The sequence below is a fragment of the Dictyobacter halimunensis genome (assembly GCF_036245075.1).
Genome location: NZ_BSRI01000001.1, coordinates 1,613,368 through 1,671,038 on the forward strand (window position 1 = coordinate 1,613,368; position 57,671 = coordinate 1,671,038).

The 57,671-nt window shown below is 52.8% G+C and carries 47 protein-coding genes (2 of these 47 only partly in view); 25 read left to right on the top strand and 22 right to left on the bottom strand.

The annotated features are described in order from the left end of the window. Together AABA21_RS06440 and AABA21_RS06445 are read right to left on the bottom strand one after the other, a co-directional pair. Positions 1 to 1,973, bottom strand: partial view of a peptidase domain-containing ABC transporter gene (locus AABA21_RS06440; protein ID WP_338248157.1) — the 5' portion only. It extends 292 nt beyond the left edge of the window; 1,973 of the gene's 2,265 nt are visible here — the first part of the coding sequence; the start codon lies at positions 1,971 to 1,973; its stop codon lies off the left edge, out of view. Between the two features lie 3 nt (positions 1,974 to 1,976). Further along, on the bottom strand, positions 1,977 to 2,378 hold the full coding sequence (locus AABA21_RS06445) for a hypothetical protein (protein WP_338248158.1): 402 nt from the start codon (positions 2,376 to 2,378) through the stop codon (positions 1,977 to 1,979). Between the two features lie 669 nt (positions 2,379 to 3,047). On the opposite strand from AABA21_RS06445, the gene AABA21_RS06450 reads away from it, so the two are divergent. The 6 genes from AABA21_RS06450 to AABA21_RS06475 all read left to right on the top strand — a co-directional run bounded on the left by AABA21_RS06450 (position 3,048) and on the right by AABA21_RS06475 (position 10,940). After that, the gene (locus tag AABA21_RS06450) at positions 3,048 to 3,287 is read left to right on the top strand and encodes a hypothetical protein (RefSeq protein WP_338248159.1); all 240 of its coding nucleotides are present in this window, start codon (positions 3,048 to 3,050) and stop codon (positions 3,285 to 3,287) included. A gap of 240 nt (positions 3,288 to 3,527) precedes the next feature. Then, positions 3,528 to 3,929, top strand: coding sequence for a mersacidin/lichenicidin family type 2 lantibiotic (locus AABA21_RS06455; RefSeq protein WP_338248160.1), 402 nt, complete (start codon positions 3,528 to 3,530; stop codon positions 3,927 to 3,929). 240 nt (positions 3,930 to 4,169) lie between these two features. Beyond that, on the top strand, positions 4,170 to 4,571 hold the full coding sequence (locus AABA21_RS06460) for a mersacidin/lichenicidin family type 2 lantibiotic (protein ID WP_338248161.1): 402 nt from the start codon (positions 4,170 to 4,172) through the stop codon (positions 4,569 to 4,571). A gap of 263 nt (positions 4,572 to 4,834) precedes the next feature. After that, positions 4,835 to 8,134 carry a type 2 lanthipeptide synthetase LanM family protein gene (locus AABA21_RS06465; RefSeq protein ID WP_338248162.1) on the top strand — a complete coding sequence of 1,100 codons (3,300 nt, stop codon included), beginning with the start codon at positions 4,835 to 4,837 and terminating at the stop codon, positions 8,132 to 8,134. Between the two features lie 188 nt (positions 8,135 to 8,322). Next, the gene (locus AABA21_RS06470; protein ID WP_338248163.1) at positions 8,323 to 9,564 is read left to right on the top strand and encodes a glycosyltransferase family 4 protein; all 1,242 of its coding nucleotides are present in this window, start codon (positions 8,323 to 8,325) and stop codon (positions 9,562 to 9,564) included. A gap of 131 nt (positions 9,565 to 9,695) precedes the next feature. Beyond that, complete coding sequence (locus AABA21_RS06475) at positions 9,696 to 10,940, top strand: glycosyltransferase (protein WP_338248164.1); 1,245 nt, start codon at positions 9,696 to 9,698, stop codon at positions 10,938 to 10,940. A gap of 171 nt (positions 10,941 to 11,111) precedes the next feature. Here AABA21_RS06475 and AABA21_RS06480 read toward each other — a convergent pair whose 3' ends face one another. Further along, positions 11,112 to 12,029 (bottom strand): CPBP family glutamic-type intramembrane protease, encoded by a 918-nt coding sequence (locus AABA21_RS06480; RefSeq protein WP_338248165.1) that lies wholly within the window; start codon positions 12,027 to 12,029, stop codon positions 11,112 to 11,114. 305 nt (positions 12,030 to 12,334) lie between these two features. Then, positions 12,335 to 12,853 carry an Lrp/AsnC family transcriptional regulator gene (locus AABA21_RS06485; protein WP_338248166.1) on the bottom strand — a complete coding sequence of 173 codons (519 nt, stop codon included), beginning with the start codon at positions 12,851 to 12,853 and terminating at the stop codon, positions 12,335 to 12,337. Between the two features lie 147 nt (positions 12,854 to 13,000). Between AABA21_RS06485 and AABA21_RS06490 the strand changes: the two genes are divergently transcribed. The 3 genes from AABA21_RS06490 to AABA21_RS06500 all read left to right on the top strand — a co-directional run bounded on the left by AABA21_RS06490 (position 13,001) and on the right by AABA21_RS06500 (position 14,445). After that, on the top strand, positions 13,001 to 13,411 hold the full coding sequence (locus AABA21_RS06490) for a pyridoxamine 5'-phosphate oxidase family protein (RefSeq protein ID WP_338248167.1): 411 nt from the start codon (positions 13,001 to 13,003) through the stop codon (positions 13,409 to 13,411). Between the two features lie 10 nt (positions 13,412 to 13,421). After that, complete coding sequence (locus tag AABA21_RS06495; RefSeq protein ID WP_338248168.1) at positions 13,422 to 13,910, top strand: NAD-dependent epimerase/dehydratase family protein; 489 nt, start codon at positions 13,422 to 13,424, stop codon at positions 13,908 to 13,910. A gap of 97 nt (positions 13,911 to 14,007) precedes the next feature. Then, positions 14,008 to 14,445, top strand: a complete 438-nt coding sequence (locus AABA21_RS06500) for a VOC family protein (RefSeq protein ID WP_338248169.1) — start codon at positions 14,008 to 14,010, stop codon at positions 14,443 to 14,445. Positions 14,446 to 14,718: 273 nt separating this feature from the next. On the opposite strand, the gene AABA21_RS06505 is transcribed toward AABA21_RS06500, so the two are convergent. Both AABA21_RS06505 and AABA21_RS06510 read right to left on the bottom strand, forming a co-directional pair. Further along, positions 14,719 to 16,137: a cellulose binding domain-containing protein gene (locus tag AABA21_RS06505; protein WP_338248170.1), complete on the bottom strand. Its 1,419-nt coding sequence runs from the start codon at positions 16,135 to 16,137 to the stop codon at positions 14,719 to 14,721. A gap of 158 nt (positions 16,138 to 16,295) precedes the next feature. Beyond that, positions 16,296 to 18,542, bottom strand: a complete 2,247-nt coding sequence (locus tag AABA21_RS06510; protein ID WP_338248171.1) for a cellulose binding domain-containing protein — start codon at positions 18,540 to 18,542, stop codon at positions 16,296 to 16,298. A 483-nt stretch (positions 18,543 to 19,025) separates the two neighbouring features. Here AABA21_RS06510 and AABA21_RS06515 point away from each other — a divergent pair, with 483 nt between their 5' ends. The 4 genes from AABA21_RS06515 (at position 19,026) to AABA21_RS06530 (ending at position 23,430) form a co-directional block, all read left to right on the top strand. After that, the gene (locus tag AABA21_RS06515; RefSeq protein WP_338248172.1) at positions 19,026 to 19,661 is read left to right on the top strand and encodes a hypothetical protein; all 636 of its coding nucleotides are present in this window, start codon (positions 19,026 to 19,028) and stop codon (positions 19,659 to 19,661) included. A 158-nt stretch (positions 19,662 to 19,819) separates the two neighbouring features. Continuing rightward, positions 19,820 to 21,949, top strand: coding sequence for an ATP-binding protein (locus tag AABA21_RS06520; RefSeq protein WP_338248173.1), 2,130 nt, complete (start codon positions 19,820 to 19,822; stop codon positions 21,947 to 21,949). Positions 21,950 to 21,961: 12 nt separating this feature from the next. Then, a complete protein-coding gene (locus AABA21_RS06525) occupies positions 21,962 to 22,618 on the top strand; it encodes a response regulator (RefSeq protein ID WP_338248174.1) in 657 nt (218 codons plus the stop codon). 131 nt (positions 22,619 to 22,749) lie between these two features. Then, on the top strand, positions 22,750 to 23,430 hold the full coding sequence (locus AABA21_RS06530; RefSeq protein ID WP_338248175.1) for a histidine phosphatase family protein: 681 nt from the start codon (positions 22,750 to 22,752) through the stop codon (positions 23,428 to 23,430). Positions 23,431 to 23,765: 335 nt separating this feature from the next. Here AABA21_RS06530 and AABA21_RS06535 read toward each other — a convergent pair. From AABA21_RS06535 to AABA21_RS06550, 4 genes are all read right to left on the bottom strand, one after another. Further along, positions 23,766 to 24,894, bottom strand: a protein-coding gene (locus AABA21_RS06535; RefSeq protein WP_338248176.1) for an IS3 family transposase whose coding sequence is annotated in 2 segments (ribosomal slippage) — positions 23,766 to 24,614 and positions 24,616 to 24,894 — 1,128 coding nt in all. Because the reading frame shifts where the segments join, the coding sequence is not laid out codon by codon here. Positions 24,895 to 25,843: 949 nt separating this feature from the next. Then, positions 25,844 to 29,896: a DUF6788 family protein gene (locus AABA21_RS06540; protein WP_338248177.1), complete on the bottom strand. Its 4,053-nt coding sequence runs from the start codon at positions 29,894 to 29,896 to the stop codon at positions 25,844 to 25,846. Positions 29,897 to 30,374: 478 nt separating this feature from the next. Then, positions 30,375 to 30,824, bottom strand: a complete 450-nt coding sequence (locus AABA21_RS06545; RefSeq protein ID WP_338248178.1) for a thioesterase domain-containing protein — start codon at positions 30,822 to 30,824, stop codon at positions 30,375 to 30,377. Positions 30,825 to 30,998: 174 nt separating this feature from the next. Further along, on the bottom strand, positions 30,999 to 31,946 hold the full coding sequence (locus AABA21_RS06550) for an aminoglycoside phosphotransferase family protein (protein WP_338248179.1): 948 nt from the start codon (positions 31,944 to 31,946) through the stop codon (positions 30,999 to 31,001). Positions 31,947 to 32,235: 289 nt separating this feature from the next. On the opposite strand from AABA21_RS06550, the gene AABA21_RS06555 reads away from it, so the two are divergent. Next, complete coding sequence (locus AABA21_RS06555) at positions 32,236 to 33,210, top strand: HAD family hydrolase (protein WP_338248180.1); 975 nt, start codon at positions 32,236 to 32,238, stop codon at positions 33,208 to 33,210. A gap of 202 nt (positions 33,211 to 33,412) precedes the next feature. Here AABA21_RS06555 and AABA21_RS06560 read toward each other — a convergent pair whose 3' ends face one another. After that, positions 33,413 to 33,580 carry a hypothetical protein gene (locus AABA21_RS06560; RefSeq protein ID WP_338248181.1) on the bottom strand — a complete coding sequence of 56 codons (168 nt, stop codon included), beginning with the start codon at positions 33,578 to 33,580 and terminating at the stop codon, positions 33,413 to 33,415. A gap of 127 nt (positions 33,581 to 33,707) precedes the next feature. Continuing rightward, a complete protein-coding gene (locus AABA21_RS06565; protein WP_338248182.1) occupies positions 33,708 to 34,442 on the bottom strand; it encodes a hypothetical protein in 735 nt (244 codons plus the stop codon). Between the two features lie 312 nt (positions 34,443 to 34,754). On the opposite strand from AABA21_RS06565, the gene AABA21_RS06570 reads away from it, so the two are divergent. The 3 genes from AABA21_RS06570 to AABA21_RS06580 all read left to right on the top strand — a co-directional run bounded on the left by AABA21_RS06570 (position 34,755) and on the right by AABA21_RS06580 (position 39,654). Next, positions 34,755 to 36,107, top strand: coding sequence for an O-antigen ligase family protein (locus AABA21_RS06570; protein ID WP_338248183.1), 1,353 nt, complete (start codon positions 34,755 to 34,757; stop codon positions 36,105 to 36,107). 114 nt (positions 36,108 to 36,221) lie between these two features. Next, positions 36,222 to 37,484 carry a glycosyltransferase family 4 protein gene (locus AABA21_RS06575; protein WP_338248184.1) on the top strand — a complete coding sequence of 421 codons (1,263 nt, stop codon included), beginning with the start codon at positions 36,222 to 36,224 and terminating at the stop codon, positions 37,482 to 37,484. A gap of 22 nt (positions 37,485 to 37,506) precedes the next feature. Next, positions 37,507 to 39,654 carry an alpha/beta fold hydrolase gene (locus AABA21_RS06580; protein WP_338248185.1) on the top strand — a complete coding sequence of 716 codons (2,148 nt, stop codon included), beginning with the start codon at positions 37,507 to 37,509 and terminating at the stop codon, positions 39,652 to 39,654. A 47-nt stretch (positions 39,655 to 39,701) separates the two neighbouring features. Here AABA21_RS06580 and AABA21_RS06585 read toward each other — a convergent pair whose 3' ends face one another. Next, complete coding sequence (locus tag AABA21_RS06585; protein WP_338248186.1) at positions 39,702 to 40,649, bottom strand: DUF4118 domain-containing protein; 948 nt, start codon at positions 40,647 to 40,649, stop codon at positions 39,702 to 39,704. A gap of 218 nt (positions 40,650 to 40,867) precedes the next feature. On the opposite strand from AABA21_RS06585, the gene AABA21_RS06590 reads away from it, so the two are divergent. Further along, entirely contained in the window at positions 40,868 to 41,218 is a 351-nt protein-coding gene (locus AABA21_RS06590; RefSeq protein ID WP_338248187.1) for a COG3415 family protein, read from the top strand. Then, positions 41,139 to 42,011: an IS630 family transposase gene (locus AABA21_RS06595; protein ID WP_338248188.1), complete on the top strand. Its 873-nt coding sequence runs from the start codon at positions 41,139 to 41,141 to the stop codon at positions 42,009 to 42,011. The genes AABA21_RS06590 and AABA21_RS06595 overlap by 80 nt, the downstream gene beginning before the upstream one ends. Before the next feature lie 98 nt (positions 42,012 to 42,109). On the opposite strand, the gene AABA21_RS06600 is transcribed toward AABA21_RS06595, so the two are convergent. Further along, a complete protein-coding gene (locus AABA21_RS06600; protein ID WP_338248189.1) occupies positions 42,110 to 43,240 on the bottom strand; it encodes an RNA-guided endonuclease InsQ/TnpB family protein in 1,131 nt (376 codons plus the stop codon). 81 nt (positions 43,241 to 43,321) lie between these two features. Between AABA21_RS06600 and AABA21_RS06605 the strand changes: the two genes are divergently transcribed. Continuing rightward, on the top strand, positions 43,322 to 43,519 hold the full coding sequence (locus AABA21_RS06605; protein WP_338248190.1) for a ribbon-helix-helix domain-containing protein: 198 nt from the start codon (positions 43,322 to 43,324) through the stop codon (positions 43,517 to 43,519). Positions 43,520 to 43,651: 132 nt separating this feature from the next. Continuing rightward, positions 43,652 to 44,611 (top strand): amidohydrolase family protein, encoded by a 960-nt coding sequence (locus AABA21_RS06610; RefSeq protein ID WP_338248191.1) that lies wholly within the window; start codon positions 43,652 to 43,654, stop codon positions 44,609 to 44,611. 6 nt (positions 44,612 to 44,617) lie between these two features. Here the strand turns inward: AABA21_RS06610 and AABA21_RS06615 are convergent, their stop codons facing one another. The 8 genes from AABA21_RS06615 to AABA21_RS06650 all read right to left on the bottom strand — a co-directional run bounded on the left by AABA21_RS06615 (position 44,618) and on the right by AABA21_RS06650 (position 52,747). Further along, the gene (locus AABA21_RS06615; protein WP_338248192.1) at positions 44,618 to 45,289 is read right to left on the bottom strand and encodes a class II aldolase/adducin family protein; all 672 of its coding nucleotides are present in this window, start codon (positions 45,287 to 45,289) and stop codon (positions 44,618 to 44,620) included. 119 nt (positions 45,290 to 45,408) lie between these two features. Next, positions 45,409 to 45,900: a hypothetical protein gene (locus tag AABA21_RS06620; RefSeq protein ID WP_338248193.1), complete on the bottom strand. Its 492-nt coding sequence runs from the start codon at positions 45,898 to 45,900 to the stop codon at positions 45,409 to 45,411. A gap of 152 nt (positions 45,901 to 46,052) precedes the next feature. Continuing rightward, positions 46,053 to 48,503, bottom strand: coding sequence for a peptidase domain-containing ABC transporter (locus AABA21_RS06625; RefSeq protein WP_338248194.1), 2,451 nt, complete (start codon positions 48,501 to 48,503; stop codon positions 46,053 to 46,055). Next, positions 48,500 to 49,069 (bottom strand): hypothetical protein, encoded by a 570-nt coding sequence (locus tag AABA21_RS06630; RefSeq protein WP_338248195.1) that lies wholly within the window; start codon positions 49,067 to 49,069, stop codon positions 48,500 to 48,502. The genes AABA21_RS06625 and AABA21_RS06630 overlap by 4 nt, the downstream gene beginning before the upstream one ends. A gap of 360 nt (positions 49,070 to 49,429) precedes the next feature. Then, a complete protein-coding gene (locus AABA21_RS06635; protein ID WP_338248196.1) occupies positions 49,430 to 50,803 on the bottom strand; it encodes an extracellular solute-binding protein in 1,374 nt (457 codons plus the stop codon). 70 nt (positions 50,804 to 50,873) lie between these two features. Continuing rightward, positions 50,874 to 51,761 (bottom strand): carbohydrate ABC transporter permease, encoded by an 888-nt coding sequence (locus tag AABA21_RS06640; protein WP_338248197.1) that lies wholly within the window; start codon positions 51,759 to 51,761, stop codon positions 50,874 to 50,876. A gap of 19 nt (positions 51,762 to 51,780) precedes the next feature. Further along, a complete protein-coding gene (locus AABA21_RS06645; RefSeq protein WP_338248198.1) occupies positions 51,781 to 52,554 on the bottom strand; it encodes a carbohydrate ABC transporter permease in 774 nt (257 codons plus the stop codon). Further along, entirely contained in the window at positions 52,523 to 52,747 is a 225-nt protein-coding gene (locus AABA21_RS06650) for a hypothetical protein (protein ID WP_338248199.1), read from the bottom strand. Before AABA21_RS06650 ends, AABA21_RS06645 begins: the two co-directional genes overlap by 32 nt. Before the next feature lie 468 nt (positions 52,748 to 53,215). Between AABA21_RS06650 and AABA21_RS06655 the strand changes: the two genes are divergently transcribed. The 4 genes from AABA21_RS06655 to AABA21_RS06670 all read left to right on the top strand — a co-directional run. After that, the gene (locus tag AABA21_RS06655; RefSeq protein WP_338248200.1) at positions 53,216 to 54,274 is read left to right on the top strand and encodes a LacI family DNA-binding transcriptional regulator; all 1,059 of its coding nucleotides are present in this window, start codon (positions 53,216 to 53,218) and stop codon (positions 54,272 to 54,274) included. Positions 54,275 to 54,523: 249 nt separating this feature from the next. Further along, the gene (locus tag AABA21_RS06660; protein ID WP_338248201.1) at positions 54,524 to 55,882 is read left to right on the top strand and encodes an ABC transporter substrate-binding protein; all 1,359 of its coding nucleotides are present in this window, start codon (positions 54,524 to 54,526) and stop codon (positions 55,880 to 55,882) included. 159 nt (positions 55,883 to 56,041) lie between these two features. After that, positions 56,042 to 56,968: a carbohydrate ABC transporter permease gene (locus AABA21_RS06665; RefSeq protein WP_338248202.1), complete on the top strand. Its 927-nt coding sequence runs from the start codon at positions 56,042 to 56,044 to the stop codon at positions 56,966 to 56,968. Positions 56,969 to 57,016: 48 nt separating this feature from the next. Continuing rightward, a protein-coding gene (locus tag AABA21_RS06670) for a carbohydrate ABC transporter permease (RefSeq protein ID WP_338248203.1) crosses the window boundary here: on the top strand, positions 57,017 to 57,671 show its 5' portion. Its footprint extends 251 nt past the window's final position; 655 of the gene's 906 nt are visible here — the first part of the coding sequence; its start codon is at positions 57,017 to 57,019; its stop codon lies beyond the right edge, outside the window.

The following is a 57,671-nucleotide window of genomic DNA, read 5'->3' on the forward strand; positions in this document are numbered from 1 at the left end:
GCACGGGCCAGGGCGAGGCGCTGGCGCTGACCACCCGAGAGCGCGCTCCCACCTTCAGCTACAGGCGTCTCATACCCAAGTGGCATGCGAACAATATCGTCGTGGATAGCGGCCATCTGGGCTGCGCGTACGGCATACTCCTTATCCATGTGTGGATTATTGAACAGAATATTCTCCATCACGGTTCCACTGAAGATAGCTGAATCCTGCAAGACCACACCGAACTGCCTTCTCACCTCCTGATATTGCAGTTCGTTCAGTGGGATGCCATCGTAATAGATCTGTCCCTCACCAGGAATGTAGAGACCCAGCAGGAGCTTGCCAAGCGTGCTCTTGCCAGAGCCGGTCCGGCCGACAATGGCCACCTTCTGGCCGGCGACAATATGCAGATTGATGTTATGCAGCACACGGGGCGTCTCGGGAGAGTAGCGGAAGCTTACATTCTCCAGATGCACATGGCCGGTCAGCTTGGGTGGCGATTTCAACGTCTGGGCGTGCTGCTCCGGCTCCGAGGTCATGATGTCGGCCAGACGCTCAAGGTGTGCCTGTACGATCTGTAGCTGCTGCCCACTACTCACCAGCGATGATAGAGGCGAGAGGAAGGAGGTTGAGAGAGAGCTTAAGGCTAACATGGTACCAACGGAGAGCGTACCATTGAGGACCTGCGTCGCCCCTACCCAGAGCAGCGCCATGGGAGCGAAGCCACGCAAGAGGGTCATGGCCGTGCTGGCGATGGTTGAGATGTAACCCCTGCGCGTCGAGATGTTTAACTGATCAAAGAATAGATTGGTCCAGCGGTCGTGGGCGCTGTATTCAGCACCGGCGGCCTTGAGGGTAGCGATGCCGGCCAGTGCCTCGGCCATGTAGCCCTGCGACTTACCCTGGGCCGTCAACTCCTGCGCCGCCAGGCTGGCAATGGTGCGATAAACACTGAGCATCAAGATGATCTGCAATACACCGATGACCAGGGCCAGCAGCCCAAAGGTTGGCGCCACAACCATCAAAATCACCAGGTAGAGGATGACCATGCTCCCATCAAGAACGGTAGAGATCACCTGACCACTCAATGTATCTCGGATAATCGTGTTGCTGCCCATACGCGTCAACAGATCGCCGCTGGAACGCTGCTGGAAAAAATTATAGGGCAGGAGCAGCAGGTGTTCAAAAAAGCTGAGCATCATATGGGTATCGATGCGTGCCCGCACATAGATGAGCAGCCATTCTCGCAGCAGGGTAATAAAGGACTGCGAGAAGAGCATCATCAGCATGCCAGCTCCCAACAGGATCATGGCGTTTGTCAGATGGAAAGGGATAACCTTATCGATGACCGTTTGCGTGAGAACAGGCGGAAGCAGGCCGATGACCTGTAATATAATGGAGGCTAAGATCACCTGGATCAACGCTCCCGGGGCCTGGCGCACGGCCTGCACCGCGTACATTTTCAGGGAGAGCGAGGAGGTAATTTTGCGGCGATGAAAGCTCATGCCGGGCTCCAGCATCAAGACGATACCGGTAAAGCTCCCGTTGAATTCCTCCGCGTCCAGCTGCCTGCGACCCGTCGCAGGATCCACCACGGTCACCTGCTCGGGGGTCCATTTTTCCACGATCAGGAAGTGGTTGAATTCCCAGTGAATGATAGCCGGCAGGGTCACGTCTTTAAAATCGTTCTTCTGCAAGGCAACGGCCCGCGAAATCATCCCCATGTTGCGGGCCGCCTTCACCATATTTAAGGCCGAGATACCATCGCGGCCGGCTCCATAATTCGCCCGCAATTCAGAAATGGTCGTCTGACGCCCATGATAGGTCATAATCATCGCCAGACAGGCCAAGCCACACTCAACCTCGCTCATCTGCAGGATTACGGGAACGCGCTTTCTCCATATCTTATTGACCATCGGGTGTTGTAAATAGGGGAACCTCTTCTTCTCTCCTTCTTTCGGCAGAAGTTGCGTCTTTTGTTCGCTGGCATCCATAATTTACCCCTTCATCAAACTACCCAGACCCGGCAACATTGAAAGAATGCGTTGCGACCCTGTTTTCACATTCGCGACCAGCACAGACCCCCCAAAGGTGGCCGCGGGTACCTTGTCGATCTGTATCAGTACCACAATGGAAGGTTGCGTAACGATCTGTGCCATAAATCCATAGCGCTGACGAATCGCACTCGGGCTGAGCACGCCAGGCTCAATCTTGATCACTTTACTGGCAAGGTCTTCTTTAGATGCACCGATATGCACCAGTGCCTGTTGACCTACCTGTAACTGGGGAAGTTGGCCGGCGGCAAAAAAGAGCGGCCTCCGCTCCCGATTGATGAGCGGCCCCCTGGCCCTGCTGGTCCAGTACAACCCCTGGCGCGGTCGCGTAGATAGGAATTTCATCGTTCCAGGCGACACACCCCACCGCGGCAGCGATCCCGAATAATATCCATATCAGCAACGCCGTTGGCAAGGCCCGGAAATGAGGCAGCGTTACTTTATCCCTTCTCTTCTTATAATGATTTAAAGCTTCTTCCCTAAAAATTTGCGAAGACGTAGACATAACTGCAATCCACCCAACATTCTATACTTTATAATTTTGCCACTATATACAGTATAAGAATTCACCCAAATAGGTCCTTATGAGGTTTTACATAATTTTTTTTTCATGAAATAAAAAGAGGCTATAAATTTATAAAGTGCGATGTATCATGTTATCAACTTCTTAATCACAACTATTCGATTTATATTTTATTATTCTATATACAGCAATATTTAAAAAGTATTCATTGGATGTAGACATAATACAAAACGAAAGCCTTGTTATGAATTTTTTTTAAACTCTATATGATTTTTTCACCGGACGGTTGTTTTGCGAATTTTTATAATGCATTTAGGTACCGCGACAAGGAACGCAAAAAGAGAAGAATTACAATAAGAAGTATTTAGCGATACCTGAACTTTTCGTGTGATTGTAATTAAATCGCTAATAACTTCACATATCTCTTATAAATTTTAGTGGTACCGGGAATTTTGAGTCTTTGTGTGACGCAAAGAGAAAGGATACATAACATGAACACTGAAAACACAGTTGAGCAGATTGAATTAAACGATTCTGACCTGGAACAGGTTGAGGGGGCATTTTGCGGCTTCGGCCGCCGCTTTTATGGCGGCTTTCCCTTTGGCTACGAGGTTCCCTTTGGGGGCTGTGGCTACGAGGGCTTTGGCTACGGCGGCTTTGGGGGCCTCTACGGCGGCTTTGGGGGCCTCTACGGCGGCTACCCGTTTGGTCTTGGTGGCGGTTGCTTCTAGTACTGGCCTCTAGCCGTGAAACGCTCATTTCATGGTTGCTTGTATCAGACCCAAAAATGCTGATGCAGAAAAGGAGGGGAATCACAGATTCCTCTCCTGGGCGACATACATGAATGATCTATTCTGCCAACGATTATAACGTGCCTGCATCTGCTCTACCTGTAGAGAGTATGTATAGTCAACAGGCAGACAGGGTGCTCGTACATGAAAACTTTAAATGAACGGAAGGTTACACACATCATGAGTTTAGACATTGCACGCGCCTGGAAAGATGATCAGTACCGAGGAACCCTCACCAGCGAGGAACTTGCTCAGCTTCCTGAGAATCCCGTTGGTGCCCTTGAGTTAACAGACAACGACCTGGCCAGCGTCAGCGGTGCCTATAGCGTTGGTGTTCCTGGAGCTGCCTCCTCAACGAGTGGTTACGGCGGTGGGGCCGGCCTCGATATCCATCTCACCGGTTGCTGCGCCACCGGAAATGTCGGTGGTCAATACTCTTCAACTTATGGTGGCGGCGCATCTACCCCTGGTTATCAGGGAGGCAGCTGGCACCTCTCCTATGTGTATGATGCCGGGGCAAGCGTAGGCCCGAGCGCTGGCTGCTGCAGCCCGAGTTACTATACCAGCTGCAACGTCTGCTAATTATTGCAGAACTTCGCGCATGATTTTGTTGCTTGCATCAGCTACTAAAGAGGATTTGATGCAAGGCGAGAGAGAAAGTACCAGATTCCTCTCCTCGCAGCAATCTGCATGAACAACACTTACTCTGCCAACAATGACAACATGCCCGCACCTATCTACCTTATACAGACCCCCATACTTCTACGGGTCCGGTAGGGTGCTGATGAATGAAGATTTTGAACGAATGAAAGGTTACATATCATGAGTTTAGACATTGCACGCGCCTGGAAAGATGCCCAGTATCGAGGAACCCTCACCAGCGAAGAGCTCGCCCAGCTTCCTGAGAATCCCGTTGGAGCCCTTGAGTTAACGGATAACGACCTGGCCAGCGTCACCGGCGCTTATAGCGTTGGTGTTCCCGGAGCCGCCTCCTCAACGAGTGGTTACGGCGCCGGAGCTGGTCTCGATATCAATATTACCGGCCTCTGCTCGGCCTGTGGCAACACTCCCAGCAACTATGCAAGCACGGCTGGCACGGGCGCCAGTGCCCCTGGCACACCAGCCGGTAGCTGGCACCTCTCCTACATCTATGATGCCGGAGCAAGCGTAGGCGCAAACGCCGGATGCAGCTCAAGCTACTATGCAACCTGTAGCGTCTGCTAGTCACGGGTCCATACTAACATGCGTGACGTGATAACCATGGTTATCACGTCACGCCAACCAGTTTCACATCGCCAGATCAGTGAGTTGATCGGCTTGCCGCGCAATACGATGCTTTTATGCAAAGCGCGACAGGCCAGGTTTTTCTAAACAGTTCCAAGCCAGAGATCTCTATAAGATCAATATTCATAGAGTTAGCTCTATTGCTTAATACGTGTCACGATTGAGACCTTCATCCTCAGGGATGTTTGATCGGAAATAAATATATGAAACAGAGTCTAGAGACGAATAAACAACGCGACAGCTATACAGCCGGCTGGTTTCGCGCCTTGAGTTTGACCGAGCGCACGGTTTCACTACCACAGCATGATACTGAAGAAACACAGGCAGCCACAGAAGCACAGCTTGAAAGCGCACGCAAGCATCTGAACCGCTGGAAGGAGCAACTACCGTTTCCCAATACGTCTCTTTTTGAGCAGCGCCTGGCCAGCGATGGTCTGACGGAGAAAGAAGCGTTGTTCTTACTCGCCGAGTCACCGGAACAACTACAAGAGCGCCTGGCGGACACCGCCGCCCTACCCTGGCTACACACCCTGATCGATGCATATACACTTTACACACCTGAGCAATCCCCTCTGAAGATCTTTAAGCCACAGGAAAGGCCAAATCATTCAGGAGCCTTTCTGGAGGCGGTAGAGCCTCTCATTATTAGCGGGCTCCTGCGTCTGCAAGCAGGCATCCACGCATTAGCTCACATGTACACGCACCTGCCCTTTCATCCAAATACCATCATTCCGCTGCTACTGGCACAGATTCCGGACCGACTGCTGCCCAAGATGGTCAAGACGATGGTGTTGGAGCTGCATATCGCACGCCTGCAGGGACGCCTGCAGGGCGAGACGGCAGAGAAGCGTTTTCAGGATTTTGTCGAGCAGCTGATCCAGCCACAGAACATGCTCCAGTTGCTTGAAGAATACGCCGTCCTGGCGCGCATGCTAGTCGAGAGCATCGACATGTGGGTCGACTATAACCTGGAGATACTGACGCGTCTCTGCGATGACTGGCCAGAGATCGTAGCAACGTTTAGCCCTCAACGTGATCCGGGAACGCTGATTGAGATTAACGCGGGCCAGGGTGATACCCACCGTCGGGGCCACAGCGTTGCCGTGCTGGTATGGGATTCAGGCTTTCGCCTCGTCTACAAGCCACGATCGCTGGCGGTAGATGCTCACTTCCAGGAGTTGCTGGCCTGGCTCAATCAACATGGCTACCAGTTGGGATTCCGTACGATAAAACTTGTGCAGAAATCCACCCATGGCTGGGCCGAGTTTATCGCTCCCCAGACCTGCACGTCCATGGAACAGGTACAGCGCTTTTATGAGCGCCAGGGAGGATATCTGGCCCTGCTCCATGCGCTGGCCGCCACCGATTTCCATGCCGAAAACATTATCGCCGCCGGCGAGCATCCCGTTTTGATCGATCTCGAAGCCCTGTTCCATCCTTATCTGCTCAAGGAAATTGAGCGGCAAAAACAATCGCCCGCCATTCGGGCGCTGGATTACTCGGTACTGCGCATCGGCCTGCTCCCCCAGCGTATCTGGAGCAGCGACCAGGGTGAAGGAATCGATGTCAGCGGACTGGGAGGAGCGGCTGGTCAGATGACGCCAACGCCGGTGACGCGCTGGGCTGACATCGGCACCGATAACATGCAGATGCGCCTTGAACACATCGAAGTCAAGCTGGGAGATCATCGTCCGACCCTCAACGAACAGGATATCGACACAGATATGTTCCGCGAGACCATCAGTGCTGGCTTTCGCGCCGTCTATCAACTTCTGCGCCAGCATCGCCAGCAACTACTGGCCGAGGTGCTGCCGCGCTTCACCCATGATGAGATACGCTGCTTGATTCGCGCCACCGGCTACTATAGCATCCTGGTCAACAATAGCTTCCACCCCGATATTCTGCGTAACGCCCTGGATCGGGACCGTTTCTTTGATCGCTTATGGATAAACGTTGAGCAGGATCCACAGCTGGCGCGGGTCGTCACACAGGAGCGCCTGGACCTGCAACTCGCGGATATCCCGATCTTTACGACACGCGCGAACTCCATCGATCTCATCAGCAGTCAGGGTGAGGTGATCCCGGATTTCTTTGAGGATACAGGCATGAACGCAGCAATCCGCCACCTGCAGTCCTTTGATGATCAAAACCTGCTGCGGCAAGAATGGCTAATCAATGCGGCCTTTGCCAGCATCACACAGGTGACCGATCCACAGGTACAGCGCGCTCTCAGCTTTAATCCCGAGAGCCCGGCCGCGACGGCAGAGGACTGCCTGACGTTGGCCAGAGAGATCGGCGATCGCCTGATCGAGACCGCGTTCCATAATGAGAACATCGTGGAATGGCTCACGCTGATCCAGATGAGAGAAACCGAGTGGCAGATCGTGTTTACCGATGCCGAGCTCTACAATGGCTCGGGAGGCATCGCGCTGTTCCTGGCCTATCTGGGACAACAAACAGGAGAAGAGCGCTATACGGTCCAGGCCCGCAAAGCCCTTCAGGCCACGCGCATGAAGGTCCATACCCATATCGTTCAGGGAGATGAGTATGGGCTGGGCGCCTTTACAGGCCTGGGATCCTTTTTCTACCTGCTGACCCACCTGGGAACGCTGTGGCACGAGGATGAGCTGTATACGGAGGCAGAGGAGCTCATTCAACAGCTCTCACCAATTATCGCGCGCGAGACGGCATACGATGTCAATAGTGGTGTTGCCGGTTGCCTGCTAGCATTGCTGAGCCTCTATAAAGTTCATCCCACCCAGGCCGTTTTGCAGATCGCGATCGAATGTGGGGAGCATCTACTGACACATATGCGTTCCACACCGGAAGGAAAAGGCTGGAGCAGAAGCGACGACCAGGTACCATTAACCGGCTTTGTCTATGGCAACGCCGGCATCGCCATGAGTCTCGCTCAACTCTATGCCGTCACCGGTGAACAACGCTTCCAGGCAGCCGCCAGGGAAGCCGTGGCCTATGAAACAGCTCATTATTCACCAGAGCATCAGAACTGGCACGACCTGCGCAAGCATCACCAGGCAGCCGTGCAGGGAGATGGACAATCCTTACACAATGAAGAAGCGTCCAACGACATGGTTTCCTGGTGTCATGGGGCATCCGGCATCGCGCTCGCCCGCCTTGGCTCGCTGGAGGCTGATCCCCAGGATGCCCTGTATACAGATATCACGAACGCGCTCAACACAACCCTGCGGCGGGGGTTTGAAGCCAACCATTCCCTCTGCCACGGAGATATGGGGAATCTGGATATCCTGCTCAGCGCCGACCAGGTCCTGGCCACCGATAGATACCATAAAGACGTTCAACGCCTGTCTGCCCTGCTCCTGCAAAGCATTCGTGAACAGGGCTGGATCACAGGGGTCCCCCAGGGCATCGAAGTGCCCGGACTGATGACCGGCCTGGCTGGCATCGGCTATACGCTCCTGCGCATGGCCGCCCCCACCCGCATCCCATCCGTCCTCCTGCTCGCCCCACCCATCAACATATAACCTCATCAAAGGAAAAACGGTGCAGTGGAGTTTACAGGGGCTAACCCCTGTAAACTCCACTGCACCGTTTTTCCTTTGGTGTATATGCATAGCCATTATCTCTACCCGCGGACGAATTTTTGCTGGCTCATACGTTATAAGAGATGAAAAAGAGCATTGTATGGTTGTAGAAGGAAGGTAGTGGGGGTATGCATATTCTTTTTATCACGCGTTATTACTATCCAGAGAAGGCGGCCGCCGCGGTATGCGTCGGGGAGACGGCCAGGCGTCTCCTCCAATATGGGCACACCATTACGGTTCTGACCACGCTCCCCAGCTACCCCAGCGGTATTGTGCCACAACACTATCGTGGGCGTCTGACGCAGATTGAATACATCGATGGGGTGCGGGTAGTGCGTACATGGAGCTACGCCAGCCCTAATCGTGGCTTTTTTAAACGCATCTGTTCCTATCTCTCCTTTGGGTGCCTGGCCGCCCTGCTGAGCCGCAAAGCGCTTGGCGCACCTGATCTGATCATCACCGGCTCTCCCCCGCTCTTTAATGTGATCGCCGCCCATCTTCTGCGCTGGCGCTGGCGCGTACCGCTCATCTTCTGGGTCGCGGACCTCTGGCCTGAATCGGCCGTGCAGCTGGGGGCGGTACGCAATCCATACCTGATTAAACTGGCCGGCTGGTTAGAGTGGTTTACCTATCGCCGGGCTCAATTAGTATGGGCGGTGACGGCCCATATGCGTGAGACGCTCATACGCCGGGGATTACCGCCCGAGAAGGTCTTTCTACTGCCCAATGGTGTCGATACGCAGCGCTTCTATCCCGCCTCGCGGTCCGCTGCTCGCCGGGCGCTGGGATGGGGACAGGGCTTTGTCGTGCTGTACGCGGGCACCCACGGCCTGACCCATGGACTCGATACGGTGCTGGCGGCGGCCGAGCGGCTGCGTGGCTATCCCGCGATTCGCTTTGTATTGGTAGGCGACGGCGCCGAAAAGCCAGCTCTAATGGCCATGGCCCGACATAAAGCGCTCTATAACGTCCACTTTCTCAATCCACTACCACATGAGTGGGTACCCACCCTGCTGGCGGCCAGCGACGTCTGCCTGGCTCATACACGCAAGCTCCCTATCTTCGAAGGGATGCTGCCAATGAAAATGTTTGAGGCCATGGCATGCGGTCGCCCTCTGCTGCTAGCAGTCAAAGGCGAAGCACGCCAGGTCGCCGAGCAACAGGCCGGAGCCGCTATCTACTGCGAACCAGAAAACGCGGAGGCATTGGCCGCAACGGTCTACTATCTCTATACCCACCCCGAAGTGGTCGAACAGCTCGGACAAAAAGGACACTCGTATGTCCGAAACCATTTCGATTATACGAATTTAACATACAAATTGAATCTGCAACTGCACCAGCTCTTATCCGAAGCTGTGTTATCCCGCTGAGAGAGATTGAGCCTGCCAATCACATTTCCAATAGTTTCTGACACAACCAGGCCGGCGGCTCAATCATCCATAATTTGACGTACACGTATACGTATACGTGTACGTCACGTAAAGAAATAAGGAACAGGGCAATGAAGATGATTTTTCCTGCGCATGAGGATGAATATGTAGAGAATTTGCAGCTTCCAGCCTCGCTCCATGTCTGCATGCATGTGGTGCGCAACGCGCAGGCCGATATACGCCTGCAGCGCAACGCGACCACGTTGACCGCCGCGGGATGCCAGGTGACGATCGTAGATGTGGCTGCCTCGCATTCTCAGCAGCCGCTGGAATCCTCCCATTACCAGGTGAAACATATCGGTGTCAATCAGCAGTTTGAGCTCACGCGCTTCCAGCATCGTGGCAGGCGCACAGCTCTGGCGGTGTTTATACGCGGGGCGATCGCCTTGATGAAGCAGTCAGCCGATATCTATCATGCCTGCGAATTGACGGCCCTACCCGCCTGCTATATAGCTGCACGTGTGCGGCGCAAGCCTCTGATCTTTGAGGCGTATGAGATGCCGCTTCAGGATATGCCGCTGGCGGCTATGCCGAAGAGTCGCCGCCTCTTTTATATCATCATGAAAGGGTGCCTGCGCTATATGCTAGCGCGCTGTACCGCGGTAATCACGGTATCATCCCCGATTGTACAGGAGCTACAGCGGCACTATCGCATCCCCCACATCGTGCTGCTGCGCAACCTGCCGCAGTATCGTAGTTGTGAGAAGACGGATCGCCTGCGTCAGCATCTAGGTCTGTCCAGGCGTACGCGCATCGCCCTCTACCAGGGAAATATTCAACCCGACCGTGGCCTGGACCGCCTGGTGCGAGCGGCCGCCTACCTGGAACCCGAGCACGTGATCATCATTATGGGTCAGAATATTGGCACGACGCGCGCGGAATTAAGGCAACTTATCATGCTGCAGGGGGTGGATGCGCATATCAAAATCATTCCGGCCGTTCCCTATGATGACCTGCTGGAATGGACGGCTTCCGCCGACCTCGGCCTGACCATCCTTCCGCTGGATTATACGCCGAACATGCGCATGTGCCTGCCCAACAAACTGTTTGAATATCTTCAGGCTGGCCTGCCGGTACTCTCTTCCCCCCTGGAAGCGGTACGCGAGATTATCGATACCTACCAGGTTGGTCGCGTTGTACGCTCGATGGATCCAGCCGATGTCGGAAAGGACATCAACATGCTGCTCAGCAATACAGATGAACTGGCACGCATGCGTGCCAACGCCCTGCGGGCCGCCCACCAGGATCTTTGCTGGGAAAAAGAAAGCACGAAGCTGCTGCAGCTATACCGCCAGATAAGTAGCAGGCATGCATAAATGCCCTTGCTCTGCTGCGCAGAGCTATGTATTCTTGTGCCGTTGTGGACATGTGTCGGCATTGCCGACACATGTCCACAACGGCACAAGAATACATAAGTTGATGCCGTAGGCGTCAATCAGACTTGAAGAGTTACTGATGCAGTAGAATAAGCAATCTTTTTCGATTGCTTATTCTACGTAGCGTCGCCGTTTCCATTGGCCACGGAGAAAGAGCCAGGCCAGTACAACCATCAGGGCCGCGACCAGCAGGCCGGACTCACCCGTCCAGTGCGAGGTGTCACCGTCACGGCTGAGCGAGTTGAAGATCTCTACAATAAAACTGTTCCAGGCGGCGTGCAGAACTACGGAGGGCCAGATGCTGCCTGTCTGCAGACGCAAGCGCGCCTCCAGGCAGCCGAGACTGGTGATGGTGACCAGGAAGATACAAGCGGAAAAGACGACCGGCCAGCCCATAACAGGCGCGGTCAAAAAGATCAGCGGCCAGTGCCAGAGGGACCAGATAAGTCCGCTGACGATGATTGGTTGCGGCACGCCTGCGTCGATCAGGCGCGTCAGCATATAGCCGCGCCAGCCGAGCTCTTCGCCGGTGGCATTGATAATCTCAGCCGCGAAAAAGGAGACGATCAGGAGCAGGGTCAGTGGCCACATCGCGTTGGCCCCAAACAGGTTGATCGCGAAGCCCAGGCTGGGAGATGGTCGAAAAGGAACCAGGTGTGCCAGGCCGGTAGACCAGGCCAGCCCGTAGGCCAGCAGCGCCACCACGAGCGGCGTCAATAGCGCCAGCACGATCGCGATCCAGGTGCGATGACCACCAAAACGCAGGGAGATGTCGCGCCACCCTTCGTGCAGAAGCCAGCGTGTCAATAAAGCCGCGCAACCAGGGGACCACATCAATAAGAAGCTGCTCACCACACTTTGTGTGGCCAGGGCGAACCAGGCAGCGAGGGTAGAGCAAACAATCAGGAGCAGGAAGAATAGCAACAAACCACGTCTTGCAGAGGCTTTTAAGGTGACATCCTCATCTTTCACGGACAGATCAGCGTCGCTGACCTCCACTGAGAAGCGACCTTTTTGTGGTAGGAGCATATATGCAAATCCTTTTGTGCGGGCACGGCATTCATCTATATTTATTGTACCATAATAGCTCGCGAAATATCTGAATGACGCGGATTTCGCGCCTCTGACCCTAATCGGTTTTGGAGTGCCGACATAATTTCCCTGATAGATTCCGCTAAGGGCGAGCAAGTTGCAACGCGGAGGTGATGCGTTTCTCCACTGGAAAAACTGGTCAGAAAGTGCCAGAAAACGGTCAAATTTGAGAATCCTCAGTGTGTGCGAGCCTACGCACGCCAGAGAAAGAGCTTCAAAGAACGGAACGGACCAATCACAGATCAAGAGTTCTCTTGCTTGCTCCACCCTGGATAGCTTGGGAGATCGAATTTTGTGTCAAATTGCTCCCAATCGATGACGCGATGTGACAAGACACTGGAGGTGATAAGATGGACGGCCAGTGCTCCATGAGCACTCAAGCGATGATTGAAGGCTTCCAGATGCCGCATGGAAGCGAGAGCTACTTTCAGCACAGCACAATGGCTACCGCTAAGCTTATGCATCTCCAGCACTTCCGGGAACTCCTCTAAGGTACTCGTACGCAACAGGCATAAACCCTGGTCACAGCGTAAATGGATCAGGGCCAACAACGGCATGCCCAGTTTTGCGGGATCGATCCGGACACTGTATCCCGTGATCACTTCTGCCGCTTCCAGTTTGCGTAAGCGCTCAGCCACAGCCGGAGCAGACAATCCTACTCTTCTCCCCAATTCGTTCGAGGAGAGGCGGGCGTCCTGTTGCAGTTCATGCAGGATCTTCCAGTCGGTGCTATCAAGCGGCCTTTCTGATTGCAAAGCCATATTTCCTATTTTCCTCGTTTTTTGTAAGCAGTATAGCATATTTCTGTTGTGTTTTGTCTTCCCTATACAAGCTGCGTTCAGCTATACTCTCATGCGTGGAGTGAAGTGGAGTGAGGAGAACTCTGGACAAAAGAAAGAGAGAGAACAATGACAAATCAACTTTCTGATTGGGCAAGGCAATTTCTGCATGACTTCCATTTTGCGGTGGTAAGTACACTCAACCCGGATGGCAGTTCCCACTTGACGACGATGTGGTATCTGCTGGAAGAGGGTGCGACTATCGTCATGAGTGCTCCAGCCACTACCCACAAAGCGAAAAACCTTCGTCGTGATTCTCGTATCTCGATCTGTGTGCCCGATGGCAATCGCTATATCAGCCTTTCCGGCCGCATTTCTCTTTCTGATGATAGGAGCATAGTTCATCGGGACATTGAACGATTGGTAGAGCGCTATGTGCAAGATGAAGCCGCAAGACCACAATCGATTGAGTACCTCATCAGACAGGGTCGTCTTTCTCTCCGCATGATTCCAGAAAAAGTGATCGAGTTTTCACTTTAGGAATGAAATCGTGGCCGACTATCTCGCCAGACAAACTGGGATTGAGTGCATACAGATGCGCTTTGGAGGCATCTATGGTCCGCTCAACCCATGGAACTCCTTCCCAAACGTCCTGGCACAGGCTGCTGTGACAGGCACGAAGCTTGACCTTACAAATGTGCTCGGTGGGCTTCGTGCTCAAGAAGGGGCCGACCTGTGCTATGTCAAGGATGCTGCCCATGCCGTCGCGCTGTTACAGGTGACCGAGACGCTGCATTATCGCGTCTACAACATTGCCGCAGGGAGACCAACGACGAATCAGGAACTGGTCGCTGCCATCAAAGAGGTAATCCCGGAGGCGGTGATCGCGCTGCCATGGGAGGACGAGGGGGCCGAGCCAGTAGCGATTCCTTACCAGGACATCACCCGACTCGTGCAGGACACGGGCTATCAACCACAGTACACGACGAAGCAAGCGATCGCCGATTATATCGCCTGGCTTCAGGCTAGCAACAATTGAAGATCACCATGTGCCATTGAGCCCCGTTCACCGGGCTTTCTATCTGTAGCGGGATGCTTTCCAGTTGTATAAAATATAGGAGCAGGAGAGAGAAGCTGTGAAGGTTCATAAAATAGACCATGTAGGGATTGTCGTCAACGACCTTGCTGCCGCGAAAGCGTTTTTTCTTGAAGTTGGGCTGGAATTGCAGGGGGAAGGAATAGTGGAAGGCGAGTGGGTGGATAATGTGGTCGGGCTTCATGATATGAAAGCCACCTATGCCATGTTGCGAACATCCAACGGTGAAGCAAATATCGAGCTCATCCAATTTTACAGGCCGATCGGCGAAAAAGACAGAGAGCGGCCTCTAGCAAATACTGCGGGTATCCGCCATATCGCATTTGTGGTTGAAGATATTGAAGCAGTTGTTGCGAAGTTGAAAAAGCAGGGTGCGGAAATGGTCGGCAGGATACAGAACTATGAAGATACATATAAGTTGTGCTACATTCGCGGCCCAGAAGATATTATTTTAGAGCTGGCGGAACCAGTCAACTAAATGACCAGCGTCCGGCAGTATTTAGAAACGACGGTTTTGACACTCCTCAGTTCATCCATCAACCTTCTCTATCTGGAAAGCTTGAGAAAGGGGAGAGCTTTCAACTTTTCCTTGCTTGTCTTCCTGCTCAGGGAGCCGTAGCAGGCGAAGATTGTCAAGAGAATAAACTGACTGATGAGTAAAACTGTATTGCCCTACGAGATTTATATGCTGCACAACAGGTGGTAAGGGATAGAACAAGTTGTTCTATCCCTTACCAAATGATGCCTACAATCAGGAGGTAGTATAAGGGACGTTTACCAGGGCTGAGGGGCACGATGATCCACAGCTGCTAGGGTAGGAAAATGTATAGATGCGCCCATTATTGATGGGCTGATTATCGGCATCAAAGACTTTGATCTGGTAGTCCTTACCACCAGAGGAGGTTGGGAGGATGATATAGTCCTGGCCGAGATCGCTGTCCATGGATGCATTGACCCAGGTGCCGTTCTGATAATACTCGATGCCATGGATACCATTGGCAAGGTGCGTGATCGAAATGGCTGACCAGTATGGACTGGCCCCCTGCAAAAATCCGATCTGGATATCGCCGGTATAGCTGGGCGCGGAAATGAACTGCCAGCTAATCTGGCGGTTCTGCCAAAAATTGGGATACATATCACCAACAAGCTGTCCGTTGAGGACAAACTTGTTCAGCGAGTCCTGCGCCAGGTCCAGGTGGTTGAGATCGTCGCGGCACCAGGCGTTTCCATCCTGGCAGCTATCGGCTACCAGCATGTCGAGTGTCGCACCGTTATACTTATCGGTAATCCAGTTGCCGTTGCGGCAGAAAGGCATGTTCTGAGCCCCATCGTTGATACCGGTACAGAAATCGCCGATGGTGACGCGCACCCAGCGTCCGCAGTTGAGCCCGTTGCTAAACATGCCGATCTTGCTGGCGTTTTGCGCCCCGATCGGACGTGTAAGGTAGGTTGTATAGTCATTCGGCGTGTTCTGCACGTTCATGGCCACAAAGTTCTGCGAGTCCAGATTGGCCTGGGGCACACCACAGCCACCATAAGGACTGCCCAGTCCAGAGAACCAGGTGGCGTTGCCGGTATGGCTTCCGCCAGGCTGCAACTGCGTTGGAGTAACGCTGGGCACAAAAGAGCCAGGTGTCGGCGTTGGGGTCTGTCCCGGAGTAGGAGTAGGCGTCGGCGTTGTTCCTGGCGTTGGGGTAGGCGTTGGGGTCGTGCCCGGCGTTGGCGTCGGTCCACCGCTTCCACTGCAGGCATTGCCATTGACGCTATAAGCGGTGGGGGCCGCACTGCTGGAACTGGTGTTGACGTTGAAGCCGGGAACAGCGATCCCGTTGACCGCCATGTTCCCGTTATAGCTGGCGTTCACCACCGTTACCTGCTGGCCCGACTGGGTAAAGGTACCGTTCCAGCCCTGCGTAACGCTCTGGCCGCTGGCCCCCAATGTAAACTTGAGGGTCCAGTTTGACCAGGCGCTCCCGCTGGTATTCTGAATGGTAATATTGGCGCTATACCCTCCCGGCCACTGATTGGTCACGGCATAAGTTGCCTGGCAGTAGGCGGTGGCCGCGTGAGTGACCTGCAAGCTTATGAATAAGACCCCCACAAGGCAGCAGGTCAGCAGAACAGCCACACTACTCACAAGCCATCGCTTAGAGTTCTTTCTATCTTTCATTGGTTTTCCTTAGCCGCTGCGCGGCAGGCGCCCTCAAGGGGCAATACATTCAACATACCATGCAGGAGCCCTTTTGAGAGGGGCGCTGGTATCGTTGGTGTAAGGTGCGCGCCCGGGCACGGGGCCGCCGCACGGCAAAGCTGGGGCAAGCCCAGCACCTACGATGTTACTTTGCAGGACGCGCCGTTGAGCGTGAAGGCGGTGGGATTATTGTTGCTACCACTCACGTTCGCGCTAAAGCCGATACTGGTCTTCGCACCCGAGTTAATCGTGCCGTTATAACTGGCGTTAGTGACCATCACCTGCGCACCCTGCTGGGTAAAGGTACCGTTCCAGCCGCTGGTGACCTGTTGACCGCTGGGGAACGAGAAGACCAGGGTCCAGCCGTTGATCGTGGCTGAACCGGTATTGGTAATGTCGATGTTGCCGTTGAATCCGCCCGACCACTGGTTGGTGATGCTATAGGCGACGCTGCAACTATTGCCAGCCACAGGTGTACTGGTTGGCGTCGGCGTTGGCGTATTGGTCGGGGTTGGCGTCGGGGTGCTGGTCGGCGTCGGCGTTGGTGTACCAGTGCTACCGCTGCCGCTATAGGTAACCTGCGCGATCTGAGGGTCCCAGGCATTTGTCGCATTGGTGGGAAAGACCATCTTCACATAATTGGTGCCAGTAGGAACGCTCACGATGTACTGAATGTGGGTCCAGTTGCCGCCCAGGTTGCTCGTCTGTGGTGTGACCGGGGTATAGGTCTGGTTATCCGCCGAGGTGTAGAACTGAAAGTCACTCACCCCTGTCTGACCCGGCCAGTAGTAGGTGTCAGCCTGGAAGGAGGTCATGCCAGAGAGCTTCCAGACCGCCCACTCGGCGGAGGTGGCGCTACGCGTCAGACGCGAGGTGTCATTATTGAAGTACTGGGTATTGGTTGAGTCAAAGGTCAGATTAGCCGAATGGGACGCGATATTGCTGAAGTCGTTGAGATTATCGACGACGGTGGTGCCACCACCGCCGCCACCGCCACCAATGTTGCCAACCCCCACCTGCCAGGTCTGCGAATAAGCGCCGGAGACGCTCGAAAGATTATAGGCTCGCACGCGATAGAAGATCTGGCCACTGCCGGGCTGTGATGAGTCGGTCCAGGGTGCGTTATTATCTGTGACACAGCGATTGCATACGACGGTCCAGGGGCCATTGCTGCTGCTGGCACGCTCGATCGAATAGGTATCACCACCGGCGGAGCCACGCCAGGCAATCTGGTTACCAGAGACGCTGGTAATGAGTGGAGCGGGCGGAACGCCATCGGCGGGGACCGACTTCCCCTGCATCTTGTAAGCATGGGTACGCAAGAGCTGGGCATCTGAGCGCATGGTCGAGTCGTCACCGGGATAGTGCATGGTATAGCCGTCGTTGTGCTGCACATATCCATAATTGTCTGCATGCGGGAAGATGGACCAGAAGGTGTCGCCAGCGGTATTGGTGTTCTCGATGGTGCTCAGGAAATTGTTGAGTGGATCACCACTGTTCCAGCCGTATTCACCCACATAGAATACTTTGCCAGCGGCGCTCACAGCCTGAGCATACGACTGCACCCAGGAGACACTCATAGGATAGTAGTGCATGGTATACATGTCAACATCGGGCAACGAATATTCAGAGCTGGCAGGACCACTATGGCCGTCGAGGACGAGGTGGTTGTGGTCAAGGCCCTTGATATAGGCGGCGATCGTCTCAGTCCAGCTATCGGGAGGAATGATCTCGTTGCCGGTCTCCCAGGCCATGACGGTGGGATCGTCCTTCCAGGCCACACCGGTATAGGCATTGACGTGGTTCAGCAGCGTGCTGATGTACTGCTCAAAATCTCCAATGACGGTACTGTTGGTGTAGAACTGATTCTCATCGGAGATGCCGCGCCAGTCGGTGAAGTTGTGTTTGCCACCATGGAAGTATTTGTAGTTATCGGTGAAAGGGATAATCAGCCGGATGCCGCGATCTCCAGCCGCCTTGATGGCGTAGTCCATATGCTGCAGCGCGGTCTGGTTGAAGACTCCCAGCGAAGGCTCGACGCAGAGGCTACAGCCGGTGGAGATACCAAGAGTGTGGGAGCGCACTACGTTGGCGCCCATCTCTTTGGCAGTATCCAGGGCATCATCGACGCGGAACTGCGTCGGATAGTTCACACCACCGACGTTCTCATCGAGTCCCAGCCAGTAAATATTGCTTCCAGCGAAACGAAAATTATTGCCATTTAGTTTCAGTTGTGAACCCGAACGCGTCACGAATCCGCTCACGGCGGCATGCGCGGTCGAATCGTGGGTCGAGGGGAAGACAAAGAGCAGTGACAGTATAGCGGTAAATAAGATCATACCCACTGCCAGCACACACGTAAAGCGCTGCGTTGATCTCCTCATTTCTTTTCTCCATTGAACGTTTGAGCCGTGCTGGATCATTTCCAGCATTCATATGTATCAGTGATTCGTTCATTGAACCGTTCGCGGCATTAATGGCACTTTTTTCATGAAAAGTGATACTATCCATGAACAACTACACATGTTTCTATGAATACTGTTATACACCCCTACATCCTATTCAGTCCATCCTTTTATCACCGAATTTCTATGCAAAAATCATTCAGTTTTTGTTCAGTCGGCAAACAACTGAGTTTTACCCACTTACTCCATTCAATGAACAATTTCACATCATTCATTGAATGAGCCATATAAAAGATGTCAGTGGGCATTTTTCCTACCTATGAGGGAAAAATGCCCACTGACATCTCCTTGAGCAACGGGAACTTCACTCATGACACAGGAATAGGATTCAGGTTATTCTCCAAATACATCGATATTACCGAATACAAAGTCGCAGGATCACCTGCAAGGAGGCAATTCTCTATGTCATCAACTACTCTGTATCGTTTGAGCGCTTTAAGCTTATTAATTGGTTGCGTGCTGGTTATCCTGGGCATCGTACCAGGCTTCTTCCTGGGAGATCAAAACCCGGCCAGCACAATTAATGTTGTTAGCTCTATTGTGCGCCTGGTGGGCGCCATGCTGGCCGTGCTGGGTCTGCCGGGCGTCTATGCGGCCAGTTATAGAAAAGCCGGCGTGCTGGCCTTGATTGGCGTCGTAGGTACCTTCATCTGGCTGGCGATGGCGATGGCCTTTGAGCTGATTATCGCTTTTGTGCTGCCGTTCCTGGCCGAGAAAGCTCCAAAGTTGACAGCGGATGGAGCTATGCCTGCGGGACTCTTCATCTTTCTTATCATCGGGGGTCTGATTACCTTAATCGCAAGCCTGATGCTGGGGATCGTGGTGCTCCGCAGCCACATTAGCTCTCGCCTGATCGGTATCCTGCTCATTATCGGAGCAATTGTTAGCTTTGTAGGAAACTTTCTACCGCGAGTGATTTCAGATGTAGGCATAGCCATTCTATTGATCGCCCTAGCGTGGATAGCCCTTGGTGTCTGGTCGCGACGTGAAGCAGTTGCGCAAGAGACCTTCGCACCCCCTACTAGCGTGCGAGCTTAACCGCTGATTTGACCAGGCGTTATGGTCGCGGCTTTGACCAACGCCTGGTACTGATTCTACCCTACATAGATAACTATACAGTTGCTATTCTGTTGGGTACAATTAAAAAACACAATATAATGATTCACCCATCATCAATAAGAATACAGGTGAGAAGCATGAGCCTGGAACATGGATGTACCGAGATCGAGTCTGATGCACAGATCCGCGAAGCGCGGTCACGCACAAACCTGTCTGGCACCCCTCTACGCCTGGCGCGTATAACATGGCTAGTGGTCGCCCTCCTGATACTTGTGCTTTTCTGCATTCGCTTGCCATTCACTTACGCCGACTCCTTTATCATCTGTCGCAGCGGGGATTGCCTGCAGAGCGGTCGTCTGACGCTTGAAAAGGTGCAGGAAGTACAGTCGCTCGGTATGTCTGTCCAGCTCTACGCCACCATCTTTATCTTTGTCAGCCTGATCATCTTACAGCTTGGCTATATCTTCATTGGTATCTTTATCTTCTGGCGCGCCTGGCACAAAAATCACGAGCCGATAGTGCTGATTACGTCGCTGGCCTTGATCTCCTTTGGAGGCATCTTCAGCGCCTTCGATCCTGTAACACCGTTACCTCCCTTTGTTCATGGCCTCTCGCTGATCATGAGCTTCCTGGGCAATTGCTGTATTGGTCTCTTCTTCTATCTATTCCCCGGTGGACGTTTCGAGCCGCGCTGGACACGCTGGCTGGCGCTGGCCTGGATTATCTATTGGGCCATCAACAACCTGTTGTTGAACTCCTTTTTATCGTCAAATGGCATGGTAGGTTTCCTGTTTCTGCCTTTGGTGGGGAGCGCGATCGCGGTACAGGTCTATCGCTATCTGCGCATCTCAACACCCGCTCAGCGCCAGCAGACCAAATGGGTCGTATTTGGCCTCTCACTGGCTCTCGGTGGCTTTATCGCCAGCCTGTTAATACTGACCACCTTTCCCTTTGGGATGACCTTTGGCAATGTGCTGCTGTACGCCTTTCTACTTGCCTTACCAGTTTCGATCGCCATCGCTGTGCTGCGCTCACATCTATGGGACATCGATATCCTGATCAACCGCACGCTGGTCTATATTGCGTTGACCGCCTGTGTGGTACTGGTTTATATACTGGTGGTGGTTTTATTGGGAACGGTATTGCAGACCAGCGGAAATCTGTTTATCTCGCTGCTAGCTACCGGCCTGGTGGCTGTCATCTTTCAACCGCTACGCCTGCGCCTTCAGGCCGCCGTCAATAGATTGATGTTTGGAGAACGCGATACCCCCTATACCGTGATTTCGCGCCTGGGACAGCGCCTGGAGGCCACGCTGGCCGTTGATGCGATCCTACCAACGATTGTGGAGACGGTGGCGCAGGCATTGAAGCTGCCATATGCCGCGATTACCTTGAAGCAGCAAGAGGAGTTCGTGACGGTAGCGGCCTATGGATCTCCCCGAACACAGTTAACGGTGTTGCCGCTGGTCTATCGTACCGAATCAATCGGTGAACTGATACTGGCTCAACGAGCGGAGGGCGAAGATTTTTCCATAGCCGATCGCATGTTGCTGGATGAACTGGCGCGGCAGGCAGGTGCAGCCGCGCACGCGGTACAACTAACGCAGGATCTGCAGCGGTTGACCGGCGAGCTGCAACAGTCGCGTACCCAGCTGGTAACGGCCCGAGAGGAAGAGCGGCGGCGCTTACGCCGCGATCTCCACGATGGCCTGGGTTCGGCCCTGACCAGCATAACGTTTCAGTTGGATGCCGCCTATAATCTGCTGGAGACCGATCCCCAGACGGTTAAGTCGCTCCTCAGAGAGCTGAAGATTCAGGCACAGACCTCCATCAGCGATATCCGGCAGCTGGTCTATAATCTGCGTCCGCCGATTCTGGATGAGTGGGGTCTGCCGGGAGCATTAAGGGAACAGGTCGCGCAATATCAGCTCAATAATGTACAGGTTGTGGTGGAGGTGAACGAGCCGTTGCCTCCACTGCCGGCCGCCGTCGAGGTGGCCGCGTATCGCATAGCGATGGAGGCGCTCTCCAATGTGATCCGCCACGCGCAGGCTTCTTTCTGCACCATACACCTGTCTATTTGCGATCAAGCATTGCTGGTGGAGGTCCAGGATAATGGACAGGGACTGCCACAGAAGTATCGCGCAGGTGTAGGTATACATGCGATGCATGAACGGGCGGCCGAGATCGGTGGTACCTGCGCTATCACCCCCATAGCAACCGGTGGCATACGTGTCCTGGCGAGCCTGCCCCTGGTAAAGGAATAGAGAAGGAAAGATATGAGCAGCACACATGAACCCCTGACCATCCTGCTGGTTGATGATCATCCCCTGGTGCGCAATGGGTTGCGCGCGTTGCTCTCGTCGGTGCCAGATCTTCAGGTGGCGGGCGAGGCGGCCAATGGCAAGGAAGCCATCACCCAGGCGGCGACCCTGCGACCCTCGATCATCTTGATGGACCTGCATATGCCCGAAATGAACGGCATCGAGGCCACCCGCCACATTCTTCAGGCCAATCCGCACATCGGCATCCTGGTCCTCACCATGCTGGAGGATGATGCCTCGGTCTTTGCCGCTATGAGAGCTGGCGCACGGGGCTACCTGCTTAAGGGAGCCGACCAGACCGAGGTGCTGCGCGCCATCGGCGTGGTCGCCCACGGCGAGGCCATCTTCAGTCCACCCATCGCGCGCCGCCTGATGCAGTACTTCGCCAATATGCAGCCAATCCTACCGGCCAGCAGCTTCCCAGATCTGACCGAACGTGAGCGTGAGATACTCACATTGATCACGATGGGAAAAAGCAATGCCGAGATCGCCCAGGAACTGGTGCTAAGTCCCAAAACCGTCAGTAACCACGTCTCCAATATCCTTAGCAAGCTCCAGGTGGTCGATCGCGCCCAGGCCGTGCTACGCGCCCGCCAGGCTGGATTAGGCTAGCTGACGAGGCAATGAATATACCCATGCATCATCCTCATCCGCGCTATGCATGTGCTATAGTAGAGAGGAATTACCACAGCACTGACGATGGTGCAGAATCAGTGACACAGCAATGAGGATATATGAAAAGCATGGCAAACGATAATACGACAACTACCCTCTATATCACCCGGCATGGCCAGACGCATTGGAATGCGGAGAGAAGGATGCAGGGCCACGCCAACTCTGATCTGACGGAACTGGGCACGCAACAGGCGACATGGCTACGCGATGCTGTGCAAGATGTAGACTTCGCCGCCATCTATGCCAGTCCCAGCACACGCGCCTACCACACCGCTGAGATCATTCGGGGACAGCGTACGCAACCGGTCATCCCTTGCGATGAGCTCAAAGAGATCGGTCTGGGGTCGTGGGAGGGACAGCTGGTCAGCGAGATCAAGCAGCAACATCCGACTGAATACTTCGCCTTCTGGCATGCACCCCAGGAATACCAGGCCCTCAACGGTGGCGAGACCTTCGCGCAGGTGAGTGAGCGCGCACTCCCTAAAGTCAATGCATTGATCGAACTACATACAGGTCAGACCATCCTACTCGTCACGCACGCCGTGACCCTCAAAACCATCGTCAGCAGCTTTGAAGATCGTCCGCTCGCCCGCCTCTGGGAGCCTCCGGTGATCCACCCCACCTCCCTCACCAAAATTGTCATCGAGAACGGCGTGGCCCGCATCGCATTATACGCCGACGTCTCGCACCACGAGATCAAACCATCATCGCCCCAGCTCGAAAAAAGCGCCCAGGGTCGCAGCGTATAAAACATAAATCAACCAACCATAAAATTGTTCCGTGGATCATCATACGTTCGCATCCACAACGTCCACCATGTACGAAGGTGTTCCCGTACCTGGAAATAATTATGTTGGTGGTTTGCATGCTCAAAAATGCATGCCCCACTCTCATGATACGCAAGGCTCATGAAATCGAGATTCCGTACGCCAACGGGACGGCATGCACAAGGCACGCACTGCTGCATCTATGAGGGTCAACATATCAGATAGGCCGCGGTGCTATGCCGCTACGAGGGGGTTACTATGGTGGTACCACTTGTCTAGACAGAAATGGGCCAATTTTAAGAGAGAACTCAGCAGTATTAGAGAATTGATGGTGAACAATCAGGTCGATACACTGCAAAAGGTGTTTTGTACTCTAATGACTGATGGTACCGTTGGTAATTGTAAAAATGAAAATAGTCTGCTAATCCTTTTCTCGCTTCGGACACGGTTTGGTAGTCTTTGATATAGACCTCCTCATATTTCACACTGCGCCATAAGCGTTCCACAAAAATATTGTCTAACGCCCGTCCACGCCCATCCCAACTGATACGAATAGCTGACTGGAGTAAACGACCAGTGAAGTCTTTGCTCGTGAATTGGGCACCTTGATCGGTATTGAAAATCTCTGGCCGGGCCGCTTGTAACGCTCGGTCTAGCGCTTCCAAGCAGAAACTGCTATCCAATGTCGTTGAAAGTTCCCACGCCAGCACAAATCGGCTGAACCAATCAATAATCGCCATCAGGAACACAGAGCCTCGCGCTAGGCTAATGTAGGTAATATCGCAGCTCCAGACCTGGTCAATCCGATCAATGCTCATACCACGCAGAAGATAGGGATAGCGTACCGAGGGTTCTCCCGGCAGGCTCACCCGTGGTTTTGGATAGATCGTTTCCAGGCCCATCCGCTGCATCAGCCGTCGTACTCGTTTCCGATCGACGGTATATCCTTGTTCTTGAAGGAACACCACCATTTTCCGTTTTCCATAAAAGGGAGTCCGCGTATATTGTTCATCAAGCAATCGCATCAACAGCAGATCTTCCTCACTTTCAGGCACAGGCTCATAGTAATAGCTTGAACGAGCTAAACCCAACAGTTCACACTGGCGCGCGATCGACAAGTGCGGGTGATTGGGCTCGATCAAGAACCGCTTGCCTTCAACGGTACTGATCTGATTTTTTTTTAAGGAAATCTGCCTCGACTTTGAGTTGACCAATTTGTTGATATAAGCTTGCTATCAAGGCGTCGTCATTCTTCGCTCGCTCAGATCCAGGACGCTCAAAGATGGCTGGCAGCTCATCGAGAACTTGCTTTTTCCATTGCGTAATTTGGGTAGAATGCACTCCATACTCTGAAGATATCTCGTTGATTGTTTTCAGACCTTTTATTGCTTCCAGAGCCACTTTTGCTTTGAAATTGCTGCTGTACTTTTTTGGTGAACGTGCCATGGTTTTCCTCCTTGCGGATGCTTGTCTCCTTCCTGCTATTTTATCTCATTGACCTGTCCAGTTTTCCGCCCCCATTATATACGTTTCGTTATTGGGAGGCTTTTTCGCGCGGGAAACATTCTCTTGGTTTGGGAGCGATGAACACTTTGATTATCTCATTGGTACCGGGTATATAAATTAATCCGCCAAAACAGTAAGAGGCCCACCTTCTAGATCAATCGATCACGGCGGGCCGCTTCGTCTATTGTTATGTATCAATCTTCATGCTAATCAAAATGAGACATCTGAACCTCTCCTTTCCTTAGATTAATAACCGGTGGTCTGCATTAACTATCTCAGCATGTCATGCGTACATGATTTTTACCTGCTGATCAGCTGCGTGGATATATAATATTAGGCACTACTTGCAGAGCCTGATGTATATTGAAATGGGCTAAACTCAATAACACAAAAACTATTGCGAGCAAAGTAAAAAGAGCAATCAGAACTGTCATCAAAAGTTGCTTGTTGCGCAGTGCAAAAACCATGGCCTTAATCCTTTCTGCTGAGTAATATACTCAAATCCCACTAAATTGGGGTTCCACCGGCTGGCGTGGCGTGTCAAGTGAACAATTATCAATCGATTCAAATACTAACACCTAAAGATGCTTTTCTTGCTTTACAGCATTTGCACCAATATTCAATTGGCTCGTTACTTGTTGATAAAAATATACATGATTGTACTGTGAATTATGGCTCTTTTTATCCATAATTCACAGTACAATGAGTCTAGGTGGTTAAGTAGGGGGGTCTCTGATTTGGAGGGAAAACTAGCAATTTATAGATGAAAATCTCAAGATTGGATGAAGGTCATTAAATGAGATGGAGATCGCAAGAATTTTGGATGTCAAAATGGAAGTAGCTCTTCTTGGTTTAAGAAGAGCTACAGTGTTATCCTTAATGTGCCTTTTCACACTTTATTCTCCTGTGTGCTATATCTATGGATCAGTTTTTCTGATAATTTTTCATCTAAAAACGCTTTATTTTCAACAAAAATTTTATGAGATTCGTGTAAATAGTCTAAAGCAAGATTATATTTTCTATTCTTTTCACCATCCGCGTTAAAAATCGTTGTTGCATATTGATATAAAATGCGTGCATATTCTAATTTATTTTCATTTTTACGAATCGCAGACAAAGCTTGGTTAAAATATTCTAAAGCCTGGTCTCTCATACCTAGATTACTGTAGATAGTTCCTAAAACACGTTGACCACGAGCAGTAAAGCCTAGTAATCCATATTGTTCTATCTCTTCAAAAGCATTACTACCTTCTTCAAAAGCATATTGAGTTTCTCCCAGTGATAACAATACTTGCGCCAGAATAAGCCTGCCTTCGGTTCTTGCTTCAGCTTCGATACCCTCATAATGAATTGCTTGAACGAGTGTCCTTTTGGCGCGGCTCAGCAATTTATTTTTTCTAGTATTAGATTTATCTATGCTATAACCACTCATCGCCTGAACAAAACGTAGATTGCCAAGTGCGATTAAAGCCAATCCTACACAAGGAGCTGCATATGTAACCCTTCCAATCCCTAATGCTTTTTTTAATGCAGCAATAGCCTCGGTGATTTGTCCGCTTTCTTGATATGCGAGAGATAAATATGAGCAGAAGATGCTGTAAATTATCGGGTCTTTAGTATAGTGCTCAGCCAGTAAAATTGCTTGCCGCAATTCTTTTTGGGACTCCAAGAAATTTCCAATTCGCAGATCTAATACTCCTAAATTTCCCATTACTACAGATACTAAAGGCATCTCGCCAATACGTTCTGCGTCATTTAGAGAGCGTCTTAATTTAGACTGCGCTTGAGAATATTCAGCTAGTCTTAAATATAAGTCCCCCATGTTGCAGCTAGCTATGGCAATTTCCCTTGGCCTATCATATTGTTCAAATATTTCTACTGCTTTATTTAAGTGTGGTAATGCATCATTACATAAGCCACTAGCCGCTTCGATATTACTCAATACAATATAAGTACGACCGAGGTCAACAGGATCATATTGAAAAACGCGCCCAATATAAGAATTAGGATCATTAACGACTAATTTGTTTCTTTGGGTATCCGATATACCTTCAAACAATCTCAAAGTCTCATTAACAAGAGCACGGGCTTCCTGATAATTACCGATGCGCCACTGAACATAACTTTGTTGCAAGCGTATTCTCGCTAAGATTGGTCCATCTACGATGTTTGAGTCTTTAAGCAATTGTTCTGCAAGGCTATGATATTGATCAGCCTTTACCATATCACCTGTATCATAAAAAGTTCTTCCTATCTCACCAAGCAACATGGCCTGAAGCTGTATTTCTTGTATAGAAGTTTGCGATTGAGATTCAACCATATAACGACGACGTATATCTAAAGATTTCTCATAAAACGTACGTGCTTCTTCATCTTTACCCTGTACTCTTGTACACTCAGCTAAACGTTCTCGGAAATATGCCAAACGCAAGTAATCATTCAAATGAAAATGCTCTATTGCAATATGATAAAGTTCTTCAGCCTCTTTATAAGATGAAAGCATATACGCCTGATTAGCCGCCAAATCTGCATAGTGAACTATCAGCTGATCATCTGCTCCTCCATTAACAAGGTGGTAAGTAATAGTACCTGCGCCATTTTCTTCATTATCTTTGTATAGATTTCGTAAAACCTCGGCGGCTTTGCGGTGGAGGCTGGCGCGGCGCGCGGCAGACAGGCGTTCGTATAGATAATTTTGTAGCAGGGGGTGCCAGAAGTGGTAGGTGATTCTGGTGCCGGTGCCTTCTTCGGTGAGCATGCCGGAGCGTAGGGCTTCTTCGAGGAGGTCGAGGACGACGTCTTCGTGGTTGGGGAGCTGCGATTCCATTTCACTGATGGCCTGAAATTCGAAGGAGCCGCCGATGACGGCGGCTTTACCGAGCAGTTGCTGACATTTTTCGCTCAGGCGCGTCAGGCGCAGGGCGAGTACGGCGTTGATGGTGTCGGGCAGGTTGTCATTGCTGCCTCGGTTCGTAGATATATCGGACGCGGGGGCGTCGACAACGCTACGGGCCAGTTCCTCTGCGAAGAAAGGGTTACCGCCCGCGCGCTTCGTGATCTCTTCGATCATGGTTTCCGGGGCATGCGAGACCTGGGAGACCAGCGCGTTGATCTGCTCTTTACTCAGCAGGTCCAGGGAGATGGTTTCGACGGCGTTCTCGCGGCGCAGGTCGGTGAGCAGCGAGCGCAGGGGGCTATTGGGGTCGAGCTCGTTTTCGCGGCAGGTGCCGACGATGGTGATAGGATAGCCATAGGTGCGGCGTGCCAGGTAGGCCAGTAGTTCGCAGCTGCTGCTGTCTGCCCACTGCAGGTCGTCCAGGGTGATCAGGAGCGGGGTGCTCTCGCTGATCAGGGTGAGAAGTTCGCGGGCCGCCTCCCAGAGGCGCAGTTGCTCTTGCTCGGGTGAGAGCGAGGAGGGGAAGTTGACCGTCGCGAGGAGGTCGTGAATTTCGGGCAGCAGGGTACCCAGTGGCTGGAAGACCAGCGGGCGTCGCTTGACCTCCTGGCGCTGCCAGACGCCCTGGTCCATGGCTTTGCGCAGCACTTCGGTCCAGAGACGATAGGGGATGGTGCCTTCCTGGGCATAGACGCGGCTCCAGGCCACGGCCCAGCCGCGCTTCTTGGCTTCGCGGCCCAGCTCTTCGGCCAATCGCGTCTTGCCGATACCGACATCACCCATCAAGAGCACACACTGTGGACGGCGATTGGGGTCGAGGGTGGCTACGGTAGAGCGGCGTTGGAACCGGGCCGCCTGCTCGGTCGTTGTCAGCAGCTCATGCAGCTGCTCTAATTCCTGCTGGCGGCCCACCAGCGGACTCTGATGGCTACGACCGATCTGTACCGAAGGTGACTCGGTCACCGCGCCAGGATTGCTGTTGGCGTCGCGTGTCGCCTGTTCGGCGGCGGCCTCGCTAGCCCGGGCCTTGTTGCGGTCACGCCTCAGATCATCATAGAGCTTGCGCGTCTCTGGCAGGGGCGCGATATTATATTCCTGCTGCAGCACCTTATCAAGCTTCTTATACGCGCGCAAGGCCTCACCACGGCGTCCTAGCTTCTCCAACACGATCATCAGTCGCTGCACGCCCGCCTCATTGGTGGGATCTACCGCGATCAATTTATCCAATGGCTCGATCGCGTGCACCAGGGCATCGCGGGCAATCATCAGGTCCGCCAGTTCGAGCAACAGACCAATCCAGCTACGCTGCAACGACTCACGGCGCGCACGCGTCCATTCGTTGCGCCGATCTTCGGACAGGAACTCACCACCGTACAGGCTGGCAGCCTCCTTGAGCAGCTTCTCTTTGGTGCCAAGATCCTCATCATCTTTCATTTCATGGGCCCGCGTCAGCAGTTGCTCAAAGACATCGGCATCCACCCAGATCTGCGAGGAATCCGCCAGCGTCAGAACTTCACGCTCGGTCAACAGGAGCGGCGAGGTTGCGGGACGATTGCGGCCCGGCTCAAACACCTGGCGCAGGCTATAGACGGCACGGTCCAGGCGACTACCGGCGGTCTCTATATCCAGATCGGGCCAGAGCGCCTCGGTAATCTGTTCACGCCCCAGCTTGCGTCCCGTCACACTGACCAGGCAGCCCAACAGGGCACGCACCCGCTGATGTTGCCATGAAGCGTCCTTCACCGTCTGCCAGTCCTGATGATCACGCGGATCGCGCCGCTCCAGACGGAACTGTCCCAGGGTATAAATACGGATAACAGCCTGGTCCTTCTCGTTCGTCTGCGCGGTCGCTGGCTGCTGATTGCCAAGCATCGTCGCTTCCGCCTCGGGCGGCAAATGTTTTCCAATATAGGTGCGAGTCGTACGCCCCTCTACCGTCTGATAAGCATACCAATAGGGACCATGTCCGACCCCTTCCCGGCACCGCTTACAACGTGGTTTTCCACAATAACTGACCTGCTGGTGATAGGTGATCTTCGTATTCATCGCACGTGCTCCTGAGTTCGCCACCCGAAAGTCCTATATCTATCTAAAAATGAATGAATATTAACTTTAAAAATGACCATGCTTTCACCGCTTCCATCTCCGCTTCTTTCCTCACTGAGAGGCATAGTCGGTATCCGGCATCTATAAAAACGAGAGTCCGAAGCTATTTCCAACCGCCTGCCGTCCATGCCGGGCAATATTCCCATCCCGTGAAAAGATGATCATTACAAAGACGAACAATCCCCCTGGCATATCAAATACTGTACAGCAGGCAGTATATATCATGATAAATAAAACTTCATTATGGTATGAAAATAGTATTAAAAAATGGGGAGGAAAACATTTGTAAAAACGATGTTCTTCATATGCAAAAAATAAGGGGTACTATAGTTAATTGTATGTGGAACTTTTTCATAGGACTGGACCCACTACTACATTCTTTCTCGCCCTATGAAAAAGTTCCAGACTCTGTGTGAGCTCAGGATAATCGCACCACGTAACGGCCAACAAAGGAAACAGACTGGATATCGCCTTCGCGGATATCAGCCATTAATTCCAGGCGCCCTTTCCTATGGGCACGCAGCATATTCTCAAAGCGCCCCAACTGCTCATTTGTGGGACGATAGCAATACGCCGAGAAGTCCTTTGTTACCGGGGCCAGGTAGCGGCACGTGCTGTCTTGAATGATGATTTCTCCCTGCAGTCCGTACTCCTGCAGCATAAACCAGAGCATGCTCCATCCAGCCAGGGTTAACAGCGCGCTCAGGCTACCACCAAAGGCGGTGCCAGCATGGTTGACATTCTCAGCCAGGGGTGCGTCCAGGCGCAGCACGCGTTCATCGTAGGCACCCACCTTCAGATTAAAATGCCGGGTGATTGGTATCTCTGTATTGAGCAGCGTCTGGAGTTCGCGCAAACTATCCTGCATAGTATCTCTGCCTGCCTTCTCCATAAAATCATAAGCGTCTACAGTGTATCCTGTTTTAAGCACTTCCATCAAATACATATGCTGGTTTTTTTATATGTGGTGGATGAGGGCACGTTCGCAGATAACAAAAAGAGGACGAGATCGCAGGCTGCAACCTCGTCCTCTTCTGGCTTTTCAGGATATCTTCTGTGCATACTGGTCGATATTGCGGATCATAGCGGGGATCCATTTTTTTGTCTCGGGCAGTTCGTACATAGCTTCGGTCAGCGTCCAGCGGATGCTGGTAATCAGGATACAGACGGCGCCAAGGGCGATCTGCCACTCAAGCGACCGGCTCAGCATAGGCTCTACATCAGGATACGTCGCTGCCCAGTGTCTGACCTCGGCCTCATAAGCCTGCAGCATAAGCTGCGTCTCCACCTTGCGAAAAGCGCCTGCGTGCACCAGGCTATAGAGATCGCCCAGGTAAGGACTGAGGTAGGCCATAGCCCAGTCAACCGGGACGACGGTATCGTCGCTGATAACCAGGTTTTTGACATGGTAGTCGTTATGGCAGAGGGTCAGGGGAAGCTGGCGGTAGAGGTCGTGCAACTGGTCCGGCAACCAGCACTTCACAGCCTGCAGCACCGCCTTCTTCTCCGTCTCCAGCTCACCGCACTGGAGCAGATAATCAAGGGCCTGCAGATAGTAATCAGCGGAGATGCGATACTGTTCGAAGCTGCTAACATTCTCGTGCTGCAACTGCACCAGCGCGGCACAACGCAGACGTGCCAGCACTCGGGCGGATTCCAGGAAATGTTCCGTCTGAGGCTGCCGCTCAAGTGTGTCAAAACCAACATCCTCTAAGATAAACAGATGCTCGGATGCGCCCAACCAGTAGGAATGGAGTTGTGGCCGTGGTGCATGCAGTGGTGATAGAACCTCCTGATAAATAGGAAGCTCCACAGCCATTGAGCCGCTACTCTTCTTGGCGATCCACGTCGCTCCATTGCGCATCGTAATGCGCCACACCTCGGAAAGCCCCCACTTGCGGAGCAATTCCCACCGTACCGTTTCCGCCAGCATCGGCAGCTGCAAGATATAGTTGCGCCATGGCAGAGGAATCATATTAATATTTGACATATATTTTCTCATTATATGGAACAACAACGTACATCACTACATAGAATAGTATAGACAATCCTCTTCAAAGTTAGCAAGTTTGTATATTGTTGGCGAATGATACGGATGGTGCGCAATGCGCACCATCCGTATCATTCGCCAACAATATACAAACTGACACCCCTCTCTTTTCAGAATAACCTGATCGGGGGTACACTATGGAGAGAGTTGGGCTTGAAGAGTGACGATGAGATAAGCGTGATACGATAAAAATGCTATATACATTATATATGTATTACAGGAGTTATACATGACAAATCGTTTTTATGATATAGATACGGCGGAGCAGAAGGATGCCCTGGCATCCTGGCATGATGGGCCAACAAAACAGGCTATCCGTAATTTTGTGCGCAGGGTCAGCTCCCAGGATAGTCCCGATTACGTTCCCCCGGATGAGAGGATTGCCGCCTTTGACAACGATGGTACGCTGTGGTGCGAGAAACCATCGTATGTGCAGGAAATCTTTATTATCAAATACTTCCATGAGCAGGCCGCACTCCATCCAGAGCTGCGCGATGTACAGCCGTTTAAAGCTTTTGTAGAGGATGATCGGGCCTATTTTCAGGCATTGAGCATTGAGGAAATAGATACCTTGATCCTGCAGGCCGTCTCCGACCTGCCACAGGATGAGTATGTGCAGAAGGTGCGCTCATTCTTCCAGGAATCGTTACACCCACATTATCAGCGTCCCTTTACCGAGATGGCCTATGCGCCTATGGTCGAGCTGATGACATATCTACGACAGCACGAGTTTCAGATCTACGTGGTGACGGGGGGTGAGACAGATTTTGTGCGTCAGATCGCGGAGAAGATGTACGGGGTTCCCAGCAGTCATGTGATCGGCAGTTCGGTGATGGTAAAATTGGAAACGCAGCATGATCGGCCACTGCTCATCAGGCAGAAAAGCATGGTTGAACCGCTGAATGAAGGTCCCGGTAAGGTTGTCAATATACACGTGCATATCGGTCAGCCGCCGATCCTATCGGTCGGCAATTCAAATGGCGATCTGGATATGCTCCTGTATACTGAACACCAGGCGCGTCCACACCTGCCACTGCTGATACATCACGATGACGAAGAGCGAGAGTTCGCCTATGATCATGGAGCCGAAAAGGCGCTGCAGGCAGCCACCTTGCACGGCTGGAATATCATCAGTATGAAGCGTGACTTCAAACACGTCTTCTCAATTGCCTCCACAGAGGCCACCTACAACACAGCTCGATAAGAATGTAACTGATTCCCAGCATGCCCCTGGGTCTGGGAAACGCAGGCGTTCCCACACTCTATTACTCTGTTGGTGCAACAGGCGCGCATTCGCACCTGTTGCACCAACAGAGTAATGACTTTTGAGCACCGGAGGTGCGAAAGCTCGTACATGCCACAGACGAGGGTCATAAGAGCAAGGTCAATTTATAAATTTCAACAGATTAATTTGGACGGTAGGGAAGTTGCTCATCCGACGGCTTATCAGCATCCGCATTGGGATAGTTATTCGCGGCGGATGGCGCCGTCCCCGCCTGGGGACCAGAAGCATAGACCGTTTTATCCTCAGCAGGTACCTGCTCTCTTTGCGCTTCTGCGGGTCGTTCTGGCACCGATGGTCTATAGGCAGGTTGTCCCGGCTGCGGAGATCTATAAGAAGAGCCGGCCCGCTGCGTTGGCTCTAGCTGCGATGAACCATACGCCGATTGTTCGGGCTGTGATGGCCCGGCGACAGGCTGATTAGGATTGGACTGACCCGGGTTTGGTTGACCATACGCAGACTGACCGGGATATGAAGGACTCTGAGGGGGGCTGCGCTGGATAGGGTTGTCCAGGGTAGGGTTGTCCATATGGAGGCTGATCAGGATGTGGCTGCCCATAGAACGGCTGGCCAGGATAGGGGGGCTGGCCATAAAAAGGCTGACCAGGATAGGGAGGTTGCCCATATGGAGGTGGGCCAGCCAGGTAGGGATTGCCAGACTTCCTGGCCAGGCTGCGTCCCAGCAGACCACCTAATGCGCCCATGCCCGCGCCAACACCAATCGTCAGCAACAATGATATTACCACGCCCAAAATACCACCCGCTGTCTGGATCGAGCGTGTGGCGTCCGGCGAAAAACTGCTACTCGCTGGCTGAGAAGCAGAGAGGCGATTCAATGTAACGGTGAAAAACATGATCGTAGCAAAGATCGCATAAGGCACACCATCAAACACAGCGGTCCAGATACCCGCGATCGTGGCGGTCCCCACCCTACCAGTCTTGCGAGCTACCAGCGTACCCACTAAAAAGTAGAGGCCCAGGTCGATCAACCCGGCCAGACCACCAGTAAAGAGCGGGAGAACCAGACTAGAAGAGAGTAAAAAGGTGTTGATGCAGTAAAAAATGACGCCCACCAGAAACATACCCAGACCAAAGATGAGGCCATAGAGAAATGAGAGTCTTCCTCCTTCAGGAGGACGCTGATAAGGCTGCATAAAATACTCCTTACTATAAGCAGCGCGGCATCTCATATATATTGAACATTCATTTATTCAAATGAGATGATGGAGCATATTAAATTTTTCTTGCTTCATTATAAATGAAAATAGGATCTAGCACCAGTAGGGTGATACAGTACTTCAAGCTTTATGGTCACCGCGTCTTCTACCCCATTAATACGCAACTACCATAACTCAGGTTTCGAAAAAAGATGATGTTCGTTCACTTTGGCGTACTGGCTATCATACAAGTATAGATGTGTCCGGGTGCGGCATGCTATGCCTGAAGGATATACAAGCTATAAGAAAATGAGAATATATAAGAACGGACAGCTCCATCGCTGGCTGGTTCCGCTATATCTATTGATCGCGGCCCCCAGCATTACGTGTCCACTGACAACAGCCGGGCTTCCTTTCCGTCTGTTGGTGGGCAATATACTGTTTATGGTGGTGGTAGCGATTGGCCTGCTGCGCGGCCTCAGGGCCAGAACCAGGACCGGTCCGCCCTCCCTTCCACCGCATATCTTGCTGCCTCTGATGCTTTTAATCTTACAGGGGTTGGTCTCGATTATCTATGCCAGGCTTAATCCCGCACTGTACACAGCCGATACATTGCACCATCTGGACAACGCATGGACGCTTCACAACATTGCCGAGATGCTGCTGCTCCTGGGACTACCGATGGCACTGATCGTGCTGCCACAGTTTGTCCAGCACGTGCACGATGTGCGGCGGATCGTCACGGCCTGTACGGCACTGGGCCTGTTCTACGCGCTAATCGTAGTCTGGACCGCGCCCTCCGAACATTATGTGCACCTTATGATACCGACCGTGCGGCAGCTATCCCTATTCAGCCGGGTGACAGGCATATCTGGCACACAACTTATCTTCTTTGTGTGTATCGCATTCGGACAGGCACTCTATGCCCGCCGGCGTGTAGCGGCCTGCTATTGGTGGCTGGCGACCCTGATACTGATCCTGGCGACCGCGCTCTCGCTTGAGCGCACCGCCTGGATAACGCTCTGTGTCTCGGCTATGATCATGCTCGGCCTGCGTCACAAGAATATTGGCGTACTCCCCCTGATCGTGGCCCTTCTTCTGCCATTCCTATTACCGATCATCCTTCATATGCTCATCCCAAATCAGAGCAATACCGCTGATGATCAGTCCAGGTGGTGGGAGGCATTGAACATCTGGCAGCGCCATCCATGGCTGGGCGTCGGCGCGGGCAACTATCAGTTTGCGGCCCGCCTCTATGGGATGGATGCCCGGGGAGGGGCACATAATCAGTTTTTAGAACTGCTGGCCGAGATGGGCCTGCAGGGCGTTCTCTGCCTGCTGTGGATGATTATCGCGATCGGCTACATCAGTCTGCAGCGCTTCATGAGGGCGGTAAGCGCCGCGGGCAAGGCCATCGCTCTATCCTATCTGGGCTATTATATAGCCCTGCTCATCCTTAGTTTTAGTGGGAACACATTTCTCCCCTCGCTGGGAGAGATACATGGCACCGCGGACCAGGTCCTCGCCTCGTATCACTGGTTGCTGCTGGGAATCGTGCTCGCCTTACCCAGGTGGGAGATCGCGGGTACGCATCCCGCGCTCCCTAAGCCTTTACCGGATCCCCAAAAACAGCTACAGACAGAACGAGAGCCATCCACATAATACTGTCAGAAGGTTGATAAATAACTAATCATAACTTTTATGCTGCCCTGTACAATAATCATAAGTAAACAAAATAAATAAGCCATCTTCTGGTGTAGCTAAGGACTGATTATTATGCGCATCTTATTCATTACTCCACAGGTGCCTTCGCGCATTCAGGCACGCTCATTTCATTTGCTCAAAGAGCTCTCGCGGGAGCATGACATAGCCCTGGTGGCGTTACTCATGCATCAAGATGAGTTGACGTTATTAAAAGAGATTGAGCCCTATTGTGTTTCTATCGATCTAGTGCCACATTCGCAGTGGCGCATGTACAGCAATCGTCTGCGGGCATTCGCGAGCCGCGTCCCTTTACATATCGCTTCCTACCGCTCTCCTCTGCTGGTCCAATGCCTGAAAGAGGTGATCCAGCGCCAGCGGATCGAGCTTATTCAGGCCCAGGGCGCCGAGCTGGTCCCTGCTCTTAATAGCCTGCGCGATGAGGTGCAGGTGCCTATTGTCTATGACGCGATCAATTGCGCATCCTGGCGGTTGCAGCAAACGTTGGATACGCGGCATCGTCCACATCCAGGGTGGTTCGCCCAGAACGCGCTACAGAGGATGCTCCACTTTGAACAGTCCGCATTGGGACAGTTTGAGCAGATTGTAACCGTCGATGCATCCGAGCGAGACCGCCTGGGCTTGCTAATGGGGCGGCTGCATAACGTCAAGGTCGTTCGCAATTGCGTGGATACCGAGTATTTCAAGCCCCGGCGATCGCGGCCCGAGCATTCCAGTACGCTGGTCTTCTGCTCTCACCTGGATACATGCGCCAATGCCGAGGCGATCCTGCATTTCTGCGCACATATTCTGCCGTTGATCTGGCAACAGAAGCCAGAGACGACGTTGACAATCGTGGGCTCCCATCCTCCTCTAGCGGTGAAGGCACTGGCGGAGGATGCGCGCATTACGGTGACCGGATATGTGCCAGATGTGCGCCCATACCTGGATCAGGCGGCGGTTGCCCTGGATCCGCTGCTGGTCCCTGGTGGCCACCAGTTTAATGTGCTTGAGGCCCTGGCAATGGAGACCCCGGTTGTGACGACACCTCGCTGTAGCCGATCACTGGGGACGCTCAATGGTCAGCAACTACTCGTGGCCGAGGGTCCCCAATCCTATGCTGAAGCGGTGCTGACATTGCTCAGCTATCCCTTACTGGCCCGAGCCATTGGGGAACAGGGACGCAAATTCGTCATCACCCATCATAGCTGGGCCAGTGCGGCGGCCATGCTCAATCAAATCTACGTAGAGCTATCGGGGAACGCCGAACTCCACCATACCGAAACACCGTTACCGTTCACCCATAATTCCCACACCGAACACATCCGAAAAATGTAGGATATATGGAAAGGCTCATTTTATGACCATTCAGCAGTATATGCATGCCGCAGGGAGACGCTGGAAATTGATCGCCCTGTGCGTTCTCATCATGGGAATGGGAGCATTTGTAGCCAGCAATTGGCTGGTTCAGCCGGATGTGTGCGTGAATACAACTCTGGGTGTGGGCGGGGGATTCCTGATCGGGCTGCTGCTTCCCTTTTTTCTGGAGCTCCGCGATCCTCACATATACGAAGAAGAGGACCTGATGCGGCTGGTCGACTGGCCGCTGCTCACGACCATCTGGCGGGAACGCGCCGCTCGCAAGAGAAAAGGGCGCAGGCTGGAGGAACTGCTGAGGCCTCTCGATCAGAGTCCCAATAGCGAGGCCTATCGCCTCTTGCGCGCCAGCCTTGGCCTCCTTCAAGCACACAAGCCTATCCGCACGGTGATGGTTGTCAGCGCTACCCCACAGGAAGGGAAGAGTACGATCGCGGCCAACCTGGCCATCTTTATGGCGCGAGCCAATCAAAAGACGCTCCTGATCGATGCCGATCTGCACCGTCCGACGCTAGCGCAAAAATTCCATCTGCCACCCGATCAAAGCGGCTTCAGTTGCGCCATCACGCATTGTGAGTCGGCACAGCAAGCCATCCCCGGCTCACCTACCACCATTTTAGAAGAGTTAAGCAAGGGCAAACATAGCATGCTCAAGGACTATCTGCACTCCGGCAACATTCCTAACTTGCTGGTGATGCCGGGTGGTCCCCTGCCATCCGATCCGCCAGAACTCCTGGATTCGCAAGCCATGGATCACTTTATGGCGATGCTCGACGAGAGCGATTTTGATGTAATCATCTTTGATACACCACCCCTGCTGGGCCTATCGGACACAGCCATTCTGTCGGCGAAAGTCGACGCGATCCTGGTGGTGGTTGATATCACGCGGGCCCGCAAGAAAGACATTCAGCGCGTATACCAGCAGTTAGCGTGGCCGGGTTGCCAGGTGATAGGCTGCGTTATCAATAAGCAGAAGCTACGCGCCCGCGATCTGCCCGCGCACTACTATCAGAATAGGGCCGACGACACTCAGACCCGGAAGCGCTCAGGCAAGCTACCTCGATCAGAAAAAAAGCCTTCCAGTCCAGACAGCCCAGCTACAACGTCCAATCGCAAAGCCGGCCTCTTAAAAGGTCCAGACCGGAAACAGCGGCAGCCAACACAACACATCACCAGCATAGATACCTTGCCGCTACCGTCCATCGCCACGCGCACGCCCGAGGGATATCTCCAGATCGATAAAGATGTGCGCCTGTATTATAAAGTAGTCGGAAATAAACCGCAGACAGTAATCATTCCGGCCGCCAGCTGGCTGGCGGACGACCTGGTGGCGCTGGCTCAGGAGTATACCCTGATCTTCTATGATCAGCGCGGTCGCGGCAGATCAAACGCGATCAGCACGGCCGATAAAATTGGAATGCAGCAGGACATCAACGACCTGGAGGCGATACGCCAGCACTTCAATGTAGAGCACTGCGCCCTGCTCGGCTGGTCCTACCTGGCCAGCACCACGGCCTTATATAGTCTGCAGCATCCCAGGTACGTCAAAAGCCTGATCGTGGTGGCCCCCATGGCTCTGCGCAGTGGCCCATATGAGGATCCGCGCATGCTCGATCCAGATAGGCGCCTGGACCCCAGGGCGATCAAACGGCTGGAGGAGATGCTCAGGCAAGGCATTGACAAAACAGATCCCGGCACCTATAACCGTGAATATATCAAGGCGACGCGCCTGCCGCGCCAGATGGGCCGACCGGCCGCCCTCGCCAGCATGAAGAGCGATCCCTGGATCTCCCCCAATGAATGGCCAGATGCCATCTCGACCTTCTTTGACATCTTTGCCCGTTCAATCGGCGATTGGGACTGGCGCGCCCAGCTTGCCAATCTCAGGGTTCCGACGCTGATCATTCATGGCTCGGAAGATCTCGTACCGCTATCCTCTTCCACGGAGTGGGCTCAAACCGTGCCCAGCAGCCGTCTGCTAACCATACCAAGCGTAGGACACTATCCCTGGCTGGAAAGCCCAGAGGTCTTTATGCCAGCGGTTATCCAGTTCATCAAGGAACACTGGCCAGCAGAGACCCTGGCGTTGCCGGACATGGTCGCTTCACAACCACGCCGCAGAAAACGCTGACATCTGGCATGCAAGCGGCAATAACAACAGAGAGCTTGCGGATTACATCAGGGACGATGTTGCACCATTGAGCGCAGATGCACACGCTCAAGCAGCGACGCCGCCTGCTCGCAGAAGGTCCAGAAGAAAGAAACCTGTGACCCCGTACGAGCCAGATTCTCTTCCATGCGCTCCAGCGTAGCAAACCAGGGTACAGGGTTGATGATCCTCAGGCAGAGGACGCCAAACGACTGGTCGTCGGCCTTCAAAGGGATCAAGCGCAGAGTTGTAATCGGTGGCACAGACTTATAATAGCGGATATTGAGTGTGGCATCCTGCTTATATGGCTGCGAGGTTGAACGCTTCTCCATCAGACGACCCTCCAGCATCGCCGTGACCGCCAGCAGGCGCTCGTCATAATCTAATGCAAAACCGCCTGGACCAGAAGTCATCAGTTGCTTTAATGCACCTTGCTCGTCAGGCAACAGCAGGGCACAATGGCTGACGCCCCAGGCGGCAAATACCTTGAGCACAGCCAGCGCCACAAGTTCTAACTGGTCCTCTAACGACTCATGGGAATTGCTCAAGCGAATCAGCTCATAGAGGATACGCGCCTCGCTCTCACGCTGCCGAGCCAGGGCCGAGCGCTGGCGTAGCACAATCGTCAGCTGGCTCGTCAAAATGGCGGTGATCAAAAATACGAACAGGGCAACCCATTCTTCCCAACGATTGATCGTCAAGAGGTAGAGCGGCGGGACCAGAAAGAAGTCAAACGAAAAGAAAGCCACAAACGAGGCCAGCAGAGAAGCATAGCGTCCAAAGATACTGGCCAGCGCCAGTATCACCAGCAGATAGATAATGGAGATATTTGGGATGCGCGGATAAAGCTGGAAGGTGGCAATCAGCGCGGTCACCCCTAATGTTGCGCCAAAGCCAAACACGCTCTCTAATAAAATCCCTCGCCAGCTAAATGGTTTGCGACCTCGAAGTTGAGGGATACTTTCTACGTTTTGCATATGCGTTCTTCTTTCAAACAAAAAAGCAAAACCAGGTCCGAAGAATGCCAACCGCTAACAGGATGTCCATCAAATGACGATATCTATCTCATTAACTATCAGGTCTTCCTATTATATGCCTTCTTGACACTCCACCCGGATAATGCAGTTTGAAAATTAAAGGTGGAGTATGATAGGCTGAGAAAAGAGAGGTGAAAACGGGAAGGAAAGGCAGAGGTATGCGAAGACGAACAGTGGTTCTCAGTGAAGAACAGAAGCAAGAATTGCGCGATTGCCGCGATCACCATCGCTTGCCCTACATGCGCACCAAAACAGCCGCAATCCTCAAAGTCGGCAGTGGCATGACGATCAGAGAGGTGGCCGCTCACGGACTCAACAAGTCTGTCTCAGAAGACTATGTGAGTCAATGGATTACTCGCTATCAACACGAGGGCTTAGAAGGCCTCTTGGTGCGCGATGGACGAGGCCGCAAGCCTTCTTTTTTCCCCTGTGCACCACAAGAATATCGATCTGGCAACCGCCGACATGCAAGGCGTGCTGGCACGCAACCCTCGACTCTACGAGCATGAGCAAAGTCGCTGGACCCTGGCAACGATCAAGGCGACGATCAGTTGGTTGAAGCAAAGTAGTCTCTCAGGCATCAGTCGGTTGCTCAAGCGCTTGGCAATTAGTTATAAACGAGGAAGGCAGACGGTGCATTCTCCTGATCTGCTTTACAATGAGAAAGTGGCAAGGATTCGGCAAGCGCGCTTGCAGGTGCAACGAGAGCCACATCGGTTCGCTTTTGTCTATCTTGATGAGCATCAAGTGGCTCGCAATGCGACGATAGCACGCAGTTACAGCGGACGAGGACAAACGGCTCAGCCAGCGCAGCAGTATGCGGGCTTCAACTCGATGTTTCGTCTGATGGGAGCCTTTGATGCACACACGGGAGCGCTGATCAGCAAACGCTGTTACCGCGCCGACGTGAAAACCTTTCTCCTGTTTCTGGTGCAGGTAGAAGAGCAGTATCCTGATGTCGAAGAACTCTTCATCGCCCTAGACAATTGGTCTGTGCACGTGAATAAAGAGGTCCAGGCCTCTTTAGATGCGCGCCACAGCAAGATCCGCTTGTTGTATTTACCCACCTATGCACCATGGCTCAATCCCATTGAGAAGATATGGTTAAAGTTGAATCGGGAGAGAACACATATGCATGAGTATTTTGAGAAAACGAAACCATGGAGGGAGTGGGTTGATCAATGGCTTGAGAATATGCGAGAAGGTTCACAAGAGATTCTTCGGGAAACAGGGGTTCTCCTCTTGGTATCGTTGCGGCTTCCAACGCCAGAATCTCTCCTGTTTCCCAAAGTCCACCTTTAATTTTCAAACTGCATAATCCGGGGGATTCTTCTTTCAGCCATCGGACGTGCTCAACAGAATTGCTCCTGCTGAGGAGAGGTCCGATGTCCAGAAGCGTTTCATGCACTCACAGGTACATCAGTTCCCGTATGCCCTACGGTACTGAGTGCCTTGTCTACAATGTTACGCGCCGCGTTGTGGTCACGGTCCAGAATCAGGCTACAACTGGGGCAGACGTGGGTACGCACGCTCAGGGATTTCTTGACCCGTGTGCCACATCCTGAACAGTCCTGGCTGGTGAACTTGGGAACCACCTTGATCACAGCAATGGCATGGATGGCTCCGTAGGTGTTCACCCAGGCCAGGAATCGACCCCAGGCCGCATCATTGATCGACTTGGCAAGGTGCCTATTGCGTACCATGTTGGGAATCTTTAAGTCCTCGTAAGCAATGAGATCGTGAGATGTCACTAACGCGTTTGCCTGTTTGCGGGCAAAATCTTCGCGCTGCCTCTGGACTTTCAGGTGGGCTTTGGCGACGGCTTTTCTGGCCTTCATCCGGTTCTTTGACCCTTTGTTCTTCCGGGAGAGTCGTCGCTGGAGGTGTTTCAAGCGCTTTTCCGCTTTGCGATAATAGCGAGGATTCTCAACGGTATTGCCGTTGGAGTCCGTGTAGTAGGCATTGAGCCCGACATCAATACCCGTGATGGCTCCAGTCGGGGCGTGTTCAACCACCCTTTCCGCTTGAATGGCAAACTGGCAAAAGTAGCCGTCTGCGCGCCGAATGAGACGCACCCGCTTGATCTGCTTGATGGGGAAGGTTTCAATGTTCCGGGTGCCTACCAGACGGAGCCGACCGATGCCACAGCCATCCGTAAACGTGATATGGCGTCCATCCGGCGCCAGTTTCCAACCTGATGTCTTGTATTCCACCGAACGGCTATCATGTTGAAAGCGGGGATAGCCTTTCTTGCCTGGTTGATGCGCTTTGCAGTTGGCGTAGAAGCGGGAAATCGCCGACCAGGCGCGATCGGCGGCCACTTGACGAGCGGTGGAGTTGAGCCGATTGGCAAAGGGATAGTCGTGGGCCAGGACGGCACAATATTTCTGCAGGTCATTGTTGCCCACCCCACGTTGATCCATCCAGAGGCGCAGACATTTGTTGCGAATGAATTGGCAAACCCGGATGGCTTCATCAATGGCTGCATATTGGGCTTTGGAGCCAGAGAGTTTGTATTCGTAGGTGAGCATGGGTACCTCCTTGCCTTGACAAGCGTGTTCTGTTATAATTATACATCGTAATTATGATGTATGTCAAGAAGGAAGTATGCGATGGAGAAGATGGTTCGAACCAACTTGTATCTGCCCACCTATCAGAAAGAGAAGCTAGAGCAGATCGCCCAAGAAGAGAATACGAGCGCATCCGAGATGGCACGGCGAGCGATCGATGCCTATCTGATGTGGCGCGACCCTAAATATCTGTCCCATCCCAAGCCCCAAAGAAGGAACGGCGATTCATCCCCGCCATGAATGGACGGGGCTTTCTCGCTCGCTTTTTGTAATCACATACCTATGCGCAAAAATATCTATTGAAATGCAGAGGAAAGCATGCTATAACAGAAGAATATTTTATTACTGACTATCAGAAATAAGGATGTTCTTATGCATTCACAGGACCCACCTCGCCTGATTGACTTTCATAGTCATTATTATGATGAAGGCTGGCTACCGTTGCCCTCGCCCCAGGGAGCGAGTCGCATCGCGCGCGCCTGGCCTCTTCTGACAGATATTAATGCGCAACTGGCGGCGATGGATGTGGCTGGCATCGATGCGAAAGTGGTCAGCGCACCGGCCAGTACGATCGTCTCGCCCGTCGAGCAGCTCCCTATGATCTTGATCGAGCGCATCAATGATCAGATCGCTGCATTGGTGGCGCGCTATCCGCAGCGCCTGTTCGGCCTGGCTACCATCGATGCCTTCCAGGGTAAGGCGGCCGCCCGTGAGGTGGTGCGCGCGATCAAAGAGCTTCATCTATCTGGTATCTGCATTGATTGCTCGCAGGGCGGCCATTACCTGGATGCGCCACAGGTCCGTCCAGTATTTGAGACGGCATCAGAACTGGGCATCACTGTCTTTATCCATCCCGTTAGCCCGGCAGGCCTGACGGAACGGCTGGCACGTATGGGACACACCGGTACGCTACTGGCACGAGGAACGGAACATACCGCCAGTATGCTGACACTGCTGCGCGGTGGTATCCTGGACAAATATGCCGGTCTGAAAGTTGTGCTGCCAATGATCGGCGTAGCAGCCCTGATCTTCGCGGGCATAGCCGAACAGGAATATACCCGGGACGATGGCTGGAAGGGCGCGCCACCCGCCAACGCACGCAAAAATCTGTATATTGACACGATGGGTTTTGATCTGCCAACGCTGCGCTTCGCCCTGGATGTGCTGGGACCAGAGCACCTGCTCATCGGGAGCGATTGGCCAATTATGCCCATCACGAGCCGCCGGCGCATCGATGAACTCCTGGCCAATCTCAATCTCAGTGAAGAGCACAAGGCGGCCGTGCTCAGTGGCAATATCGAACGCCTGCTCGCACTCGGCACCCATTATTAACCTGTGTCAGGAAAGCGAACCATAACGCTGCATATGCTGGCGCTCTCGCTCTAGCGCATCGGCCGGGAAAGGCTTTTCGCCACCGATTGAACGTGCATCCAACGTCATCTCGGCCGCTTCCTCCATAATCACAATCAGCTGCGCCGCGGCCTGGATATCCTGGCTAAATGAGAGCAGACCATGATTACCCAGCAAGACCGCTGGCACCAGGGGATGGGCGCGTAGCTGCTTCACAATATTATTGACCGATGCTTCAGAGCCGCGAGGCGCCCAGTCAGCAACCGGAATATCCTCAACGATGCCAAAGCGAAGCATCGCCTCATACACGCAGGGCAGCGGCTGGTTGGCCAGGGCAAAGCTGGTCACACGCGGCGAATGCGTATGGATAACAGCCTGTACGTGCTGGCGTTCACGGTAAACACAGGCGTGCATGCCGATAATCTCGCGCGTCGTTGGATCGAGCGCGCCCTCAATAACCTCGCCGTCAAAGTTTACCACCACCAGTTGTTCAGGCTGCAGGTGCGCGATATGACTGATAGAGGTAATCAACATCAGATCTTTTCCGGGCAGGCGCACACTCATATTGCCGTGTCCACTGCGCGAGAGCACGCCCGTTTGCGCGAGGAGCCGGGCCGCATCGACCATCTGCTCACGCAATGCGCTATAACTTAAAGCCATCGTTTTCCTCCCTATCGATCCTTCCGTTTTCCAGCATCCTGCTTTATTATAAGCCAGCAAAAATGTTGCCCAACCATGCTCTTAACAAGAGTAACAAATACAGGCAAGAGCGATGCAGTTCACCATTTTTGCGGCTGCTGGATAAAGCGGGTATAGATGCCTGATCCCCCGATGGTACATAAAATATCCGTGGTCGGATCATAGGTCATATCGCCTTGCTTCTGCAACTGCAGGTGCGCGGGGGTCGGCAGTTGGGACAGGGTGCTTTTATCCGGTACCTTCGCCTGAGCATAGCCAAAGTGCTGAAAGACCTGCTGTGGATGGTCACATACTTTCTGCAAGCCTGCCACTAATGTAGTCTCGCGATTGTGAATAGTCTGTGCAGCCCCGGTTTCATCGGGCATGGGGAGCAGCCAGACCGTGACCAGCAGCGCGAGAATAAGCAAAACACCGACGACACGCCAGCGATGCTGGCGCAGGCGATGTATGGATTTAAACATGCCAAATCGCCAACGCACCAGCCAGCGATCAAGTTCATCAGGTGGACCGCCGAGGGGCCGAGAGTTTCTTGCTCCCAGGGGCGAGGGGAAGTCGCGAAAAGGATATTTCATGGCACTTGGGTCCTCTCTAGCTTGCTGGATAAAACCAGGGGCTAGCCAGGTAGCTTAATTGGTTTTACGCTTTCAGGCAGTATACAGGACAAAAAGTATATGAACCTACATTAATAATAATAATATAAAAAACTCTAGAATGGTAGGTAATATTAATCGCTTTTGATTTCACCGCTTTCTAGCTGGCTCTGGATCAGACTGGCATAGAAGCCGCCCAGATGTAACAGTTCGCGATGTGAACCACGCTCGATGATCTTGCCCTGATCGAGAACCAGGATCTGGTTGGCGTTGCGAATCGTGCTTAAGCGATGAGCAATGATGATCTGCGTGCAGGCGAATTTGCGCAGGTTGTGCTCAACCGCGGCTTCGGTCACGACATCCAGGCTGCTGGTGGCCTCGTCCAGCATCAAAATGGCGGGTGCGGTAGCGATCGCTCGCGCCAGGGCGATGCGCTGACGCTGGCCGCCCGATAACGCGCTTCCGCCTTCCGAGACAAAGGTCTCGTATTCCATGGGCATGCGCATCACATCATCGTGCAGCGAGGCGATCTGCGCGGCTTTAATCACACGCTCCATACTCATTGAGGGATCATTGAAGGCGATATTCTGCCGTATCGAGCCGCTGAAGATGTTGGCCTCTTGCATCACTACCCCGAATTGTGAGCGTACTGCCTGGTAATTCATCGCGCTAAGAGGAAGATTGTCGTAAAAAATCTCTCCCTCGGTCGGCAGATACAGACCAAGCATCAGCTTGCCCAGGGTCGTCTTGCCCGATCCCGATTTACCGACCAGCGCGATCTTCTGACCGGCCGCGATATTGACATAAATATTTTTCAATACAGGGGGCGAATTGGGATCATATTGGAATGAGACACCTTCCAGGCGTACACTGCCGTACAGGTGCGGCGGCAACTTGACCGCCATCTCGTCCTGCTCAGGGGTCGCATCCATCACATCCGAGATACGCTCAAGGTGAGCCTGGATGTACTGCAGGGTCTGCGCACTATTGATCAGGGATGACAGCGGCGTCAAAAAGGCGATGGCCAGCGCATTCAGGGCCAGCATGGTGCCGACCGACAATTGATTATTAAGTACCTGGACGGTACCCACCCACAGCAGCAGAAATGGGGCCAGCGAAGACAGGGAGCTCATGCCGGTTGAGATGAGCGAGGAGAGATAGTTGCGTCGCGCGGACACATTCATCTGCTCAAAAAAGAAATTGGACCAGGTGCTACGGGCTCGCTGCTCGGCGCCCGCGGCTTTCAGAGAGACGATCCCTGTGAGGACCTCCGAGAAATAGCCCTGCGCCTTGCCACTGGCGATCAGCTCGCGCCGCGCCAGTTCGCGTACCGGGCGCGCGGTCCACAGCAGCAATACCCCCTGCAGCGTACCTATCAGGAGCACGATAAAGGCGATCAAGGGTGAGGCGGTCAGCAGGATAAAAAAGTAGACCACGACAAACACACCATCCAGGGCCGTCGAGATGAGTTGGTTACCGATGGCATCGCGAATCACCAGGTTGCTACTCAATCGCGAGATCAGGTCACCGCTGGAGCGCTGCTGAAAGAAGCGTAGAGGCAGCTTGAGCAGATGATCAAAGAAATTGAGCATCATTTCCATGTCCAGTCGCGCCTGTAGATACGCCAGCACCGTAGCACGCAGCAGGGTGGTGACGGTCTGAGAGATGATGAGCAGCAGGAGGCCGATACTCACCAGTGTCAATCCATCGCGCAGCCTCAGAGGTAGAATCTGGTCCACGACGATCTCGGTAAAGATCGGCACGACCAGTCCAAAGGCCTGCAGGAGCAGGGAAGCCAATAGGATCTGTCCCATCGCGCCCGGAGCCAGTCCCAGGTAGCGCGTCACATATGAGCCCAGGCTCACGCGCTGAGATGGCGCCGTTTCCGTTGAGAAGTCGGGGCCGGGCTCCATCATGATTACGATGCCGGTAAAGCTGCGATCGAACTCTTCTCCGGTCACGCTGCGACGCCCACTGGCGGGATCAACAAGGTACACCTCATCAGGGGTCCAGCGCTCAACGATCAGAAAATGGTTAAACTCCCAGTGAACGATGGCCGGGAGTTTAACGTTACTGAAGTCGTTCTCTTGCAATGAGATCGCGCGCACCTTCAAGCCAAAGGCGCGGCCGGACTTTACCAGTGCCAGCGCGTTCAGGCCGTCGCGCCCAACGCCACAAAATTCGCGCATCTCGGCCACGGTGGTCTTGCGCTTGTAGTAACTCAGGATCATCGCCAGGCAGGCCGCGCCACATTCGACCGCCTCCATTTGCTGCAAAGGAGGCACGCGATGTTTATGTGTATATTTTTTCGGCGGCACGGCCGGAGCTTCAGCTTTGGGGGTTGGCGGAGGGGCCGGCGCCTCGGAAGGCATCTGAACCGCAGTCGGGTCCTGTGCCTGCTCGCGCGCCATGGCCGACTGCAGAGACAATGCCTGCGTTAAAATCGTGCGCTCACGATGATCGATCAGATCCTGTACTTCAGGTGCTATCGGCTGATTTGGAGCCTGTAAGTCCGCCAGGTAGGCTGAGCGACGTTTGCCCGATTGTAGAATCGAGGCATCCAGATCATTAGCTTTATTGCTCACTTTGTACCCCCCACAAATTGACCAATACCAGGGATCAGTGCCAGCACAGGTCGGGTGCCAACCTGTATCTGAGCGGTCAGGGCGCTACCCGCCAGTGCTTTTAACGACAGCTGCGGAAGCGTTTTGATCTTGACCACAATCGACGGCTCCTGTACCACGTTCCAGCCGTTGCTGCCCGCATCAAACTGGCGCCGCAGATCCGTCGGCGCCAGAGCATTCTTCGTTACACTCTCGACCGTCGTTGTAAATGCGGGTCCGCTGGTCCCGATATGGACCAGCACCGGCATGCCCACCTGTACGGCATCCACCTGGCTGGCCGGGATAAAAATATACATACCAGCGGCTTGCTGGCCCGTCTTCTGGCCCAGCACAATACCCGACGTCGTAGCGAACAGTGGAATGCGCCCGAACCAGGAAGCCACGACCGCAACCAGCAGCACAGCCAGCGCGATCCATAACACGGCCGCCAGGCGCAACGAAATCAGACGCGGTACTACCACCTCTTGCTGCTGCTGTGAATAATGCTTTAACGCGCGCTCACGATATGGAGAAGGCCGGGTTGACAAGCTATCTACCTTTCATTCTAGAGATATATCCCACCAATATTTTGTTATATAAACGTCCACCAGGCCAGATTTTAAACAATAAGTGTGCTACAACACTAATGCCTCTACAGCTCAGCGTCAATAGATAGAAATATGTATTTCCCACCTGGCAGTGGCTCGCTCTTCTCTTACCGGGGCACGTGAGCACCCCCGCACGGGCATCCGCTGCGCGGCCGCATTTGTTTGATGAGTTGGTGAGCACCACAGATGTGAGATATTAGCGATATACAAAACAAATGAAAGTGGGGGGAGAGGTTCTCCAGGGCGGTCAGCCCTGGAGAACCCCTCCCCCCACTTTTTGGATTTTGGAAAAATCCGGGGTCAGTGTATCGCAGAAAGTGGTTTGACCGGCCCCACTTTCTGGATGGTTTCTTGCAGCTGCTGCTGCACATCATTGAGGGCTTTAGACGGATCGACCTTGCCGGTATTGTAGACGGGCGATAACACGTTTGTAATCACACTGTCGAACTGACCATAGCTAATCGCCAGGTGATTGATCGATTCCCTGCCATGGTCCAACGAGCCCTGGGCCAACTGCATCAACTGATCATTGGACAATGCGGGCATAACCTTATGGGTATTCGCCGCCCATTCCGGCAGCAATTGCGACCAGGGGGGAACGGCACCGGACGTCTCCATATAGGATTTAGCGCCATGGGCGGGATCGCATAGCCACTGGATAAATGTCCAGGCTTCTTTGGGATGTTTGGAGTCCTTAGACATCATCCAGGGGTCGGTAAACAGGACATCCTGGGTGTTATTGCTGAAGTGTGGTATGGGAGCCGCCGCCCAGTGGAATGTGGCCGGCTTGTTCGCCCAAAATCCCCACACGCCGGTCATAGACATACCCACTTTACCGCTCAAAAACCCATTGAGCAAGCTGGCATCAGCAGGCAGAGGCGCAATTTGATATTTGTACATCAGGTCGCGTTTCCACTGCACCGATTTCACGACGAGCGGATCGGTCGCGGTAGTCGCTGAAACAACGCCATTTTGATAGGTAGACTTCTGGAAATAATCACCACCAAATAGCATTGGGTTGGCGTTTTCCGGCCACAGATCATCACTCATGCCATACTGGCGATTATTCAAAGAGGCATTCTTCACCGTCATGGCCTGAGCATCTTTCAGCATGGTATCCCAGGTCCAGTTGGGATCGTCCCAGCTGGTCGGCGGCATCGGCAGGTTTGCCTTCTTGAACATGTCTACATTATAGAAGGTGTAACTGCCACCGGTTGAAAACGGGATGGCGTAGACATGGCCGTTGACGCTATACTGGTCCAGCAGCGTCTTATTCATACCGTCGAAGGAGAAATGGCTGGCCTGAATATAGGGATTCAGGTCGGCAGCAAAACCACGATAAACCTCGTCCGCCCAGCTATTGTTGCCCCAGGTTGAGAAGACGTCGGCCGGTTCCCAGCCAACCTGCATCGTCACCAATTTCTGATCGAAATTTGCCCCCGAGGGAACCATAACCAGCTTGATATGGATAGTGGGATGCGTGGCCTCAAACTCATCGACAGCCTTGTATTCCCAGGGATTGATGTTGACATCGGTGCGTACCAGCCACGTCACCGTGGTTCTGCCCGAGAGGGTTTTGGCATTCACGCCCAGCACGCTACACCCGGTATTGACCAGAACAACCAGGCATAAAAATGTACCCAGTAGTAGTGTTCTGCTTAACCATTTAAGCATTGAGTACCTCGCTTCATCAGAACTCGATACGTCCGGGCTTGCCTGCCTCGCAAGCCCGCTTATCTCTCTTTTACTGCTGCTTCTCTATGGAGGGCCGGGCAACGACGATTCCTTGAATGATGTAGCGCTGCGAGAAGAAGAAGACCAGCACGCAAGGGATTACCGCTACCAGCGCGGCCGCCATCAAGATGTTCCACGCGGTGGAACCGTAGGCCGCCGTATACTGGGACAGGCCCAGACTGATGGGATAGGACTCGTTTGTATTGAGGTAGATCAATGGACCCATCAGATCGTTCCAGTGGAACATAAAGGAGAAGATGGCAACCGCCGCCAGCGCCGGCTTGGAGAGCGGCATGATGATCCGCCACCAGATAATCAGGTGATTGGCCCCATCCAGTTTGGCGGCCTCCACGACGTCGCGCGAAATACCGCGAAACGCTTGCCGCAACAAGAAGATCAGATAGGGACTCCCAAAGAAGGTAGGCACAATCAACGGGAGATAGGTATCGATCCAACCCAGTGAGCGGAACAACAGGAACTGCGGGATAATCAATACTTCATACGGGATCATCATAGTCGCGAGCACGAAGATAAAGACGATGTCGCGATATTTAAAACGCACATGGGCAAAGGCGTAGGCAACCAGCGAGGAGGAAAGGATATCCCCGATAATCGTCAGTAAACAGTAGGCCGCCGAATTTCCCATGTATTGAAAAACCGGAACCGCCGTCAGCGCCGTCACAAAATTTGACCACAGTGGTGGGTTAGGAATGATAACAGGCGGAAATGCGCTGACATCAGCCAGTGGCTTCAGTGCCGTCGACAACATCCAGGCAACCGGTATCAAGAAGATGATCGCGAAGAGGATGAGCAAGGCATAGACGATTACCTTGTTGATACGCTTGCGCAGCAGCGCCCTCTTCCTGGCAGAGTCCATCTGTGTTACTTGCAATGACATATGATTACTCTCTCTTTCACTAGGCCTCGTAGTACACCAGGCGCCGGCTGATCTGCAGCATCGCGATCGTTAAGGCCAGGATAATGACAAACAGAATCCATGCCTGACTGGCCGCATAGCCAAATTTAAAGTACTGGAAGGCATTGTTAAACAGATAGAGTACATAGAACTCGGAGGCGAAATTCGGTCCACCCTGCGTGATCACATATCCCTGCACAAAAATCTGGAATGCTCCAATCACGCCCGTGACCAGGTTTAGCAGGATGGCGGGACTGATCATCGGGATAGTCACATACCTGAACTTATGCCAGCCATTAGAGCCATCGAGGGATGCCGCCTCATACAATTCGGGCGGAATGCCCTGTAAAGAGGCCAGAAAGACAATCATCGGACCACCCAGTCCCCACAGGCTCATGAGCACAAAGGACGGGATCACCGTGGACTCATCCTGGAACCAGAGCAAAGATGGTAGATGCAGCAGGTTCAATATATAGTTGGCGATGCCAAGGTCAGGATTGAAGATCCACTGCCATAAGAGGGAGAGCGCGACGCCCGCGATGACGGTCGGCATGTAGTAGATGGTGCGGAACACTCCCAGGAAGCGGACGCGCTGATTGAGCAGCAGAGCCAGCAACAGAGAGCCGATCAGCGCCAGCGGCACCGACAGCACCACGTAATACGTCGTTACCGCCAACGATTTCAGGAAGATAGAATCCGCAAACAGGGATGTGTAGTTCTGCAAGCCAATAAAATTGGGAGCACTAGATGTTCCCGTGTAATCGGTAAAGCTCAAAATAAATGAAGCTACCACTCGGGCCACCGGTAAAAAGGATGAAGCCAATCACCCAGGGAGAGATCAACAGCCAGAAATCCCTGGCCTCCCGAGCCTCCAATTTATCCTTGTGGCTCCGTCGCCCGGACCGCCTCTGGGTGTCGGCGATCTGCTTAGCATTGGTGTTAACAGCCTGTATACCAGACGTACTCATGCTCGCTCAACCTCCTTGCATGCTTTACAATGTGTTCTAAACAAACTTCATCCATGAAAGCTTGTGTTATCAGAACGTTAATCCCCTGATGCTTTACTCAAAGGCGAATGGTGGAAATAGAGGGATGGAGAAAAGGAGCAAGTGGGATGGATCGGATGGGCCAATGGAGATACTGCTTATGCATTATACACCTACCTTCATGAATTAGCACATCTTCAATGATTAGCTAAAAAGGTCACAATAAGTTTGTATAAGTAGCACACGTCTACCACAAACTTATCTCGCTTGTTCAAACTATGAACGCCGCATGGATATAGTAAAGCATATAAGTAATCATAATGATTTTTCTGTAAAAGTCAATGCTATTTTTCTGCAAAAAAGTCTGTAATGACTTATTGACTTTTTACGTCAGCCGTGGTATCTACAGAATAGCCAGGTAATCTGTAGTTTGCAGCAGGAGAAAAACACGTGACTCGTTCGGTAACAGTGAAAGACATCGCCCAGATAGCTGATGTATCGATTGCAACTGTTTCTAGAGCCCTGAATAACCATCAAAATATCAATGCGGAGGTCAGGCAGCGTGTGTTGCAGGTGGCAGCTGAACTGGGCTATTTTAAGGCCGCGACGCGCCATACTTCATCAAAGCAAAAGGACCTGCAGATCAAGAAGATCTGTTTCCTCTTATGCTATAACGAGTTCAATCAACGCCAGGCCCTGAGCGATCCCTTCTGGGCCGGTGTGCTCCATGGGGTGGAAACAGAAGCGCGCAAATACAATCTCCAACTGGTCTATCAGGCCATCGATTATCAGACCCCACCCTACAGCCTGCAGGCGCAGATACATGAGATGGAGGTCGATGGTATCCTGCTGGTTGGCCCCTCCGAAGCTCAGACGATCCAGACCATTCAGGCGGTGAACATGCCTGTTGTGCTGGTGGATAACTCTATATCAGGCCTGACACAAAAAGTTGATAGCGTACTATCCGCCAACTATGAGGGCGCCAAACAGGCTACGCGCTATCTAATTCAACAGGGATACCGGCACATTGCCTATATCAATGAACATAGCACCCGCGATTTTCCCGGCAATATGATCCACTCGTTCACCTGGCGGCAAAAAGGCTATCAAGATGCCCTACTTGAGGCGGGAATCCCCCTCGATGACCAGATTATTTATCACTCCTATCAGGATACGCTCGCCGTCTGTAAAAATCTGGTGGAATTGATGGATCCTCCGCGAGCCCTGTTTTGCGCGAATGATCCAGTCGCCAGCCGGGTCATTAAAACGTTGCGCGCGCTGGGTTTTCATGCGCCCCAGGACTTCTCTATCGTTGGCTTCGACGATGTTGAGCTGGCGGAGCACCTGACACCTCCGCTGACCACGATGCGCGTCCATAAAGAGGTTATGGGGGCAGTAGCCGTGCAAACGCTAATTGCACGCGTCAGCAATCCCGAAGCAATTCATATGAATCATATTCTGGATGTACAGCTGATCATTCGAGACTCAGTACTACCGCAGACACGTTAAAATTACTTTCTCTTACGAAAAGGTTAATCGTCAAACTGTAGACTCATAAACTAACGAGCATTGCTCAACTTTTGGGATCAACTCAACAATAAATAGAGCCAAATTTGTTGAGAGTAAATATTCTGTGTAAAAAAGGCCCCAAAGTTGTAACCTCAAGCAATTTTTCTGTGTTTTCTTTGGTTAGAGGTAAAAAATAGAACCCATTTTTTTTATAAAGGTTTTATTCTATCCAAGGGAGGATTTCTTATTATGATCCATGAGCAACGCCAGGCTCTTGACGAAATGATCACAAAAATGCGCTCTGGTCGTCTGACACGACGCAGCTTTATGCAGCGGGCCGCCGTGGTTGGCCTGAGCAGTTCAGCCGCGATGTCGCTGTTAGAGGCATGTGGTGGTAGCTCCAACAGCCAGGGTGGTAATGGGGCCGCAACCAACATCGTATGGCAGAGCGATAACGATACGACGAATACCTATAAAGATATCGTTGATACCTTCAATAACACTACAGGAAAGAGCAAAGGTATTCACGTTACCTGGCTGAATGGTCCTACCAATACACAGGACATGCTGACCAAGTACAACAATATGTTCCGCGCGCGCAGCAGCACCAACGATATCATTTCTCTCGATATCGTCTACCCTGCTCAGTTTGCGGCGCAGCAGTGGACGGTACCGATTGATGAGAGCAAGTGGCCAACCAGCGAACGTACGAAATATTTACAGGGCCCGATCAAAGGTTGTACCTTTAATGGGAAACTGTGGGCGGTCCCTTTCCGTACCGATCTGGGACTGCTCTACTACCGCAAAGACCTGGTCCCCACTCCACCTCAAACGTGGGATGATCTGACCAACAACGCCAAGGGAGCTTCTCCTTCAAAAGTGAAATACGGCTATGTCTGGCAGGGTTCACAGTACGAAGGATTGGTCTGTGACTTCGTTGAGGTCCTCTATGGTTTCGGCGGCTCCGTACTGGATGCCAATGATGCCACCAAGGTAACCATCAACAGCCCACAGGCTCTCCAGGCTCTGACCATGATGGTAGGCTGGGTCGGCACCATTTCGCCGTCAGCCGTCACCACTTATACCGAGGATCTTTCTCTGGCCGCCTGGGAACAGGGAAATGCCGCCTTCATGCGTAACTGGCCATATGCCTATGTGAAGAGCAACAATCCTCAGGAATCGAAGATTCCCAATAAGTTTGATATCTCGTCCCTCCCTCATGGGGGTAGTGAGTCGGTTGGTCACTCGGCTATCGGTGGTTGGAATACAGCTATCAACGCATACTCCAAGCATCAGGATGAGTCATGGGAATTCGTCAAGTATACGATCAGCCCGGATGCGCAGAAAAAGGGCGCGATTAACGCCAGTTATACCGTGACCCTGCAGAGCATCTATGATGACAAGGATGTACTGGCCAAGCAGCCTCTGTTCGGCAAGTTGAAACCCATCCTGCAGAATGCCCTGCCTCGCCCGGTTTCACCAAAGTACGTGGATGTTTCGGACGCTATCCAGCGCAATGTCTACAAAGCATTGAAAAAGAACTCTTCTCCCGCCGATGCTTTGAAGCAGCTTGAGTCTGACCTGAAGAATGTGGTGTCATCCAAGTAGTTTTTGATCCTGCGCAATGAAGCTTGAGCTTGCTCAGGCTTCATTGTCGGTTCATTAAGCTGAACTGGCCTCTAACCCTGAATCAAAGATAGCGGGCACATGCAACCAATGATGTTTTACGGCCTCTATTATCTTTTTTGAAGTGAAGTGAAAGAGAACATGGCAACACAAACAGCTGAAGCAAGCACCCAGAAACCAGTAAAACGAGGGCGGAACAAGGACGGCAGCGGCATCATGCCATATATCCTGGTGCTTCCCACCATCCTGCTGATCCTCGTGATCGCGGTTTATCCAATGCTGGATTCATTGCGCATCAGCATCCTGGATAACCCTTTTATCGGCTCTCCGGCCGTTGTTGGCCTGGCAAACTATACGCGCGTCCTGGGAGATTCGGAGTTCAGGACCGCAACACTTAATACCGTCATCTTTACCGTAGTCAGTGTAGCACTCGAGACCTTCTTCGGGCTGCTGGTGGCGCTCTTGATCAATAAGACGTTCCCCGGACGCGGCCTGGTGCGTGCCGCTATTCTGGTCCCCTGGGCGTTTCCAACCGTCGTTTCCGCCCAGATGTGGTTCCTGATGTACAATGACCAGACAGGTATCATAACCTTTATCCTTCAGGGTCTGCACCTGCTCAAACCAGGCGATACCTTGATTGGTAGCCCTTCCGGTGTCATTATCGCGGCCCTGATTACCGACGTATGGAAAACAACGCCATTTATGGCGCTTCTCATCCTGGCCGGTCTGCAGGTCATTCCGGCGGAGCTCTACGAGGCCTCGGGAGTCGATGGCAGTACGCGCTGGCAATCCTTCTGGAGCATTACCCTGCCGCTGCTCAAGAGTCCTTTGATCATCGCTTTGATGTTCCGTACCCTGGATGCCTTCCGTGTCTTCGACCTGTTCTATGTCTTTGGTAAGCGGTCCGTGCAATCCATGTCGACCTATGCCAACTACTTTATGTTTGGTGGAACAGCTGCCGATTTCACGCCTGGTGTTGCGGCCGCCGTCAACGTCTTTCTCTGCGGTATCATAATCAGTATCATCTATGTGTTGCTGATGGGCGATACCTTGAAACAGGTGGATTAGGATGTTCTGCTTGCTCGCGGAAAGATTTAGAAGAGAAGGAGAGAGATTATGGCAGTAGCTGAGCAGACAGGCTCAAAAGAACATATAGCGCAGGCGCGCGCGCGCTTAGCCGCCAAGCAGCGTAAGGCGACCGTTGGGAAGGTAGCACGCTATGTGGCGGTCGTGGTTATCGTCTTCATTTCACTGGCTCCACTGTACTGGACCTTTGCGACGTCGGTGAAAAATGGCATTGAGATTAACCAGTCGCCGCCAACCATTTTTCCGCACCAGTTTGATTTCAGTAACTATGTCCAGGTGCTCACCAATTCGACCTTTTTCTTGCCAACGCTGAGAAATAGTACCATCATCGCGGTGGTCACAACGCTGCTGGCACTGGTGTTTGGTATCCTTTGTGCCTACGCCATAGGCCGTATGAAGTTCCGTGGCAAGCCGGCTGTGCTGGCAACGGTGCTGTCCGTGCAGATGTTTCCGTTCATCGCCCTGCTTGGTCCTCTGTTCGTGTTGTTTACGGGACCTATTTACCTGTATAACACGTGGTGGGCCCTGATTATCGCGGACCTGGTGCTAAACATTCCCCTGGTGGTCTGGTTCCTGACATCGTTTTTCCGTGATCTGCCACCCGACCTGGAGGAGGCGGCACGTATCGATGGCGCTTCTCGTTTGAAGGCGCTGTGGTACGTGATTATGCCACTTACCGCACCAG

Bases quoted from the DNA above. Each gene is read 5' to 3' on its own strand.
- AABA21_RS06530 (WP_338248175.1), top strand. From the start codon at position 22,750: ATGGCAAACGATAATACGACAACTACCCTCTATATCACCCGGCATGGC.
- AABA21_RS06485 (WP_338248166.1), bottom strand. From the start codon at position 12,853: ATGGCTTTGCAATCAGAAAGGCCGCTTGATAGCACCGACTGGAAGATC.
- AABA21_RS06615 (WP_338248192.1), bottom strand. From the start codon at position 45,289: ATGGCTTTAAGTTATAGCGCATTGCGTGAGCAGATGGTCGATGCGGCC.
- AABA21_RS06460 (WP_338248161.1), top strand. From the start codon at position 4,170: ATGAGTTTAGACATTGCACGCGCCTGGAAAGATGCCCAGTATCGAGGA.
- AABA21_RS06590 (WP_338248187.1), top strand. From the start codon at position 40,868: ATGCGAAGACGAACAGTGGTTCTCAGTGAAGAACAGAAGCAAGAATTG.
- AABA21_RS06455 (WP_338248160.1), top strand. From the start codon at position 3,528: ATGAGTTTAGACATTGCACGCGCCTGGAAAGATGATCAGTACCGAGGA.
- AABA21_RS06650 (WP_338248199.1), bottom strand. From the start codon at position 52,747: ATGAGTACGTCTGGTATACAGGCTGTTAACACCAATGCTAAGCAGATC.
- AABA21_RS06570 (WP_338248183.1), top strand. From the start codon at position 34,755: ATGAGAATATATAAGAACGGACAGCTCCATCGCTGGCTGGTTCCGCTA.
- AABA21_RS06660 (WP_338248201.1), top strand. From the start codon at position 54,524: ATGATCCATGAGCAACGCCAGGCTCTTGACGAAATGATCACAAAAATG.
- AABA21_RS06445 (WP_338248158.1), bottom strand. From the start codon at position 2,378: ATGAAATTCCTATCTACGCGACCGCGCCAGGGGTTGTACTGGACCAGC.
- AABA21_RS06480 (WP_338248165.1), bottom strand. From the start codon at position 12,029: ATGCTCCTACCACAAAAAGGTCGCTTCTCAGTGGAGGTCAGCGACGCT.
- AABA21_RS06525 (WP_338248174.1), top strand. From the start codon at position 21,962: ATGAGCAGCACACATGAACCCCTGACCATCCTGCTGGTTGATGATCAT.
- AABA21_RS06665 (WP_338248202.1), top strand. From the start codon at position 56,042: ATGGCAACACAAACAGCTGAAGCAAGCACCCAGAAACCAGTAAAACGA.
- AABA21_RS06610 (WP_338248191.1), top strand. From the start codon at position 43,652: ATGCATTCACAGGACCCACCTCGCCTGATTGACTTTCATAGTCATTAT.
- AABA21_RS06540 (WP_338248177.1), bottom strand. From the start codon at position 29,896: ATGAATACGAAGATCACCTATCACCAGCAGGTCAGTTATTGTGGAAAA.
- AABA21_RS06510 (WP_338248171.1), bottom strand. From the start codon at position 18,542: ATGAGGAGATCAACGCAGCGCTTTACGTGTGTGCTGGCAGTGGGTATG.
- AABA21_RS06520 (WP_338248173.1), top strand. From the start codon at position 19,820: ATGAGCCTGGAACATGGATGTACCGAGATCGAGTCTGATGCACAGATC.
- AABA21_RS06505 (WP_338248170.1), bottom strand. From the start codon at position 16,137: ATGAAAGATAGAAAGAACTCTAAGCGATGGCTTGTGAGTAGTGTGGCT.
- AABA21_RS06470 (WP_338248163.1), top strand. From the start codon at position 8,323: ATGCATATTCTTTTTATCACGCGTTATTACTATCCAGAGAAGGCGGCC.
- AABA21_RS06465 (WP_338248162.1), top strand. From the start codon at position 4,835: ATGAAACAGAGTCTAGAGACGAATAAACAACGCGACAGCTATACAGCC.
- AABA21_RS06575 (WP_338248184.1), top strand. From the start codon at position 36,222: ATGCGCATCTTATTCATTACTCCACAGGTGCCTTCGCGCATTCAGGCA.
- AABA21_RS06635 (WP_338248196.1), bottom strand. From the start codon at position 50,803: ATGCTTAAATGGTTAAGCAGAACACTACTACTGGGTACATTTTTATGC.
- AABA21_RS06490 (WP_338248167.1), top strand. From the start codon at position 13,001: ATGACAAATCAACTTTCTGATTGGGCAAGGCAATTTCTGCATGACTTC.
- AABA21_RS06475 (WP_338248164.1), top strand. From the start codon at position 9,696: ATGAAGATGATTTTTCCTGCGCATGAGGATGAATATGTAGAGAATTTG.
- AABA21_RS06545 (WP_338248178.1), bottom strand. From the start codon at position 30,824: ATGCAGGATAGTTTGCGCGAACTCCAGACGCTGCTCAATACAGAGATA.
- AABA21_RS06600 (WP_338248189.1), bottom strand. From the start codon at position 43,240: ATGCTCACCTACGAATACAAACTCTCTGGCTCCAAAGCCCAATATGCA.
- AABA21_RS06580 (WP_338248185.1), top strand. From the start codon at position 37,507: ATGACCATTCAGCAGTATATGCATGCCGCAGGGAGACGCTGGAAATTG.
- AABA21_RS06640 (WP_338248197.1), bottom strand. From the start codon at position 51,761: ATGTCATTGCAAGTAACACAGATGGACTCTGCCAGGAAGAGGGCGCTG.
- AABA21_RS06605 (WP_338248190.1), top strand. From the start codon at position 43,322: ATGGAGAAGATGGTTCGAACCAACTTGTATCTGCCCACCTATCAGAAA.
- AABA21_RS06585 (WP_338248186.1), bottom strand. From the start codon at position 40,649: ATGCAAAACGTAGAAAGTATCCCTCAACTTCGAGGTCGCAAACCATTT.
- AABA21_RS06515 (WP_338248172.1), top strand. From the start codon at position 19,026: ATGTCATCAACTACTCTGTATCGTTTGAGCGCTTTAAGCTTATTAATT.
- AABA21_RS06565 (WP_338248182.1), bottom strand. From the start codon at position 34,442: ATGCAGCCTTATCAGCGTCCTCCTGAAGGAGGAAGACTCTCATTTCTC.
- AABA21_RS06550 (WP_338248179.1), bottom strand. From the start codon at position 31,946: ATGTCAAATATTAATATGATTCCTCTGCCATGGCGCAACTATATCTTG.
- AABA21_RS06555 (WP_338248180.1), top strand. From the start codon at position 32,236: ATGACAAATCGTTTTTATGATATAGATACGGCGGAGCAGAAGGATGCC.
- AABA21_RS06450 (WP_338248159.1), top strand. From the start codon at position 3,048: ATGAACACTGAAAACACAGTTGAGCAGATTGAATTAAACGATTCTGAC.
- AABA21_RS06620 (WP_338248193.1), bottom strand. From the start codon at position 45,900: ATGAAATATCCTTTTCGCGACTTCCCCTCGCCCCTGGGAGCAAGAAAC.